Raw genomic sequence first — 57671 nt, 5'->3', positions numbered from 1 at the left:
GCTATTTCTTTCAAAATTTGTTTTCCTTTTATTTTGCTACTTTTCTAATGGGAGGGGGAATCATCGGAGCACATTCATTGCTGCAGTCAAACTCTATTGTCAGAAACGGTGTCATGATCACCAATCAAACCGGATTTGGCGACCCGATCAGCTGGATGTTTATCGTGGCTGGCTTTCCCGCATTATGGTTTTTTTCAAAGGGAAGAATCGAAGATATTGAAACAAAAAACATTCAATATGAGGAACGAGTCAGGGTACAGGCGGACCTGGGCGGCCAAACACTGCACGCAAGAGGCCTGGTGGATTCCGGCAACCAGCTGTATGATCCGCTCACAAAAACGCCGGTCATGATTCTTCACATTGATAAGCTTGAACCAATTTTCGGAGAGGCTGAAACGATGATTATCCAAAATGCAGACCCGATGGAAGCGATTGAACAGCTTGATGATTCGTTTCGTTTTTTAGATAAAATGAGGCTGATCCCATATCGGGGAGTAGGCCAGCAGCATCAATTTTTATTATGTATCAAACCGGATCATGTAACGATTATGACAAAAGATGAAATGATTTCCGCGGATAAATGCTTAATCGGCATCAGCACGTCAAAGCTGTCGGCAGATGGAGATTTTGACGCGATTATTCATCCGAAAATGCTGTCCGGAAAGGCCATTAAGCACGTATCCTAATGTTCGCAAATGTCCGTTACTTATCATACTCATAAGACGTGACATTTAGAAGGGAGAGGAAGATGAAAAAACTTAAATTGCGGTTGACGCACCTCTGGTATAAGCTGCTGATGAAACTGGGCTTAAAAAGCGATGAAGTGTATTACATAGGAGGGAGTGAAGCTTTGCCGCCGCCATTATCAAAAGACGAGGAGCAGGTTCTATTAATGAAGCTCCCAAGCGGCGACCAGGCGGCCCGCGCTATTTTGATCGAACGCAACCTGCGGCTTGTCGTCTATATCGCACGGAAATTTGAAAACACGGGAATTAATATTGAAGATTTAATCAGCATCGGCACCATCGGATTAATCAAAGCTGTGAATACCTTCAATCCGGAAAAGAAAATCAAGCTGGCTACATATGCCTCTCGCTGTATCGAGAATGAAATCCTGATGTATTTAAGGAGAAACAACAAAATCCGTTCAGAAGTTTCTTTTGATGAACCGCTTAATATTGATTGGGACGGCAATGAGCTGCTGCTTTCTGATGTGCTGGGCACGGATGACGACATCATCACAAAGGACATTGAAGCAAACGTGGATAAAAAGCTTCTGAAAAAAGCGCTCGAACAGTTAAATGAGAGGGAGAAACAAATCATGGAACTGCGTTTTGGGCTTGTCGGCGAAGAGGAAAAGACCCAAAAGGATGTTGCGGATATGATGGGGATTTCCCAATCCTATATTTCCCGTCTGGAAAAAAGAATCATTAAAAGATTGCGAAAAGAATTCAACAAAATGGTGTAAAAAATTTTTGCGGCTTAATCCCTTGATTCTACAAGGATTTCCTAATTATGACTATTTTTCGGTTTGAAGGCAGTGCATATTTTTCCCACCCGAGGAGATACTTAACGTTGTACAGCAGCTCCTGTAGGGAGGGAAAAAAGTGTCGAGAAATAAAGTCGAAATCTGCGGGGTGGATACCTCCAAATTACCCGTACTCAAGAATGAAGAGATGAGAAAGCTGTTTAGGCAATTGCAGGACGAAGGTGATGATTCAGCCAGAGAAAAGCTTGTAAACGGGAACTTGCGTCTTGTCTTAAGTGTCATTCAAAGATTTAATAACAGAGGGGAGTATGTTGATGACTTATTTCAAGTCGGCTGTATCGGACTAATGAAATCCATTGATAATTTTGATCTAAGCCACAATGTTAAGTTTTCAACATACGCTGTACCTATGATTATCGGAGAAATCCGCAGGTATTTGCGCGATAATAACCCGATACGTGTCTCGAGATCACTCAGGGATATCGCATATAAGGCACTTCAGGTAAGAGAGCGGTTAATCAGTGAGACAAGCAAGGAGCCGACGGCAGAGGATATCGCCAAAGTTCTTGAAGTACCGCACGAAGAAATCGTGTTCGCACTCGACGCCATTCAAGATCCGGTATCTCTTTTTGAACCGATCTACAATGACGGCGGAGATCCGATTTATGTCATGGATCAAATCAGTGATGAACGCAACAAAGATACACAATGGATTGAAGAGCTGGCTTTGAAAGAGGGCATGAGAAGACTGAACGAGAGGGAAAAAATGATTTTAAGAAAACGGTTCTTCCAAGGAAAAACGCAAATGGAAGTAGCTGAAGAAATCGGCATTTCCCAGGCACAGGTGTCCAGACTGGAAAAGGCAGCAATCAAACAAATGAATAAGAATATTCATCAATAGCATGCACGCCGAAAGCCTTTAAAACAATTTCTGTTTTAAAGGCTTTTCTATTTGGAAACGAGCGGTTTACGTTTTCGAAAAAGTAAGGTATCCTAGTCCGTACAAAGTTTTGTGAAAATTAAAATAATTATTTGGCTTGGAAAGAGGAGGACCACAATGATTTTGAAGCTTGACAATGTCTCACTAAAACGGAATGGAAAATGGATACTAAAGGATATTCATTGGAAAGTAGAAGAAAAGGAGAATTGGGTGCTTTACGGATTAAACGGAGCTGGGAAGACCGCGCTGTTAAATATGTTATGCTCTTACTATTTTCCGACAGCAGGCGAGATGCAGGTGCTTGGTCATGTATTCGGAAAAACGGAGCTGGGAGATAAACTCAGACGAAAAATCGGCCTTGTCTCAGCGGGTCTTCAGCAAAAATTGTATCCGGCAGATTCAGCTTTTGAAATTGCTCTGAGCGGGGCATATGCTTCGATTGGCTTGTATGAAACACCAAGTGCGGAAATCAGAGAAAAAGCGATTGCCCTGCTCGAGGACTTAGGAGCCATTGATTATGCCGACCGCCGCTACGAAACTCTTTCTCAAGGAGAGAAACAAAGAGCTTTAATCGCAAGAGCGCTAATGGCTGATCCGGAGCTGCTTATACTGGACGAACCAGTTACAGGACTTGATTTTATTGCCCGGGAAAAACTGTTAGATACGATTACGCACATTGCAAGCAGGGAAAATGCGCCGTCTATTCTTTATGTTACGCATCATGCAGAAGAAATTTTGCCGATATTTGATAAAGCCCTCTTGTTAAAAAAGGGAGAAGTCTTTAGGTCAGGACAAATGAAAGACATGCTGACAGACGAATCACTTTCTTCTTTTTTTGATATGCCGATCCATGTATTATGGAATCAGGATCGTCCGTTTTTAACAAGAGCTGAGCCGGTAACAAATGCATAACAACATACGATTCATCCTGGGGGTGCTTTCGAAGCTGAGAGAGACGCTTGTCTCAACCCTTATTGACCTGATCTGGATCATACCAGCGGAGGGAAGCGGTGAAAAAAGCGGAGAATGCAGCAGCTTGCACTCTGCTTTCTTTATTAAGCCGTTTCATGAATATGAAACGGCTTTTTTCTATTAAAAATAGGAGCGGATAACATGATTGATCAAGTAGAATCTTTACTGAAAAAAGCGGAAGAACAAAAGGACGAGCTCATTGAGCTTGCGAAAACGCTGATTTCTTTTAAAACACCGGCGCCGCCTGCGAGAAATACAGACAGCATCCAAACATGGATTGCGCAGTTTTTGCTTGAACGGGGATTTTCCATCGACAAATGGGACGTTTATCCAGGAGATCCCAATGTTGTGGGTGTTTTAAAGGGAACAAATTCAGCAGCCTATCAAAGTTTAATCATCAATGGGCATGTCGATGTGGCAGAGGTAAAAGAGGGCGAGGACTGGGTGCATGGCATGACCCGTTTTGTCCCAGTGAGAAAAACGGTTTCTTAATCGGCCGGGGCGCTTCAGATATGAAAGGCGGAATGGCCTGTGTGCTGTTTGCTTTAAAGCTGATTCGTGAAGCGGGCGTTGAGCTCCCGGGCGATTTGATTCTGCAATCGGTCATCGGGGAGGAAGTCGGAGAGGCCGGCACGCTTGAATGCTGCAAAAAGGGCTATCACGCAGACTTTGCAGTTGTGGCGGATACGAGCGATATGCATATTCAAGGCCAAGGCGGAGTGATTACAGGCTGGATCGAAATGAAAAGCAGTCAAACGTTTCACGATGGAACAAGACGGAATATGATCCACGCTGGCGGAGGAACATTCGGGGCGAGCGCAATCGAAAAAATGGCAAAAATCATTTCTGGACTCGGTGAGCTGGAGCGCCATTGGGCCATTATGAAAAGCTATCCCGGCTTTACCCCCGGCACAAACACAATTAATCCTGCTGTTATAGAAGGAGGCAGACATGCGGCCTTTATAGCTGATGAGTGCCGATTATGGATTACCGTCCATTTTTATCCCAATGAAACGCATGAAGAAGTGGCTGCTGAAATAGAAGATTACATCAACAGGCTGAGTGACAGTGATATTTGGCTGAGGGAAAACCGTCCTGTCTTCAAATGGGGAGGCTCTTCAATGATTGAAGAAAGAGGAGAAATTTTTCCGGCCTTGGAAGTTGATCCGGCTCATCCCGGCGTTTTAGCCCTTACGGCGTCACATGAGGAGATCAAACAGGAACGCCCGATCATTGACGTTTCTCAAACCGTAACCGATGGGGGATGGCTTTATAATGCCGGTATTCCAAGCGTGATATACGGACCGGGCGATTTATATAATGCTCATGCCGTTAATGAAGAGGTATCGATTGAGCAGCTCGTAGATTATACGAAAATCATGCTCACGTTCATCATAAGATGGTGCAGCCGCAAAAAAGAACAATGATATGAAAATTTCTCCTTGCTGACAAGGTTCAGCCCGCCCGTTCATATACTAGAAAAAAAGGACCGAAAAAGGATGTGATGGGATGATCAGCATTTCAGAATTTCAAGTAAAGGATGTCGTCAATGTCTCTAACGGAAAAAAATTAGGGAGCATCGGTGATATTGATATCAATGTCACCACAGGAAAAATTCAGGCGATTATACTAGGGGGAAATGGAAAAGTTCTCGGTTTTTTTGGAAAGGAAGAGGAAATGGTCATTCCTTGGCGAAATATAGTTAAAATCGGAGAAGATGTCATTTTAGTCCGATTAAGTGAATCCAATGTTTAACCTGCTTTTTTGCCGCTGATTGTCAAATGCCGGAAGTCTGAACTCTTCCGGCACATTTCATTTATGAAATATGTAAATCGGCGCTAAACGAATGCAGAAAGATGTGGTAAAATAAGTGGGAAATTACGCCTTATAAATGTTTGTCGAAAGGTTGGATCATCATGAATACATATCACCCATTCAGTCTCACCACCCCCTCGACACTCATGATACAAGACTGGAAACAAACGAATCAAAACGATGCGGAAGTCATTGCCGGGTTTACTACGAAAAACGGCGGTGTCAGCCAAAAACCTTTTGAGTCGTTAAATACAGGATTGCACGTTCATGACAAAGATGCAGATGTGGTTAAAAATCGTAAATATATAGCCGATATGTTTAATATTGATTTGCAGTCTTGGGTATTTGCTGACCAGACACACGACAATCGCGTCCAAAAAGTGACGCAGAGGGACAGGGGAAAAGGCGCCCGTGAGTATCTCTCAGCTTTTAAAGCAACAGACGGGCTCTATACAAATGATAAAAATGTATTTTTGGCATTATGCTTTGCTGATTGTGTGCCTCTATTCTTTTTCGATCCGGTGAAATCGCTTGTCGGGATTGCTCATGCCGGATGGAAAGGCACGGTCAAACAGATTGGCAGAGAAATGGTGAAGCAATGGACCGAACAGGAGGGCTCGACGCTTTCTGATATATACGCTGTTGTCGGACCGTCTATCTGCGGTGCGTGCTATACGGTAGATGACCGTGTGATGAATGCTGTCCGCGCATTGCCGTTTTCAGCAGATCGCGCCGTGAATCAGACGGGGCAGGGGCAGTATCAGCTTGACCTGAAAGAGCTGAACCGACTCATACTGGTCGACAGCGGTTTGGCAAATGAGCAGATTTCTGTCAGCGGTTTATGTACGGAAAGTGAGCCGTCACTTTTCTTTTCCCATCGACGAGATCAGGGGAAAACAGGACGGATGATGTCCTTTATCGGAATGAAGGAGGCATAAAAGATCTTGCGTGTTGTTGATCATTTACGACATATAAACGAACGAATAAACGAAGCATGTAACAGATCGGGCCGCAGATCCGATGAAGTTACGGTTATTGCAGTCACAAAATATGTGTCGCCTGAAAGAGCACAGGAGGCGGTAGATGCGGGCATCACGTGCCTCGGAGAGAACCGGGACGCCGAACTGCTTCGCAAACAGGAAATCATTAAAGGAAATCCGGAATGGCATTTTATCGGCAGCCTTCAATCAAGAAAAGTCAAAGCTGTCGTCAATTCAGTTTCCTATATTCATTCCCTGGACCGGCTTTCATTAGCGAAAGAAATTGAAAAACGGGCTGAAGGTGCTGTCCAATGCTTTGTGCAGGTCAATACCTCGCTTGAGCCCTCTAAACACGGCATGAATAAAGAAGAAGTGATACCATTCATACAGGAGCTTTCCGGCTTTGACAACATTGTTGTGGCCGGACTGATGACAATGGCTCCGCTGACTGATGACCAAGATGAGATTAGAAGCTGTTTCCGAACGCTTAGAGAACTTCGTGATCAGGTTCAAGAGCTGAAACAGCCGAACGCTCCGTGTACAGAACTGTCGATGGGCATGTCAAATGATTTTGAAATCGCGATTGAAGAAGGGGCTACTTATATTAGAATCGGCTCATCGTTAGTCGGAAATGAAACAGGGGGTGTACAGCAATGAGTATGAAAAATAAACTGAAAAACTTTTTCTCAATGGATGAAGAAGAATACGAATACGAATATATTGAAACTGAGCGGGATTCTCATGAAGAACAGGAACAAAAAGAAAAACCTGCTTATAATGCTGGTAAACCAGCAGCCAAACAGAATGTAGTAAGCTTGCAAAGTGTTCAGAAATCCTCTAAAGTGGTGTTGAGTGAGCCGCGCGTTTATGCGGAGGCGCAGGAAATAGCCGACCATCTGAAGAACAGGCGGGCAGTTGTCGTCAATCTTCAGCGGATACAGCATGACCAGGCGAAACGGATTGTTGACTTTTTAAGCGGCACCGTTTATGCCATTGGCGGCGATATCCAAAGAATCGGTTCAGATATTTTCCTATGCACGCCTGACAACGTAGATGTATCAGGCACAATTTCTGAGCTCATATCTGAAGACGATCAGAGGTGGTAAAGCGAGATGATCCTTTATCAAGTTTTTTCGGTTTTAAGCTTATTAATTACAATATACTCATTTGCCCTGATCATATATATTTTTATGTCATGGGTGCCGAGTACGAGGGAAACAGCAGTCGGACGGTTTTTAGCGTCGATCTGTGAACCATATCTCGAGCCATTCAGAAAAATCATCCCTCCAATTGCAATGCTGGATATCTCGCCAATCGTAGCCATTCTTGTGCTGCGGTTTGCAACAACCGGCTTGTGGGGGCTTTATCGCATGATTGCGTTTTAAGGTGACAGTTTGATAGGGGGCTTGGCAGCAGCCAAGCCTCTTTACATAGAAGGGAAAGACGATGAGCGATATTTATCAGCACTTCAGAAAAGAAGAGCGTGCCTTTATCGATCAGGCGCTCGAATGGAAAAGAATTGTCCAGGAGCAGTACCGGATGAAGCTGACAGACTTTTTAGATCCCCGGGAACAGGTCATTCTCGCTGCGGTCACGGGACAGGCAGATGTAGGACTGGCTTTTTCCGGCGGCTATGACAGAGCGGAGCGAAAACGGGCCATTTTATATCCTGAATACATCACGCCGGAAGAATCGGATTTTGAGCTTCAGGCGTTTGACGTTCGCTATGCTGAAAAATTTGTGACGATTGATCACCGGTCTCTCCTTGGTTCATTAATGGGAATTGGTCTGAAGCGGCAAAAGTTTGGCGATTTCGTGTTTTCAGAGACGGCGGTGCAAATCATTGTCTCAGCTGATACAGCCGATTTTGTTGCGGCTCAGCTTACCCATGCCGGAAAAGCTGCAGTCAAGCTTGAGAAAATTGACTTGTCAGACCTTGAAATTCCTGCACTGGATGTCGAAATAAGAGATGACACCGTTTCTTCTTTAAGGCTTGACGCGGTCTGCGCCTCTATGAGCAGGCAATCACGCCAGAAATCACAAACGCTGGTGAAAAACGGTCTCGTAAAAGTGAACTGGAAGGTTGTTGAAGACCCTTCTTACCAGGTTGCTGAAGGGGATATGCTCTCTATCAGGGGCTTTGGCCGCTGCAGCCTGACAAAAATCGAAGGGAAAACCAAAAAAGACAAGTGGAGAGTCACGTTTGAACGACAAAAATAGTCGGTTTTTCAGTTTTTTTCTCCATCTGTGCGAAATTTGTTTTATAATGTGAACTAGATAACCGTACTGAAATGTAAAAAATGGAGGTGGCATCATGCCATTAACGCCGAATGATATTCACAACAAGACGTTTACAAAAAGTTTTCGCGGATATGATGAAGACGAGGTAAATGAATTCTTAAGTCAAGTCAGAAAAGATTACGAAATTGTTCTCCGTAAAAAAACAGAGCTTGAAGCGAAAGTCAATGAGCTCGATGAAAGAATCGGACACTTTGCCAACATTGAAGAAACGCTGAATAAATCGATTCTGGTTGCCCAAGAAGCAGCTGAGGACGTAAAGCGCAATTCTCAAAAGGAAGCAAAGCTGATTGTTCGGGAAGCGGAGAAAAACGCTGATCGCATCATCAACGAATCTTTATCGAAATCAAGAAAAATCGCAATGGAAATCGAAGAGCTGAAAAAACAGTCTAAAGTGTTCAGAACACGTTTCCAAATGCTGATTGAAGCGCAGCTTGATCTTCTGAAAAATGATGATTGGGATCATTTGCTTGAGTATGAAGTCGACGCTGTGTTTGAGGAAAAGGAATAAATTCTCTGATTACCTTGACATTTTCTTAGCTTGTCGAATATAATACGTTCATAAATTCAGATGAAAAGACGGTTGAAAGGGACAGTCATGTTTCCATCATGCCTTCATAGCGACCCGGAGATGGTGAAAGTCCGGGATGGCCGGAATCATGTAGATCAGCCCTTAAGTTTCCTTTCTGAACTCACAGTAGGTTAGGACGTTCATCACGTTACGATGCTCGAGAGGAAAAAGCGTAAGCCTGGCTTTTTCTAAAAGGGTGGTACCGCGAGATAAGCTTTCTCGTCCCTTATGGGATGAGAGGGCTTTTTTTATTTTCTGAAAAAATTGGTGGAGGAATGAAAATGGATTACAAAGACACGCTCTTAATGCCGAAAACAGATTTTCCGATGCGAGGCAACTTGCCAAACCGTGAGCCTGACATGCAAAAGAAATGGGAGGAGCAGGATATCTACAGTCTAGTACAGGAACGGACGAAAGACCGCCCTAAATTTGTTTTACATGACGGGCCTCCGTACGCAAACGGCGATATCCACATGGGCCACGCGCTTAACAAAATTTTAAAGGACTTCATCGTCCGCTACAAATCAATGAGCGGGTACAACGCACCGTATGTACCGGGCTGGGATACACACGGGTTGCCGATTGAAACAGCTCTTACAAAAAATAAAAAAGTGAACCGCAAAGAAATGTCAGTAGCTGAATTCCGCAAGCTATGCGAAGAATATGCATGGAAGCAAATTGAAGGTCAGCGCGAGCAATTCAAGCGTCTTGGAGTCCGCGGCGACTGGGAAAATCCATATGTGACACTGAAACCGGAGTATGAAGCGCAGCAGATCCGCGTTTTCGGTGAAATGGCAAAACGAGGCTATATTTATAAAGGCCTTAAACCGGTTAACTGGTCACCTTCAAGTGAGTCTGCTTTAGCTGAAGCGGAAATCGAATATCAAGACAAACGCTCAGCATCTATTTACGTTGCGTTTGGCGTGAAAGACGGAAAAGGCGTGCTTGAAAACGGCGAGCGCATCATCATTTGGACAACAACGCCTTGGACGATTCCTGCAAACCTCGGCATTTCAGTTCATCCTGATCTGGAATACAGCGTGATTGCAGTCGGTGATGACCGCTTTGTTGTAGCAAGTGCACTGGTTGAAGCTGTAGCTTCTGCATGCGGCTTTGAGCAGTATGAAGTGACAAGAACGATCAAAGGAAAAGATCTCGAAAATATTATCGCTGAACATCCGCTATACGGCAGAGATTCACTCGTTATGCTTGGCGATCACGTGACAACTGACGCCGGAACAGGCTGTGTTCATACAGCACCTGGACATGGGGAAGATGACTTTATCATTGGCCAAAAATACGGCTTAGACGTCCTTTGTCCGGTTGATGAAAAAGGTGTGATGACAAGCGAAGCTCCTGGCTTTGAAGGTATGTTCTATGATGATGCAAACAAAGTGATCACACAGCAGCTCGAAGAAAAAGGCGCGCTCGTGAAGCTTGAATTCATTACACACTCCTATCCGCACGATTGGAGAACAAAGAAACCAACCATTTTCAGAGCAACTGCGCAATGGTTTGCGTCTATTAAAGATTTCAGATCAGACCTGCTGGATGCCATTAAAGAAACCAAATGGGTTCCTGAATGGGGCGAGCAGCGTTTGCACAACATGGTTCGTGACCGCGGAGACTGGTGTATTTCCAGACAGCGTGCATGGGGTGTGCCGATTCCGGTATTTTATGCTGAAAACGGCGAGCCAATCATTACAGATGAAACGATTGAGCACGTTTCAGAATTGTTTAGACAACATGGCTCAAACATTTGGTTTGAAAAAGAAGCGAAGGATCTTCTTCCGGAAGGCTTTACGCATCCTGGAAGCCCGAACGGCACTTTTACAAAAGAACAGGACATCATGGATGTTTGGTTTGATTCTGGTTCTTCCCACCAAGCGGTGCTTGAAGAACGCGAGGATCTCGTTCGGCCGGCTGATTTATACCTTGAAGGCTCTGACCAATACCGGGGCTGGTTTAACTCATCTCTATCAACAGCAGTAGCCGTAACAGGAAAAGCGCCATATAAAGGTGTGCTCAGCCATGGGTTTGCACTGGATGGAGAAGGACGCAAAATGAGTAAATCCATCGGTAACGTCGTCGTTCCAGCAAAAGTCATGAAACAGCTTGGCGCCGACATTTTGAGATTATGGGTGTCTTCTGTTGACTACCAGGCGGATGTTCGCGTGTCTGATGCGATTCTGAAGCAGGTTGCTGAAGTATACCGTAAAATCCGCAACACGTTCCGTTTCCTTCACGGCAACCTGTTCGATTTTGCTCCAAAAACAAACGCGGTGGCTGTTGAAGATCTTCGTGAAGTCGATCAGTATATGCTGATTAAGCTAAACAAACTGATTGATAAAGTGAAAAAAGCGTATGACGAATACGAGTTTGCGGTTGTGTATCACAGCATCCATAATTTCTGTACAATTGAATTAAGCTCATTCTATCTGGATTTCGCTAAGGATATTGTATACATTGAGCATGCGGATCATCCGGATAGACGCAGCATGCAGACTGTATTCTATGAAACGCTGCTTGCGTTAGTGAAGCTTACAGCACCGATTCTGCCTCATACCGCTGACGAATTATGGTCCCACTTAACATTTGTTGACGAGCAGAGCGTTCAGCTGACAGACATGCCGGAAACGATTGCGGTTCCAAACAGCGAAGCGACAGAAGATAAGTTTGACCGTTTTATGTCTCTTCGTGATGATGTGCTAAAAGCGTTAGAAACAGCACGAAATGAAAAAATCATCGGTAAATCATTGGAAGCAAGCCTGAAATTGTATCCGAATAAAGAAAACAAAGAGCTATTAGCTTCTATTAAAGAAAATCTTTCTCAGCTGTTTATTGTTTCTGAATTAACCATCAGCGAAGAAAATGAAGCGCCAAACGATGCGCAAAGCTTTGAGACAGGGAAAATCGCTGTCGAGAAAGCTGAAGGCGAAATGTGTGAGAGATCCCGTGTGATTTCTAAAGATGTAGGTGCGAACCCGAAATATCCTACATTGTCACTGCGCAACGCTGAAATCGTTGAAAAGTATTATCAGAACTAATGAAAAGAGCCCGGCGCAAAAGCCGGGCCTTTTTTGTGCCAAGAGTGACATCGTTTAGAATGGCAGGAAAAATCTTATGGGCTTTAGATCATCATTCACAGGTAACAATATAGGTATTACGTTAAGAGCAGGAGTTGTGATGAATGAATGATCAACTGACCGCAATTTATACGGAACTTCTTCTGATGAAAGAAGAATTACAGTCGAGATTATTTGAGTATTCTTGCTTTCAGGTTTCAACAAGCCCGCAAGCAGCAATCAATCATAAACAAAAAGCAACTCTGATCTATCATATTAAAGAAGAGCTTCAAGACGTTCTTCTCGCATTGTCGAAAATTGAGGACGGCACATTCGGATACTGTGAAGAAACTGGAGCTCCCATCCCTCTTTCAAAGCTGGCTGTGCTGCCGACAGCGCGAACAGCAAATGATTTTCTGTATTCAGTCCAATTTGAAAAAAAAACACTTCCTCTGTGGAAATCAACTGATATCGAATATGATCAGGCGCTGTATGAATAACAGCGCCTCTCCGATTAAGTCTGTATAGAGCTGATATTTCTTTACTCCAGTGCTTTTTATTGATAAAATGCATAATGGACTAAAGTAACCGTATAATGGAGGAACGTTTGTGCTGTATTACGTTATCGCACTACTTATTATCGCAGCTGATCAACTGACAAAATGGCTTGTCGTCAAGAACATGGAACTTGGACAAAGCATACCGATCATTGATCAGGTATTCTATATCACCTCCCATCGCAATACGGGTGCGGCGTGGGGGATACTAGCCGGTCAGATGTGGTTTTTCTACCTCATCACAACTGCAGTCATTATTGGTATTGTTTATTACATACAGCGTTATACGAAAGGGCAAAAGCTTCTTGGTGTTTCCCTTGGACTCATGCTTGGCGGCGCCATCGGCAATTTTATCGATCGGGCTGTCAGACAGGAAGTGGTGGATTTTATCCATGTCATTATCGTCAATTACAATTATCCGATTTTTAATATCGCGGACTCTTCATTATGTGTCGGCGTAATGCTTTTATTTATACAAATGCTGTTGGACAGCGGGAAAAAGAAGAAGGAGCAATAGCATGAATCAATTTGACATAACCGCTTCAGAAGAACAAAAAAGTGAGCGGATTGATAAATTTCTGGCATCGACTGAAAATGGTTGGTCGAGAACCCAGGTGCAGCTATGGGTGAAGGACGGACAAGTTGTCGTGAACGGAAGCCCTGTAAAATCGAATTATAAAATTCAGCCGGGGGATCAGGTGACCGTCACTGTGCCTGAGCCTGAAGCGCTCGACGTGCTGGCAGAACCTATGGATCTGGATATTTACTATGAAGATCAGGATGTGCTGGTCGTCAATAAACCTCGCGGAATGGTTGTGCACCCAGCTCCCGGGCATCTTACGGGTACACTTGTAAACGGCCTTATGGCTCATTGTACGGACCTATCCGGAATAAATGGCGTGATGCGCCCGGGGATTGTCCATAGAATCGATAAGGACACGTCTGGCTTATTAATGGTGGCGAAGAATGATATGGCGCACGAGTCACTTGTAAACCAATTGGTCAACAAAACGGTTACGCGGAAATATACGGCAGTTGTCCATGGGCTTATTTCTCACGATGACGGTACAATTGATGCGCCGATCGGGCGGGATAAGAAAGATCGGCAAAGCATGACTGTAACACGTGATGGAAAAAACGCCGTCACTCATTTTCATGTTCTTGACCGCTTCCAGGAGTTTACGCTTGTGGAATGCCAGCTTGAAACAGGAAGAACGCACCAAATCCGTGTGCATATGAAGTATATCGGATTCCCGTTAGCGGGAGATCCGAAATACGGGCCGAGAAAAACGATCGATTTTAACGGACAGGCGCTTCATGCCGGAATTTTAGGTTTTCAGCATCCGCGCACTGACGAATATATTGAATTTGAAGCACCGCTTCCTGAGGATATGTCTGCTTTAATTGAAAATTTGAGAAAAACCCGTTGACAGGGCATCTCTTTTTTGAAATAATAAACGAAGCTGAATAGATTCTTTAAAACAGTCCAGAGAGGCTGAGAAGGATAACGGATTGACGGGATACGTGTATATGCACGCACCTTGTCCTAAAACCCCTCTCTGCCAATGGCAAGAGGGGTTTTTTCTTCTAAATGAACTGTGAGGTGTCACATAATGAATCAAAAAGCTGTCATTCTCGACGAACAGGCAATCAGACGTGCGCTGACCAGAATTGCTCACGAAATGATTGAACGCAATAAAGGGATGAACAACTGCATCCTTGTCGGTATCAAGACAAGAGGCATTTACTTGGCAAAACGCCTCGCCGAACGGATAGAACAGATTGAAGGGAATCCTGTAACGGTTGGAGAAATTGATATCACCCTTTACAGAGACGATCTATCCAAAAAAACGAGCAATGAAGAACCGCTTGTGAAAGGTGCAGATATACCGGTAGACATCACAGATCAAAAAGTAATTGTCGTAGATGATGTTCTTTACACAGGAAGAACGGTCAGAGCCGCAATGGACGCCCTTGTCGATGTAGGCAGACCTTCCTCGATTCAACTGGCTGTGCTTGTTGACAGAGGACACAGAGAACTGCCGATCCGAGCAGATTACATCGGGAAAAACATCCCGACTTCAAAAGCTGAAAAGGTTATGGTTCAGCTTGATGAGGTTGACAAAAACGATCTCGTCGCCATTTATGAAAATGAATAATGTATCACCTTTTTAAACGCAATCCAGAGAGGTTGCAAAGAGGTGCACAGCGAAGCCCCGAAAGTATGCGGCCGGTCTTTGTATGCCTCTTTGCGTAAAAACAGCAAAGAGGTTTTTTTATACAGTTATTAAGTCATCCTAATATGAAAAGTCATCAATCAGGGGGAAATCATCATGAGTAAGAAAAAAGTTAATTTAGGAGTCAGGGAAATCCCGAAACCTTTCTCTTGGGTTTCGTTCAGCCTGCAGCATTTATTCGCGATGTTTGGCTCAACGATTTTGGTTCCGAAGCTGGTCGGAATGAGTCCTGCTGTTGCATTGGTGACGAGCGGTATCGGAACACTTGCTTACCTTCTGATCACGAAAGGACAAATACCAGCGTATCTCGGTTCATCCTTTGCCTTTATTTCTCCGATCATCTTGGTAAAAGCGACCGGCGGACCCGGAGCGGCAATGATTGGTGCGTTTCTGGCAGGGCTTGTGTACGGGCTGATTGCCTTGCTGATCAGACAGCTCGGAACAGGCTGGCTGATGAAGCTTCTCCCGCCTGTCGTCGTAGGTCCGGTTATTATCGTCATTGGACTGGGTCTGGCCGGCACAGCGGTAAATATGGCCATGTATGCTGATCCGAATGCCAGTGAGCTGGTTTACAGCTTAAAACATTTCAGTGTTGCAGGTGTCACTTTAGCGATCACGATCATTTGCGCGATTTTCTTGCGGGGCTTCTTAAGCTTAATCCCGGTTTTGATCGGAATCATCGGCGGATACTTGTTTGCCTTGACTCAAGGAATTGTCAACTTCCAGCCGGTGCTTGACGCGAAATGGTTTGCAGTTCCTGAATTTATCATCCCGTTTAAAGATTATACACCGTCAGTGACGCTTGGCATCGCCGCAGCAATGGTCCCTGTCGCATTTGTTACCATGTCAGAGCATATCGGCCACCAGATGGTGCTGAGCAAAGTTGTAGGACAAGACTTCATTAAAAAACCGGGTCTCCATCGCTCAATAATGGGCGACAGCGCGGCCACAATCCTTGCTTCCTTGATTGGCGGCCCGCCTACAACAACTTATGGAGAAAACATTGGCGTACTGGCCATTACGAGAGTGTTCAGCGTCTTTGTTATCGGAGGCGCGGCAGTGATTGCCCTTTGTTTCGGCTTCATCGGCAAAATATCTGCGCTTATCAGTTCAGTCCCGTCAGCGGTTATGGGAGGCGTTTCCTTTCTGCTGTTCGGCATCATCGCTTCCAGCGGTTTGAGAATGCTGATTGACAACAAAATTGATTATGAAAATAACAGAAACCTCATCATCACATCAGTCATCCTTGTAATCGGCGTAGGCGGCGCATTTATTCAGGTGTCTGAAGGAGGATTCCAAGTGTCAGGCATGGCGCTTGCGGCAATTGTAGGTGTCGTCTTAAACCTGATTCTTCCGCAAGCGAAGGAAGAACAGGCAGACACATCCGAACAACATCATATTTAAACCTTTTAATGAAAGTCCAGAGAGGCTTGGAAGGGTTATAAAGAGAAGAAAGCTTCACGCTGCTCCTCTATTTAACCGTACCCCGAGTCTATCCAAGACCGGGGTTTTTTCAGCCTTAAACAAGTTGAAATGAGAGGGGAAAGAAAATGAAGCATTTAACGACGATGAGTGAACTCAGCACTGGGGAAATCAAAGACTTGCTTCAAACTGCTCAAGACCTTAAAAACGGAAAAACAGACCATCAGCTGACAGGTAAATTTGCAGCGAATCTGTTTTTTGAACCAAGCACCAGAACACGATTCAGCTTTGAGGTAGCTGAAAAGAAACTGGGCATGAATGTCCTGAATCTTGACGGAACAAGCACCAGCGTACAAAAAGGCGAAACCTTATATGACACAATTCGAACGCTCGAATCAATCGGTGTTGACGCGTGTGTCATCAGACACAGTGAGGATGAGTACTACAAAGAGCTTGTCGGACATGTAAATATCCCGGTTCTGAATGCGGGAGACGGGTGCGGCCAGCATCCGACACAATCATTGCTTGATTTAATGACAATCAATGAAGAATTCAATACGTTCAAAGGTCTTACCGTCTCCATTCACGGCGACATTAAGCACAGCAGAGTCGCGAGGTCTAATGCTGAAGTGTTGACAAGACTCGGTGCCCGCGTTCTGTTTTCCGGTCCGCCGGAATGGCAGGATGAAGAAAATACGTTTGGCGCGTATGTCCCAATGGATGAAGCAGTAGAGACTTCGGATGTTGTCATGCTGCTGCGTATTCAAAATGAAAGACATCAGTCAGCTGTCAGCCAGGAAGGCTATTTAAATGAATTCGGCTTGACTGTAGAACGGGCTGAACGTATGAAGCAGCATGCGATTATTATGCACCCGGCGCCTGTGAACAGAGGAGTGGAGATTGATCACAGCTTAGTAGAAAGTAAAAAATCAAGAATCTTCAAACAAATGCAAAATGGCGTATTTATCAGAATGGCAGTGTTACAGCGAGCCTTACAAACCAATGCGAAAAGAGGAGAAGCAGCGTATGTCATATCTCATTAAAAACGGCTGGATACTTAACGAAAATGGTGAAAAAACAGAACAGGATATTCGAGTGACAGGAGAGGTCATCTCAGAAATCGGCAAGCTTGATGCAACAGATGGAGAAACGGTTATTGACGCGAAAGGATTGCTCGTTTCACCGGGGTTTGTTGACCTCCATGTACACTTTAGAGAGCCTGGCGGAGAGAAAAAAGAAACCATTGAAACAGGCGCAAAAGCAGCGGCGCGCGGCGGTTATACAACAGTAGCAGCTATGCCGAATACACGGCCGGTTCCTGATACGAAGGAGCAGATGGAATGGATGCAAAACCGCATTAAAGAAACATCATGCGTCAGAGTCCTTCCTTATGCATCTATTACGATCAGACAAATTGGCGATGAGATGACAAACTTTGAAGCATTAAAAGAAGCTGGGGCATTTGCATTTACAGATGACGGCGTCGGTATACAGACAGCAGGAATGATGTATGAAGCAATGAAACGCGCAGCCGCGATTGACAAAGCGATTGTCGCACATTGCGAGGATAACTCCTTAATTTACGGAGGCAGCGTCCATGAGGGGACGTTTTCAAAAGCGAACGGGCTTAACGGCATTCCTTCTGTGTGTGAATCGGTTCATATTGCCCGTGACGTGTTACTGGCTGAGGCGGCAAACTGCCATTACCATGTATGCCATATCAGCACGAAAGAATCTGTGAGAGTCGTGCGTGATGCGAAAAAAGCGGGAATTCGGGTCACAGCAGAAGTTTCACCTCACCATTTACTGCTTTGTGATGAAGACATTCCCGGGCTGGATACAAACTATAAAATGAACCCGCCGCTGCGCGGTGCGGAAGATAGAGATGCACTGATTGAAGGACTTTTAGACGGAACGATCGACTTTATAGCAACCGACCATGCGCCGCATACAGAAGAAGAGAAAAACACAGAAATGAAGCTGGCGCCGTTCGGAATTGTCGGTTTGGAAACAGCGTTCCCGCTTCTTTACACACATTTTGTTAAAAACGGCAGCTGGACGCTGAAACAGCTGATTGATTATATGACAATCAAGCCTTGCGAAGCGTTTGGTCTCCCATATGGAACACTGAAAACGGGACAAGCAGCTGACATCACATTAATCGATTTGGAAAAAGAAGCAGTTATAGACAAAGAAACATTCTTATCTAAAGGTAAAAACACACCATTTAACGGCCTTAACTGCAGCGGCTGGCCAGTCGCTACAATTGCAGCAGGAACGCTTGCTTATGAAGAAGGGAGACTTGTGAAATGAAAAGACGATTAGTACTGGAAAACGGAGCGGTATTTGAGGGGAAAGCCTTCGGGAGCTTGGAGCACAGCATGGGAGAAGTCGTTTTCAATACAGGTATGACTGGTTATCAGGAAATTTTGTCAGACCCTTCTTATTGCGGGCAGATCGTTACGTTCACATATCCGCTTATCGGAAATTACGGCATTAACCGTGATGACTTTGAATCTATTACGCCTTTTGTTAAAGGATTGATTGTGAAAGAATTATGTGAACTGCCTTCCAACTGGCGTTCAGCTTACACATTGGATGAGTATTTAAAAATGAAAAACATTCCGGGACTGCAAGGAATTGATACAAGAAAGCTGACGAGAATGATCCGCACGGCCGGCGCGCTAAAAGGAACGTTTGCCTCACCTGATGAAGATATCGAAGAAGTACTGAAAAGACTGAACGAAACTGAACTGCCGAGAAATCAAGTATCCCAAGTGTCAGCCAAAACAGCATACCCTAGTCCGGGAAGAGGCAAACGCATTGTCTTGGTGGACTTTGGCATGAAGCACGGCATTTTAAGAGAGCTGAACAAACGGAAATGTGACGTCATTGTTGTGCCTTACAATGTAACAGCAGAAGAAGTCCTTCAGCTGAAGCCAGACGGCATCATGCTTTCTAACGGACCTGGTGACCCGAAAGATGTACCTGAAGCAATTGAAATGATAAAAGGTGTTCTTGGAAAAGTGCCATTATTCGGAATTTGTCTCGGCCACCAATTATTTGCGCTGGCGTGCGGAGCCGATACTGAAAAAATGAAATTCGGTCACAGGGGCTCTAACCATCCGGTAAAAGAGCTTGCAACCGGAAAAGTTGCCTTAACATCCCAAAACCATGGCTATACAGTTTCATCTATTAATGAAACAGAGCTTGAAGTCACACACATCGCGATAAACGACGATACGATTGAAGGGCTGAAACACAAAACACTGCCGGCATTTACGGTTCAATATCATCCGGAAGCATCACCCGGTCCTGAGGATGCTAATCATCTATTTGACAGATTTATCGAAATGATCGAAACAACAGAGAAAGAAGGGGAAGCGGTATGCCAAAACGCGTAGACATTAACAAAATTTTAGTAATTGGGTCAGGACCAATTATCATCGGTCAGGCAGCTGAATTTGATTATGCGGGAACTCAAGCCTGCCTTGCATTAAAAGAAGAAGGCTATGAGGTTATTCTTGTCAACTCAAATCCTGCGACGATCATGACTGATACAGAAATGGCTGACCGGGTTTACATCGAACCGCTGACATCTGAATTTCTGACACGGATCATCAGAAAAGAACGTCCTGACGCCATTCTTCCTACACTCGGCGGGCAAACAGGCTTGAATCTTGCGGTTGAGCTTTCTGAGCAAGGTGTGCTGGAGGAGTGCGGCGTTGAGGTGCTCGGCACAAAGCTTTCTGCAATCCAGCAAGCTGAGGACCGTGACTTGTTCAGAACATTAATGAATGAGCTGAATGAACCCGTCCCTGAAAGTGAGATCATTCACTCGCTAGAAGAAGCGGAGAATTTCGTCAGCCAAATCGGATTTCCTGTCATTGTCCGCCCTGCATATACATTAGGCGGCACAGGCGGAGGGATTTGCTCCACCGAAGCTGAGCTGAAAGAAATTGTAGAAAACGGCTTAAAATTAAGCCCGGTTCACCAATGTTTGCTTGAAAAAAGCATTGCCGGCTACAAAGAAATCGAATACGAAGTCATGAGAGACAGCCAAGATCATGCGATTGTCGTTTGTAATATGGAGAACATTGATCCGGTCGGAATCCATACAGGAGACAGTATTGTCGTCGCACCGAGCCAAACGCTCAGCGACCGGGAATATCAGCTCCTCCGGAATGTATCTTTAAAACTGATTCGTGCGCTTGGAATTGAAGGCGGATGTAATGTACAGCTCGCTTTAGATCCAGACAGCTTCCAATACTACATCATTGAAGTGAACCCGCGTGTCAGCCGTTCATCTGCCCTTGCATCAAAAGCGACAGGCTATCCGATCGCAAAGCTCGCAGCTAAAATCGCCGTCGGCCTTTCATTAGACGAGATGATGAATCCGGTGACAGGTAAGACATATGCAGCGTTTGAACCAGCGCTGGACTATGTCGTATCTAAAATACCGCGCTGGCCATTTGATAAGTTTGAATCAGCAAACAGAAGGCTCGGCACTCAGATGAAAGCGACGGGAGAGGTAATGGCGATTGGCCGCACGCTTGAAGAATCGCTGCTGAAAGCTGTGCGTTCACTGGAAGCTGATGTGTATCATCTTGAATTAAAAGATGCCGCTGATATTTCAGACGAGCTTCTCGAGAAGCGGATTAAAAAAGCCGGAGACGAGCGTTTATTCTACCTGGCTGAAGCGTACAGAAGGGGCTACACAGTTGAGCAGCTTCATGAATTCTCTGCCATCGACCTCTTTTTCCTGCATAAGCTGTTCGGAATCGTTCAGTTTGAAAAAGAGCTGAAAGCAAATGCGGGCGATACAGATGTGCTGAGACAGGCAAAAGAACTCGGATTTTCTGATAAGTACATCAGCCGCGAGTGGAAAATGAAAGAATCTGAGCTTTACAGCATGAGAAAACAAGCGGGAATCGCACCGGTATTTAAAATGGTGGATACGTGCGCGGCGGAATTCGAATCAGAAACGCCATACTTCTACAGCACATATGAAGAAGAAAATGAATCTGTTGTTACAGATAAGAAAAGCGTGATCGTACTTGGCTCCGGCCCAATTCGAATCGGCCAGGGGGTTGAATTTGACTACGCCACGGTTCACTCTGTGTGGGCAATTAAACAAGCAGGTTATGAGGCAATTATCGTCAATAATAACCCGGAAACCGTGTCGACCGATTTCAGTATCTCAGACAAGCTGTACTTTGAACCGCTTACGATCGAAGATGTCATGCATATCATTGACCTCGAACAGCCGATGGGCGTTGTCGTGCAATTTGGCGGACAAACTGCAATCAACCTTGCTGACGAACTTTCTGCACGCGGAGTCAAAATCCTTGGAACGTCATTAGAAGATTTAGACCGTGCGGAAGACCGGGATAAGTTTGAACAGGCGCTGGAAGAACTTCAAGTGCCGCAGCCGCTTGGCAAAACTGCGACATCGGTTGATCAGGCGGTAAACATCGCAAGCAACATCGGCTATCCGGTACTGGTGCGCCCTTCATATGTGCTTGGCGGACGGGCGATGGAAATTGTCTATCATGAGGAAGAGCTGCTTCATTACATGAAAAACGCAGTCAAAATCAATCCGCAGCATCCAGTCTTAATTGACAGATATCTGACTGGGAAAGAAATCGAAGTGGATGCGGTGTCTGACGGCCAAACCGTTGTCATTCCGGGAATCATGGAGCACATTGAGCGTGCGGGCGTGCACTCCGGAGACTCCATCGCGGTCTATCCGCCGCAGTCTCTGACGGAAGACATTAAGAAAAAAATTGAACAATATACGATCGCACTCGCGAAAGGGCTGAACATTGTCGGCTTGCTCAACATTCAATTCGTCCTGTCACAAGGTGAAGTATACGTGCTTGAAGTCAATCCGAGATCAAGCAGAACGGTGCCGTTTTTAAGCAAGATCACGGGCATTCCGATGGCGAACCTCGCGACAAAAGTCATTCTCGGGCAAAAGCTGGCTGAGTTTGGCTACAATGAAGGCCTGCAGCCTGAACAGCAGGGCGTATTTGTAAAAGCGCCGGTCTTCTCCTTCGCGAAGCTGAGAAGAGTGGACATTACGTTAGGGCCTGAAATGAAATCAACAGGAGAGGTCATGGGCAAAGATTCCACTCTTGAAAAGGCCCTCTATAAAGCGCTGATAGCTTCAGGAATTCAAATTCCTAACTACGGTTCCGTGCTTTTAACAGTGGCTGATAAGGACAAAGAAGAAGGGCTTGCCATCGCTAAACGATTCCATGCGATCGGGTATAACATTTTAGCGACCGAAGGAACGGCGGGGTATCTCAAGGAAGCGTCAATTCCAGCGAAGGTCGTCGGAAAAATCGGTCAGGACGGCCCGAACTTGCTTGATGTGATCAGAAACGGAGAAGCCCAGTTTGTCATCAATACGCTGACAAAAGGAAAGCAGCCGGCAAGAGACGGATTTAGAATCAGACGTGAATCAGTAGAAAACGGTGTTGCTTGCTTAACATCTTTAGATACGGCAGAAGCCATTTTGCGGGTGCTGGAAAGCATGACGTTCCGTGCCGATCAAATGCCGGCAATCAACACAAATCAGGAGGCGGCAATCACTATATGAAAAAAGCGTATTTGACGGTGTGTGCTAACCAGCAAATTGCAGACCGGGTGTATCAAATGGTTCTAAAAGGGGAGCTTGTCCAAGGGTTTACTGTCCCGGGACAGTTCCTTCATCTGAAAGTGAGCGAAGCGGTTACGCCTCTTTTGCGAAGACCAATCAGCATTGCTGATGTTAACTTTGAAAAAAATGAAGTCACCATGATTTATCGAGTAGATGGGGAAGGAACAAGACTCTTGTCGCTGAAGCAGAAGGGAGATCTCGTGGATGTCCTCGGGCCTTTGGGCAATGGCTTTCCAGTAGATGAAGTCCAACCCGGAAAGACGGCTTTGCTGGTAGGAGGCGGTGTAGGAGTCCCGCCTCTCCAAGAACTGTCGAAACGTTTAAAGGAAAAAGGCGTAAAGGTCATACACGTTTTAGGATTCCAATCGGCAAAGGATGTTTTTTACGAAAAAGAATGCCGACAGTACGGCGACACATATGTAGCAACAGCTGACGGAAGCTACGGGGAAACCGGGTTTGTCACAGATGTCATCAAACAAAAAAATCTTGAATTTGACATTCTCCTCAGCTGCGGGCCGACACCGATGCTAAAGGCGCTCAAACAAGAATACGCCCACAAAGAGGTTTACATTTCCATGGAAGAACGAATGGGCTGCGGTATCGGTGCATGCTTCGCCTGTGTGTGCCATACAAACGAAAGTGAGACATCCTATGTAAAGGTATGTCTTGACGGACCTGTATTTAAAGCTCAGGAGGTGGCGCTGTAATGCTAGAGGTGAAATTGCCGGGTCTGGATTTGAAAAATCCGATCATTCCCGCATCAGGCTGCTTCGGTTTTGGAAAAGAGTTTGCGCGTTTTTATGATTTGTCTTGTCTCGGAGCAATCATGATCAAAGCTACGACAAAGGAGCCCCGCTTCGGGAATCCGACACCTAGGGTAGCTGAGACTGGCGCTGGAATGCTCAATGCGATCGGTCTGCAAAATCCAGGGCTGGAAAGCGTCTTAGAAAATGAGCTGCCATGGCTTGAGCAATTTGATACGCCTATTATTGCCAATGTCGCCGGCTCACAGGTCGAGGATTATGTTGAAGTCGCACAACATATCAGCAAAGCGCCTAATGTCCATGCGCTTGAATTGAACATTTCCTGTCCGAACGTCAAAACAGGCGGAATTGCTTTTGGCACAAATCCTGCCATGGCTGCTGATTTGACGAAGGCTGTTAAAAAAGTGTCAGATGTGCCTGTATATGTGAAGCTTTCTCCGAATGTGGCAAACATCACAGAAATTGCGGTAGCGATCGAAGAGGCGGGTGCGGATGGTCTAACGATGATCAACACATTAATCGGCATGAGGCTCGATTTAAAATCAGGCAAGCCAATATTAGCCAATAAAACTGGAGGGCTTTCGGGTCCTGCTGTAAAGCCTGTTGCCATCCGCATGGTGTATGAGGTCAGCCAGGCTGTCAGCATTCCGATTATCGGGATGGGAGGCGTTCAGACGGCCGAAGACGCATTGGAATTTCTTCTGGCTGGAGCAAGTGCGGTCGCTGTCGGAACAGCAAATTTCGTGAATCCTTTCGCATGCCCTGACATCATTGAACAGCTCCCAGCTGTTTTACGCCGATACGGCTATGAATCTGTTGAAGAATGCATCGGAAGGAGCTGGAAGCATGAAAAACAACCTGCCCATCATCGCGCTTGATTTTGCATCAGCTGAAGAAACACTGTCATTTTTAGCGCTTTTTCACAAAGAACCGTTATTTGTGAAGGTTGGAATGGAGCTTTTTTATCAAGAAGGCCCGGCTATCATTGCACAATTAAAAGAAAGAAACTGTGAGATCTTTTTAGATTTAAAGCTCCATGACATTCCGACCACGGTGAATAAAGCAATGAAGCGTCTTGCCTGCCTTGGAGTCGATCTCGTCAATGTTCACGCAGCCGGAGGCAAAAAAATGATGGAAGCAGCCCTGGAAGGCTTAGAGGAAGGCACGCCGGCAGGAAAACAACGTCCGTCACTTATTGCGGTAACCCAGCTGACAAGCACATCTGAACAAATGGTGAAGGATGAGCTGCTCATCAGAAAGCCTCTCATCGACACGGTTGTGCACTACAGCAAACTGGCGGAGAATAGCGGACTTGATGGAGTGGTGTGCTCTGTTCATGAAGCAAAAGCCATTTACGAAGCAGTGTCGCCGTCGTTTTTGACGGTGACTCCGGGTATCCGTATGTCAGCAGACACTGCGAATGATCAAGTCCGCGTTGCAACGCCTTCTATAGCAAGAGAAAAAGGGTCATCAGCAATTGTTGTGGGACGCTCTATTACAAAAGCTCTAAATCCGCTAAAAGCCTATGAAGCTGTCAAACTCGAATGGGAGGGAATCAAACAATGAAACAAATCATCGCAAAACATCTATTAGACATTCAAGCTGTATTTTTACGCCCGAATGAGCCGTTTACATGGGCGAGCGGCATTTTATCGCCAATTTACTGTGACAATCGCCTTACCCTTTCTTTCCCAGAGGTAAGAAATGATGTTGCTGCAGGCATCAGCAAGCTTATCCAGGAGCATTTCCCGGAAGCTGAGATGATCGCAGGAACAGCGACAGCAGGTATCCCTCATGCGGCATTGGCGGCTGACCGTTTGAACCTGCCGATGTGTTATGTGAGAAGCAAACCGAAAGCACATGGAAAAGGCAATCAAATTGAGGGTGCAGTTCAAAAAGGCCAAAAAACAGTTGTCATAGAAGATTTAATTTCCACAGGGGGCAGCGTACTCGAAGCTGCAGCAGCTCTGAAAACCGCTGGCTGTGAAGTGCTTGGTGTGGTATCAATCTTTACGTATGGACTTCCTAAAGCGCAGGAAGCGTTTGCTGAGGCTGATCTTCCATACTACTCGTTAACTGATTATGACACACTGACAGAGGTTGCACTTGAGAATGGAAATATTCATTCAGATGACCTGAAGAAGCTGCAAACATGGAAAATGAATCCCGAGTCAAAAGATTGGTTTAAAAATTAAAAAATAAATTTCAGTATTGTGAAGGGCTTTAATGCCTTGCCACGATTGAAAACAGGCCCTTGGGTCTGTTTTTTTATTAATCCTATAAAAAAACTCGGGTTGACTTATGTTAGAATTGTGCTAAAATTTACTACAAATCTGAAAAACTTATCAAGAGCGGCTGAGGGACTGGTCCTATGAAGCCCGGCAACCTGCACAATGTGTAAGGTGCTACTTCCAGCAAAATGTATTCCATTTTGAAAGATAAGGGCTACATGCAGTTCCTGTCTTTCTTTCCGCCGGATTGAAAGTTTTTTATTTTAAGAGGGGCTGTTTACGGAGATAACAGCAGCCGCATCACATTACAATTGGGAAAGACAACCGGCAGAAAGCTACTGTTTGTTTGTCTCCGAAAGGAGGAAAGAAGAAATGTTAACGTACGATAATTGGGAAGAACCAACGATTACATTTCCGGAGGACGATCCTTATAAAGGGGCGCTGTCAGTTTTAAAATGGGCTTACGGCCATTACGGCAATCAGCTTGTTTATGCCTGCAGTTTCGGAATTGAAGGAATCGTTCTGATTGACTTAATCTATAAAGTGAAAAAAGACGCAGAGATTGTATTTCTCGATACAGGGCTTCATTTTAAAGAAACCTATGAAACGATAGAACGCGTGAAAGAGCGCTATCCCGGCCTCAATATCATCCTGAAGAAACCGAACCTTACTCTTGAGGAACAGGCGGAAGAACATGGTGATAAACTGTGGGAAAGAGAGCCGAATCAATGCTGCTATCTCAGAAAGATCGTTCCTTTAAGAGAGGCGCTTTCCGGCCACCCGGCATGGCTTTCCGGCCTGCGCCGCGACCAAGGGCCAAGCCGTGCCAATACGAATTTCTTAAACAAAGATGAGAAATTCAAATCAGTAAAAGTTTGCCCGCTTATCCATTGGACTTGGAAAGACATTTGGAGATACACCTCTCGGAATGAGCTGGACTACAATCCGCTCCACGATCAAGGGTATCCAAGTATCGGCTGCGCGCCTTGTACGTCACCTGCATTTACCGCAGAGGACTTGCGCTCAGGCAGATGGAACGGTATGGCGAAAACAGAATGCGGACTGCATGAATAAGGAGCTGCAAAATGGAATTAGCCGCTATTTTATTTAGCTTGTTTTTCGCAGTGAATATTGGCGCAAGCGGCGCTGCAGCTTCAATGGGAGTTGCTTACGGCTCTGGGGCCATCAAAAAGAAAACCTACGCTTTGATCATATGTGCTGTTGGTGTTCTGGCCGGGGCTGTCATTGGCGGGGGCGAAGTTGTGAAAACCATCAGCTCTGGGATTATCCCGGAACAGACGATCACGCTGACGATTGTTTGCATCATTATCGGGGCTGCTGCACTGTCGCTTTTTACAGCTAATCTGCTCGGCATTCCTTTATCGACAAGTGAAGTCACGGTCGGGGCGGTTGTCGGTGTGGGCGTTGCGTACAAAGTATTGTTTGTAAACAATCTTCTGATTATTGTTTCATTTTGGATTTTCGTTCCGCTGTTCGCTTTTGGTTTTACATTTTTTGTAGCAAAGCTGTTTCGTTATTTTAAGATCGAAATTACGTCTACCCGTAAACAAAACATCCTTGGCATCCTTTTGCTATGCGCTGGTTTTTTTGAAGCATTCTCTGCGGGCATGAACAATGTAGCGAATGCTGTTGGACCGTTAGTGGCTGCCGGCGTACTGGATGTAGCGAAAGGAACCCTGTATGGGGGAGTTTTTGTAGCCCTGGGCGCACTGATCTTAGGCCGCAGGGTGTTAGAAACAAACGGGAAGAAAATCACGCGGTTTTCAAAAGGGGAAGGCATTCTCCTATCCGGAACAGGAGCAGGGCTGGTGATCATCAGTTCTATATTTGGAATGCCGGTGCCCTTGGCGCAAGTAACGTCATCGTCTATTATCGGAATAGGCATGGCGAAAAACGGACCAAACGTATTTCATAAACAGGTCGTGCAAACGATGCTGAAAGTATGGATCGTGTCGCCGTTTTTATCTTTATCCATCTCCTATCTGCTTGTATCTATGTTTTTAAAGGCGGATTATTATTCAATCTTTATCATGGTAAGTGTGCTTTTAGCGGCAGGCGGTGCCGTCAGCCTGACAAAAGCCATTCGTAAAGAGAGACGCTCTGTCCACGATCAAGGCGGGGGAATCTAACTATTAATCTGAGTTATTTTATCTGTTAACTAGGAGGAAATGAATATTATGAGCTTAGCACCACATGGAGGAAAACTGGTAAACCGAGTAAATGAGTCGTATGAGGTAAGCGGCATTCAGAAAGAAATTGAACTTGATTTGATTTCTTTTGCTGACCTGGAATTGATCGGAATCGGCGGATACAGCCCGATCGAAGGCTTCTTAAATGAGAAAGATTACGTATCTGTTGTTGAAAACATGCGTCTTGCTTCCGGTGTTGTATGGTCTATTCCGATCACGCTGCCGGTAGATGCACAAAAAGCAGCCGAACTGTCAGTCGGCGAAACAGTAAAATTAACGTATGACGGAGAAACATACGGCGTTATCCAAATCGAAGACTTATACGTGCCTGACAAACAAAAAGAAGCTGTTAACGTGTATAAAACGGATGATCAGGCTCATCCGGGTGTAAAAAAGCTGTTCAGCCGCGGTGATACATATGTCGGCGGTCCGATCACACTGATTAAAAAAGCTTCCAAACAATTCCCTGAGTTTACATTTGAACCGACGGAAACAAGACGCCAGTTTGCAGAAAAAGGCTGGGAAACAATTGTCGGTTTCCAAACGAGAAATCCTGTTCACAGAGCGCATGAATATATTCAAAAAACGGCTCTTGAGACAGTGGACGGTTTGTTTTTAAACCCGCTTGTCGGCGAAACAAAATCTGATGACATCCCCGCTGATGTCCGTATGGAAAGCTATCAAGTGCTTCTTGACAACTATTACCCGAAAGAGCGAGTTTTCCTTGGCGTTTTCTTGGCTGCAATGCGTTATGCCGGTCCGAGAGAAGCGATTTTCCATGCGCTTGTCAGAAAAAACTACGGCTGCACGCATTTCATTGTCGGCCGCGATCACGCCGGTGTCGGTGATTATTACGGCACGTACGAAGCCCAGGAGCTGTTTGACACATTTAAACCTGAAGAACTCGGCATTACACCGCTGAAATTTGAGCACAGCTTCTTCTGCGAAAAATGCGGAAATATGGGAACAGCGAAAACGTGCCCTCACGGCCGAGAGCATCACGTGATTTTATCAGGCACCAAGGTGAGAGGGATGCTGAGAGACGGTGTACTGCCGCCTGCAGAATTCAGCCGCGCAGAAGTTGTAGAGGTGTTAATCAAAGGCATGAAGAAAAAAGAAGAAGCAGGCGTTTCTTAAGGGGGACTGGCAGTGACAAATCGCGATATCGTATGGCATGAAGCCTCTATTACAAAAGAAGAGTATCAGCAAAAAAACAAGCATAAAAGCTCCATTCTCTGGCTGACGGGCTTAAGCGGATCAGGCAAATCAACCATTGCCAATGCTGCTGCGAGAGAACTTTTTGAGCTAGGCTACCAAGTTATTGTGCTGGATGGTGACAACATTCGCCACGGTTTAAATAAAGATCTCGGTTTTTCTGATAAAGACCGAAAAGAAAACATCCGCCGAATCGGAGAGGTAGCGAAACTTTTTGTGCAGCAGGGCACCATTGTCATTACTGCTTTTATCTCTCCTTTCCGTGAGGACAGAGACCAGGTCCGCCAGCTTGTGGAAGCAGGCGAATTTAATGAAGTTTATATTAAATGCGACCTCGATATTTGTGAACAAAGAGATCCAAAAGGGCTCTACAAAAAAGCAAGAAACGGAGAAATTCCGTTCTTCACAGGCATTGATTCTCCTTATGAAGAACCGGAAGCTCCTGAGCTCGTCCTTGACTCAGGACAATATGATCGTGAAGAGTGCAAAAATCAGCTGATCGAGTTTGTAAAGCAGCAACTGAGCTAAACGCCGCTCAGCTGTGTTCTTCTCAGATGCCGAAAATGCAAACAAGAATAACATCACAGCGAACGTTCTGGAAGAACTCGAATAGATCGGGGGAAAGACGATGGGGAAAGTATATATTGTAGGAGCGGGTCCCGGAGATCCTGATCTGCTGACAATTAAAGCGCTGAAAGCCATTGAAAAAGCTGATGTAATCCTATATGACAGATTAGTAAATAAAGAGATTTTGCAATATGCCAAGGAGCAGGCGGACCTGATCTACTGCGGGAAGCTTCCAGATTTTCATACAATGAAGCAGGAAACCATCAATCGGTTTCTTGTGAAGTATGCGCAAAAAGGGAAAACCGTTGTCAGATTGAAAGGCGGAGACCCATTTGTGTTCGGCAGAGGAGGGGAAGAAGCGGAATGCCTTTCTGAAAATGGCATTCCGTTTGAAATTGTCCCCGGTATCACATCGGGAATCGCGGCGGCTGCTTATGCCGGGATTCCTGTCACTCATCGGGACGCGGGCTCTAACGTGGCTTTTGTAACGGGGCATTATAAAAAAGAAGAGGATTTTGAGGAAAAGTGGAAAGCGCTGGCCACAGGGATTGATACACTTGTCATCTATATGGGCATTAAAAATGTGCAGCAGATCGAAAAAAAACTCCTGGAAAACGGCCGGGACGGTTCTACTCCGGCAGCGTTTATTCATTGGGGAACAACGGACAAGCAAAAATCTGTTTTTTGTACAGTTGACACCCTTTCAGAAACGGTGAAAAAAGAAGACATTAAAAATCCGAGTTTAATTGTTGTTGGAAATGTTGTAAATTATCACTATAAGCTGGAATGGTTTGAATCTGAGCTGAAAAAACAAGATTTAAGCGAGGCGTTGTAAATGAAACAAGCGATTTTATATGTCGGCCACGGCAGCCGGGTAAAAAAGGCTCAGCAAGAGGCCGCTGCATTTTTGGAAGGATGCAAAGCGCACATCTCTGCGCCTGTTCAGGAAATCAGTTTTTTAGAGCTGCAGGAGCCGGCAATTGAGACAGGGTTTGAAGCATGTGTGAAGCAAGGCGCCACTCATATCGCAGTGGTGCCTCTGCTTCTTTTAACGGCTGCTCATGCAAAACAGGATATTCCGGAAGAAATTGCCCGTGCCGCGTCCCGGTATCCTTCAATCCATATCTCATACGGAAGTCCAATTGGGATTGACGAAGAAGTTGTCAAAGCTGTCTATCATCGTGTTAAAGACATAGGCGTTCCGTACGAAAACGCGAGGGTTGTGCTCATCGGCAGGGGAAGCTCAGACCCAGATGTAAAAAGAGACGTAACCGGCATTGCCGGATTGCTCCAAAACATCATGCCCGTCAAGGAAGTGATTCCATGTTTTATGACAGCATGCGGTCCCAATTACAAAGATGTTTTTTCTGAGCTGAAAAAAGATGACGGCGTGACGACCTTTATTGTTCCGTATTTGCTGTTTACCGGGATGCTGATGAATGAGATTGAACGTGAGGTCTGGAAATTGAAGGCCAAAAATCCAAATGTCTACCTCTCTTCCTATATCGGTTTCCACCCGCATGTGAAAAAGGCATTTTTAAATCGTGTAAAAGAAACTGCTGACAACCATGAGGGGCAATTTAATTTTGACGGAGGCTCATATGCTCCCGCTTCACATTAGTTTGCAGAAGAAAAAGGTTGTGATCGCAGGGGGCGGCAGTATTGCGCTCAGAAGGTTAAAAACAGTGCTTTCTGATGGAGCGGATATTACGCTTGTCAGTCCGGTTGCGGAACCGGAAATCAGGCAGATGGCAGACAATCGCCAAATCAAGTGGCTGAGCCGGAAGATTGAGAAAGAGGATTATCTCGACGCTTTTTTGATTATTGCCGCGACGGATGACGCCGCTGTGAATAAAGAGATCGCTCAAAATGCATCGCCTTCCCAGCTTGTCAACTGTGCCAGTGACGCTGAGCTGGGCAATGTGTACATGCCGAAAATCGTAAAAAGAGGGCATGTTACGGTTTCTGTTTCGACAAACGGAGCCAGTCCAAAGCATACGAAGGAACTTGCTGAAAAAGTGGACATGCTCATTGACGGCGACTTTGTCAGCGAAGTAGACAGGCTTTATCAGATCAGAAGAAATAAATAAGCCAGAGCAGTTGCTGCTCTGGCTTTTCTTTATATAAATCAGCTTTTTTTCAGTCTGATGACAGTATCCGCATCAGGCGTGACAAAGACGGTATGCTGGCTGTCATAAGTCACGAATCCGGGCTTTGCGCCGTTCGGCTTTTTGACGTGCCTGATTTTTGTATAATCAACAGGCACAGAACTTGAATCTTTTGCTTTTGAAAAATAAGCTGCAATTGTGGCGGCTTCAATAATTGTTTGTTCATCCGGCTCGCTGCTCCTGATGACAACATGGGAGCCCGGGATATCCTTCGTATGAAGCCATATGTCGTCTCTGGCAGCTGCTTTGGTCGTTAAATACTCGTTTTGACGGTTGTTTTTGCCGACTAAAATAGTGTGGCCGGAAGAGGATTCGTATGTTTCTAACACAGGGTTGTTCTGTTTTTGTTTTTTCTGCCCTTTTTGCTGCTTAGGACGTAAATATTTCCCCTCCACAAGCTCTTCTCTGATTTCACTGATATCGCGCGGAGAAGCGGAAGACAGCTGCTGGATCAATTGGTCGAAGTATTCAATTTCTTGCTGAGCCAGCCTGATTTGTTCTTCGACAACGGCAACTGAGTTTTTCGCCTTCTGATATTTAGTGAAATAGGCCTGTGCATTCTCTGAAGGCGTCTTGTTCGGATTCAGCGGGATGGCGATTGTCGGATTTTCCTCATCATAGTAGTTGATGACTTCAGCCTGCTTGTCGCCTTTTTTCATCATATATAAATTTGCGGTCAGCAACTCCCCGTAAAGCTGGAATTCCTTAGCGTTTTCCGAATACTCCAGTGTTTTTTCCAGTTTTTTGATTTTGTTGGCGTTCTTTTTCCGCTCATTCACAACGAACCGCTCAAGATCCTGAGCCTGCTGTTTAACCCGGTCCCGCTCAGCTTTTCCGAAATAAAAACGGTCCAGCAGCTCACTTAATGAATCGAAGCGGCGTGCTTCTCCTTTAAGGTGAGTCAGCTCCAGCAGATAAAAATATTCCTTCCCGTTAACAGTCGTAATGTTAGGGTTGAAACGGTGCTCCCTTACCTCTGCAAAGAGCTCCAGCAACGCTTTTGGCAGTGTCACTTTGTTGGCAAGGCCCGCTCTGTGGACAGCTTCTTTTGCGAAGAGCGGAGAAACACCGGAAAAATGGTCAACAATTTGTTTATCTAGCCGTCCTTCTTGAAAACTGAGATGACGCAACATGTCATCTTCAGTCGCTTCTAGCGGTGAGATTTTGTCCTGGGCCGGCGGAAGTTTATAATCGTAGCCCGGCAGTACGGTGCGATAGCTGTTCATTGACGGTGATAAATGCTTCAGCCCGTCGATGATCGCATTTTCCTCTCCGTCCGTCAGAATGATATTGCTGTGGCGGCCCATAATTTCGACATAAAGCTTTCGATGCGTTTCATCGCCGATTTCATTACGGCTTTTAATATGAAAAATCATAATGCGGTCAAGGCCCGCCTGTTCAATTTTTTCAATAAATCCGCCTTCAATATGCTTTCTTAGCAGCATGCAAAACATCGGCGGTTCACTCGGGTTTTCATACGTTTGTGCCGTGATATGCACCCGTGAATAGCTTGGGTGTGCCGATAATAAAAGCTTTTGGTTTTTTCCATTGGCGCGGATGTGAAAAATCACATCGTGCTTATAAGGCTGATGGACTTTCGTGATCCGTCCGCCCATTATTCGCTCGTTCAGTTCGTGTGTCATTCCGTATGTAAACATGCCATCAAACGACATATATAATACACCCTCTCATTCTTCCTGCATTCGATAATTATAGCATGAAATGGGACGAGTCAGAATAAGCATGCTTATAGAGTGATATCTCTATAAGAGAGCAGGGGAGTGGACGAGCGGAATGAAGTTTCATGAAATGGGACAAACAGACTTATTAGAGGCAACAAATACGTCCATGAAACAAGGATTAACTGAAAAAGAGGTGAAAAAACGCCTCGACAAGCATGGGCCAAACGAGCTGCAAGAAGGGAAAAAAACATCAGCGCTTCTCTTGTTTTTCGCGCAGTTTAAAGATTTTATGGTGCTTGTGCTTCTGGCGGCAACGTTAATCTCAGGTTTTCTTGGTGAATATGTAGATGCGGTTGCGATTATTGCGATTGTGTTTGTGAATGGCATACTCGGTTTCTTTCAAGAAAGGCGTGCAGAGCAATCTCTCCAGGCATTAAAAGAGCTGTCAACTCCTCATGTGATGGCACTCAGGGAAGGAAGCTGGACAAAGATCCCTTCGAAAGAACTGGTGCCGGGCGACATTGTGAAGTTTACAAGCGGCGACCGGATTGGGGCAGATGTCCGCATTGTCGAAGCGAAAAGCCTGGAAATTGAAGAATCAGCGTTAACCGGAGAGTCAATCCCGGTTGTGAAACATGCGGATAAATTGAAAAAACCCGATGTGTCGCTGGGGGATATTACGAATATGGCCTTTATGGGAACCATCGTCACCCGCGGCAGCGGTGTCGGTGTTGTCGTCGGTACAGGAATGAACACGGCTATGGGGAAAATCGCTGACATGCTTGAATCGGCGGGAACTCTGTCAACCCCGCTGCAAAGAAGGCTCGAGCAGCTCGGGAAAATTTTAATTGTTGTCGCTTTACTGCTCACTGTACTTGTTGTCGCTGTCGGCGTGATCCAGGGACACGATCTGTACAGTATGTTTTTAGCCGGTGTTTCGCTAGCGGTAGCCGCCATTCCAGAAGGGCTGCCAGCCATTGTGACAGTAGCGCTGTCATTAGGTGTACAGCGTATGATCAAGCAAAAATCAATCGTGAGAAAGCTTCCGGCGGTTGAGACGCTTGGGTGTGCCTCTATTATTTGTTCAGACAAAACAGGAACAATGACGCAAAACAAAATGACGGTCACACATGTATGGTCCGGAGGAAAAACGTGGAGAGTATCGGGCACGGGCTACGATCCGAAAGGAGGCTTCACACTGAACGATAAAGAGGTCAGTGTGAATGAGCATAAGCCTCTGGAGCAAATGCTGTTGTTCGGAGCGCTTTGTAACAACTCGAATATTGAGAATAGAAACGGTGACTATGTGCTTGACGGAGATCCGACAGAGGGAGCGCTGCTCACCGCGGCAAGAAAAGGCGGCTTTTCAAAGGAGTTTGTGGAATCCCATTACCGGGTGGTTGAGGAGTTTCCATTTGATTCAGCCCGAAAAATGATGACTGTCATTGTAGAGGATCAGGACAGAAAGCGCTATATCATTACGAAAGGCGCGCCGGATGTACTGATGCAGCGGTCCGCCCGTATTTATTATGACGGCTCTGCCGCTCCTTTCTCAAATGAGAGAAAAGCAGAAACAGAGGCAGTATTACGGCAATTGGCTTCCCAGGCGCTCCGAACGATTGCGGTTGCCTATAGACCGGTAAAAGCAGGGGAAACACCGTCAATGGAGCAGGCGGAAAAAGATCTGACAATGCTTGGCCTTTCAGGCATCATAGATCCGCCGCGCCCTGAAGTCAGACAGGCGATTAAAGAATGCCGTGAAGCGGGAATTAAGACGGTCATGATTACAGGGGATCATGTTGAGACAGCAAAAGCTATAGCGAAAGATTTGCGCCTCCTCCCGAAAAGCGGAAAAATCATGGACGGCCAGATGCTGAATGAGCTTTCGCAAGAAGAGCTTTCTGACGTAGTGGAGGATGTGTATGTGTTTGCCCGCGTTTCTCCTGAGCATAAATTGAAAATTGTTAAAGCGTATCAGGAAAACGGACATATCGTTGCAATGACAGGAGACGGCGTCAATGACGCGCCGGCTATCAAACAGGCTGATATCGGCGTTGCCATGGGTATTACAGGAACGGATGTGGCGAAGGAAGCATCATCCCTCATTCTCGTAGATGATAATTTTGCAACCATTAAATCAGCGATTAAAGAAGGCAGAAATATCTATGAAAATATTAGAAAATTTATCCGATACCTGCTGGCTTCTAACGTAGGAGAAATTCTGGTCATGCTTTTCGCCATGCTGCTTGCCCTTCCTTTGCCGCTCGTGCCGATTCAGATTTTGTGGGTCAACTTGGTGACAGACGGATTGCCGGCGATGGCGCTCGGCATGGATCAGCCGGAAGGAGACGTGATGAAGCGGAAGCCGCGTCACCCGAAAGAAGGGGTGTTTGCCCGCAAGCTTGGATGGAAGGTGGTCTCCAGAGGTTTTTTAATCGGTGCTGCCACGATTTTGGCTTTTATCATCGTGTATCACCGCAATCCTGAGAATTTGTCTTATGCGCAGACAATTGCGTTTGCGACGTTGGTGCTGGCTCAGCTCATTCACGTATTTGACTGCCGGAGCGAAACGTCCGTTTTTTCCAGAAATCCGTTTGAAAACTTGTATCTGATCGGCGCTGTATTGTCATCGATTTTACTGATGCTGGTGGTCATTTACTATCCGCCGCTTCAGCCGATTTTCCATACGGTTGCCATCACGCCGGGAGACTGGATGCTGGTCATCGGCATGTCGGCCATCCCTACTTTTTTGCTGGCGGGGTCACTTTTGACAAGAAAAAAATAAATTCATATGATATAATCTTAGGGGTAATAGCATGTCTATTGCCCTTTTATTTTGAGAACAGGGAAGAAATTGGGTGTTTTATTTATGATACGAAGTATGACAGGCTTCGGCAGTGCAAGCAAAACACAAGATGATCTCTCTGTAAGCGTTGAACTTAAATCTGTGAATTACAGGTTTAAAGAAGTGAACGCTCGTTTGCCAAGGCCTTTGCTATATTTAGAAGATAAGCTGAAACAGACGATTCTGCAGTACATACAGCGCGGAAGAATTGAGCTTTTCGTCTCCGTTGACAGTGATATGCTTGTAGAGAGAAGGCTTGACATTGATTGGCCGCTTCTCGATGAGTTTGTCGCAGCTGCAGAGGATATGAAAAAGCGATATCAATTGTCCGCAGAGCCTGATGTCATGGACTTCTTCAAGCTTGATCATGTCGTCCAGATTCATGAGGAGCAGACACAAAATGAAAAGCTTGAGGAGTTAATAACAGCTGCTGCAGAGGAAGCCGTAAAAGGACTCTGTGAGATGCGCGAAAAAGAGGGGCTGCTTCTAGCTAAAGACTGTCTGATGCATATTGACCAGCTTGAAGAGCTGGCCGAAAAGACCGAATCTTTGGCAGCCGATGCGGTGTCTCGTTACAGGGAACGGCTGTACGCCAGAATAAAAGAATGGACCGAAGACGTGTTGGATGAGAGCCGGCTTGTTACAGAATGCGCTATTTTTGCAGATCGCTCTGATATTACAGAAGAGATTACAAGGCTGAAGAGCCACTTCGCTCAGTTTCGTGATATATTAGCTGAAGGCGGAGCTGTCGGGCGCAAACTCGACTTTCTTGTCCAGGAGCTGAATCGGGAAGCAAATACAATCGGTTCAAAAGCAAATGATCACCAGATCACAAAGCTTGTCGTCGAAATGAAAAGTTCTATTGAAAAAATAAAAGAACAAGTGCAAAATATAGAATAGTGACTGTGCGTATTGTTTACAGACGGACTTGCTAGGCTAAACTAGAGACGTCTATTTTACAGGGGGAACGTAGAAGATGACGATTAAACTGATTAATATCGGATTTGGCAATATTATCTCCGCCAATCGGATGATTTCGATTGTCAGCCCGGAGTCTGCGCCAATCAAACGGATGATCCAGGATGCAAGAGACCGCGGAATGCTAATTGACGCTACATACGGACGAAGAACCCGTGCAGTTGTCGTCATGGATAGTGATCACATTATCTTATCTGCCGTCCAGCCTGAGACAGTTGCACACAGACTTTCTGTTAAAGAAGAAATTATGGATGAAGGGCAGGGATAATTGCCGCATGAAAGAAAGAGGTTTATTAATCGTTCTCTCAGGTCCCTCAGGAGTTGGTAAAGGAACGGTTCGGCAAGCGATTTTTTCGCAAGAAGATACAAAATTCGAGTATTCGATTTCAGTAACAACGAGAAACCCGCGAGAGGGCGAAGTGAACGGAGTCGATTATTTTTTCAAAACGAGAGAAGAATTTGAGCAAATGATTGCAAACAATAAACTGCTTGAATGGGCAGAATATGTCGGCAATTATTACGGCACTCCTGTCGATTATGTTGAACAGACGCTCCAAGAAGGAAAAGACGTCTTTTTAGAAATCGAAGTTCAAGGCGCTCTTCAAGTGAGAAATGCTTTCCCGGAAGGTCTGTTTATTTTCCTTGCGCCTCCGAGTCTTTCTGAACTGAAGAACAGAATTGTGACAAGAGGAACGGAAACAGATGCTCTGATTGAAAATCGCATGAAAGCCGCAAAAGCTGAGATCGAAATGATGGACGCATATGATTACGTCGTAGAAAATGATAATGTCGAAACGGCTTGCGACAAAATCAAAGCAATCGTTCTCGCTGAACATTTGAAGCGTGAGCGCGTTGCACCAAGATATAAGAAAATGCTGGAGGTTGAATAACTGATGTTAGATCCGTCAATTGACTCATTAATGAATAAATTGGATTCGAAATACACGCTCGTAACCGTTTCTGCAAGACGCGCGCGTGAAATGCAAATCAAAAAAGACCAGATGATTGAACATACGATTTCACACAAATATGTAGGCAAAGCTTTAGAAGAAATTGATGCAGGCCTGCTTTCGTTTGAAAAGGAAGACCGCGAATAGTAGCACAAGTAGCAACCTATATCATGTAGGTTGTTATTTTTTTCCGTGCTGTTTTAAATTGCAGAGGGGGAGAAGTCATTGCTGAACAATCGAAATGTGTTGCTTTGCGTGAGCGGAGGCATCGCTGTTTATAAAGCCTGTGCGCTGACAAGCAAGCTGGTGCAGGCGGGGGCAAATGTTAAAGTCATTATGACTGAATCTGCGTGCCAGTTCGTTTCACCGCTGACATTTCAGGCATTGAGCCGCCATGAAGTATATACAGATACATTTAAAGAACAAAATCCAAGCGTCATCTCTCATATAGACGCAGCTGACTGGGCCGACCTGATTATTGTTGCGCCGGCTACGGCCAATGTGATTGGAAAACTGGCCAACGGCATTGCTGATGATATGCTGACAACAACCTTATTAGCGGCAACAGCGCCGGTATGGATTGCGCCCGCCATGAATGTGCATATGTATGACCATCCGGCAGTCAAACGCAATATTTCTGTCCTTTATCAGGATGGTTTTCGTTTTATTGAGCCGAGCGAGGGCTATTTAGCATGCGGTTACGTTGGAAAAGGAAGATTGGAAGAACCCGAAAACATCGTAGAGCTTGCGGAAAAGCATTTTGCAGAAGAAAAAGACGCGCCTTTAGAAGGCAAACAAGTGGTGATCACAGCAGGCCCGACACGGGAGGCAGTTGATCCTGTGCGTTTTTTCACGAATAAATCGACGGGTAAAATGGGATACGCATTAGCTGAGGCTGCGGTGCGGCTTGGTGCAAACGTGACCTTGATCTCAGGGCCGGTTTCTCTTGATGTCCCTAAAGGGCTTTCTCAGTTTATCTCTGTCCAATCGGCTGCGGACATGCGCGATGCGGTGCTCTCTGTGTATGAGAGAAGCGACGTCGTCATAAAAACAGCTGCTGTTGCCGATTTTACGCCAAAAACAGTATTTGACCAAAAAATGAAAAAGCAAGACGGCGGAATGACCCTTGAATTAAAAAGAACGGTCGACATCTTAAAAGAACTGGGCGAGAAAAAACAGCATCAGCTGTTAGTCGGTTTTGCTGCTGAGACACAAGATGTGGAACATTACGCCCGCAAAAAGCTTTCTGCCAAAAATCTTGACATGATTGTGGCGAATGATGTGAAAGCGGCAGGGGCCGGTTTTGGTGCTGATACGAATATTGTGACGCTGTTTTTCAAAGACGGGCGCAAACGCGAGCTGCCGAAGATGTCTAAGCTCGATGTTTCGTTTGACATTCTTGGAGAAGTCGCAGCCCTCTTAAAACAAACCGGAGAGCACTCATGAATTTTGCCGAAGTCATCGTTGATGTCAGCACCAAAAATATAGACAGGCCGTTTGATTACAAAATCCCAGACCATCTTAAAGGTATGATCAAAACGGGAATGAGGGTCATTGTTCCGTTTGGCCCCCGTAAAATTCAAGGGTTTGTGACAGCTGTCAAAGATACGTCTGATCTCTCAGGTAAATCTGTCAAAGAAGTGGAGAATTTATTAGATCTTACGCCTGTTTTGACAGAAGAGCTGATGCATTTGTCTTCATGGCTGTCAGACAAAACGCTGTCTTTTAAGATTACGGCGCTTCAAGCGATGCTGCCTGCCGCATTAAAGGCAAAATATGAAAAAGAGCTGAAGATTGCGGAAGGTGCGGATATCCCGCCGCAGGTAGAACCGCTGTTTTCTGAAACAAAGAGCTTGCTGTATTCCGATATACCTGATCACGATACGCTGAAAATCATCCAGAAGCAGGTTCAAAAAGGCCATATCGATGTAACTTATAAAGTGGCGCAAAAAGCGAACAAAAAAATGGTCAGGTATATTCAGGCCAATGCCGGTAAAGAAGAGCTCTCCAAGCAGGCTGAGGGTTTATCCCGACAAGCGGCCAAACAACAGGCGATCCTGCACTTTTTCATGACGGAACCGGAAGGCACGAAAATACCTGCTGCGGACCTGTGCAAAAAAACAGACGCAAGCTCGGCCACCATCAAGACCCTGATCCAAAAGGGGCTTCTGAAAGAAACCTATGAAGAGGTTTACAGAGACCCCTATCAGGACAAAATGTTCAAAAAAACAGAACCGCTGCCGCTGACAGACGAGCAGAGCGCGGCCTTTCAGCCGATACGCCGGACGTTAGACAACAATGAACATCAGGTGTTTCTCCTGCACGGAGTGACGGGAAGCGGCAAAACTGAAATTTATCTCCAGTCGATTGAAAAAGTGCTTGCGAAAGGAAAAGAAGCCATCGTACTTGTACCGGAAATATCGTTAACGCCGCAAATGGTTCATCGATTTAAAGGGCGTTTTGGCTCTCAGGTAGCCGTGATGCACAGCGGGTTATCCACTGGTGAAAAGTATGACGAGTGGCGCAAAATCCACCGCAAGGAAGTACGGCTTGTCGTAGGCGCGAGGTCCGCTATTTTTGCCCCGTTTGAAAATCTCGGGATGATTATCATCGATGAGGAGCATGAATCGTCCTATAAACAAGAGGAAATGCCGCGCTACCATGCGAAAGAGGTAGCGATCAAGCGGGCGGAGCACCACCGCTGTCCGGTTGTGTTAGGCAGTGCTACACCGACGTTAGAGTCATATGCACGGGCGCAAAAAGGAGTGTACGAGCTGCTTTCGCTGAAACACCGCGTCAATCACCAAGTGATGCCTGAGGTTTCGCTTGTGGATATGAGAGAGGAGCTCAGAAACGGCAATCGCTCTATGTTTTCAATAGAATTGATGGAAAAGCTTGAAGAAACCATTGCCAAGGGTGAACAGGCTGTGCTGTTTTTAAATAAAAGGGGCTATTCCTCCTTTGTGATGTGCAGGGACTGCGGATATGTCCCGCAATGCCCTCACTGCGACATTTCCATGACGTATCACCGTTCCGGCCAGAGGATGAAATGCCATTATTGCGGACATGAAGAGCCTGTTCCGCATACTTGTCCTGAATGCGGGAGCGATCATATCCGTTTTTTCGGAACGGGAACACAAAGAGTGGAAGAAGAATTAACAAAGGTGCTGCCACATGCAAGAGTCATACGGATGGACGTTGATACGACCTCTCGGAAAGGTGCCCATGAAAAATTATTGTCTGCTTTCGGAGAAGGCAAAGCAGATATTCTTCTTGGAACGCAAATGATTGCGAAAGGGCTTGATTTTCCGAATGTGACACTTGTCGGAGTCTTAAGCGCTGACACAACACTGCACATTCCTGATTTCAGATCTGCCGAAAAAACGTTTCAGCTGCTAACACAAGTCAGCGGCCGCGCGGGAAGACATGAAAAACCCGGCAATGTCATCATTCAAACGTATACACCGTCCCATTACAGCATCCAGCTGACGAAAACGCATGATTATGAAACGTTTTATCAGCAAGAAATGGCGTACAGGAGGGAGCAATCCTACCCGCCGTATTACTATTTGGCTCTTGTGACGGTTTCTCACGAGGAAGTGGCAAAAGCGGCTGTAACGGCTGAGAAAATCGCACACTTTCTGAAAGCAAACTGCGGGGCAGATACGAAAATACTCGGTCCAAGCGCATCGCCGATCGCCAGGATCAAAGATAGATATCGCTATCAATGCGTGATAAAATACAAACAGGAAACCCAGATATCAGCTTTATTGAAGAAGATACTGGAACATTATAAACGCGAAATTGAACAAAAACATGTAATGATTTCAATTGATATGAATCCTTATATGATGATGTAAGATCTCACGTCTTGGAGGGTAATGAATTGGCAGTAAAAAAGGTCGTCACACATCCCGCGGAGGTTTTGGAAACGCCCGCGGAAACCGTGACTGTTTTTGATAAAAAGATAAAAAAACTGCTTGATGATATGTACGATACCATGCTCGAAATGGATGGAGTCGGACTGGCAGCGCCGCAAATCGGTATTTTAAAAAGAGCGGCTGTTGTTGATATCGGAGAAGAAAGCGGCAGAATTGACCTTGTGAATCCGGAAATTCTTGAACAAAACGGCGAGCAAACCGGAGTTGAAGGATGCTTGAGTTTTCCCGGCGTCTACGGAGATGTCACACGTGCCGATTATGTGAAAGTGCGGGCGTATAACCGTCAGGGAAAACCGTTTATTCTTGAAGCAAGAGGCTTTTTCGCGAGAGCCGTGCAGCATGAAATGGACCACTTGGACGGCGTGCTGTTCACATCAAAAATAAGCAAATATTATACAGAAGATGAACTAGCGGATATGGAAGGATGATTTGATGACGAGAATCGTGTTTATGGGAACACCCGATTTTTCAGTTCCTGTGTTAAAAACCCTGATAGATGACGGATATGAAGTAGTGGGGGTCGTCACGCAGCCGGACCGTCCGAAGGGCAGAAAAAAAGTGCTCACGCCTCCGCCTGTGAAGGAAGAAGCTTTGCGTCACGGTATCCCGGTTCTTCAGCCTGAAAAAGTCAGACTGAAAGAAGAAATTGAAAAGGTGCTGGCATTAAAACCGGATCTTATTGTGACGGCAGCGTTTGGGCAAATTCTGCCTAAAGAGCTTCTCGACAGCCCTAAGTACGGATGCATTAATGTCCATGCGTCTCTTTTGCCTGAACTGAGAGGCGGGGCTCCTATCCATTATTCCATTCTCCAAGGAAAGAAAAAAACCGGAGTTACCATTATGTACATGGTGGAAAAATTAGATGCAGGCGATATGATTTCAAAAGTGGAAGTAGACATTGAAGAAACCGACAATGTCGGAACCCTGCACGATAAATTAAGCGTTGCTGGCGCGAAGCTTTTGTCTGAAACAGTTCCTCAAGTTATAGCCGGCGACATATCACCTGAAAAGCAGGATGACGAGAAAGCGACGTATGCGCCAAACATTAAAAGAGAACAAGAGCTGATTGACTGGTCCAGAGCGGGAGAAGAGCTTTATAATCAAGTTCGAGGTTTAAACCCATGGCCTGTTGCCTATACGACTTTAAATGGACAAAACCTGAAAGTGTGGGCGGCCAAGAAAACAGCGGCGCCGGCAAAAGCCGAGCCCGGCACAGTCATTGCTATCGAAAAAGAAGGAATTATCGTCGCCACAGGAAACGATACGGCACTGTTATTAACAGAGTTGCAGCCTGCCGGCAAAAAACGTATGCGAGGCGAAGACTTTGTCCGTGGCGCCCATGTTGAGACAGGTGATATGTTAGGAGTACACAATGAAAACAAATAGCGTTCGCGATATTGCGCTGGAGGCGCTGGTCAAATTAGAACAAAATCAGTCATACAGTAACCTGCTCCTGAAATCGGTTATTAAATCCAATAAATTGAGCGATCAGGACCGGGGGCTTTTGACTGAACTCGTGTACGGTACATTGCAAAACAAAATTGCGCTGGATTATATGCTCAAGCCGTTTATCAACAAGCCGCAAAAGGTGAAGCCGTGGGTTATCCAGCTTCTCCGCCTGTCCTTATATCAAATGGAATATTTAGAGAAAATCCCGGACCGGGCAGTCATCCATGAAGCGGTAGAGATTGCTAAAAACCGAGGGCATAAAGGCATTGCCTCATTTGTCAACGGCGTGCTTCGCTCTATTCAGCGTGAAGGAGTCCCTTCCTTTGACGCTATCGAAGATCCTGTTCTCAGGCTTGCGACAGAAACCAGCCATCCTGAATGGCTCGTGAAAGAGTGGGCAGACGCATACGGATTTGATGCGGCTGAAAAGATTTGCCGCATTCATCTCATTCCGCCTAAGCAAACGCTGCGTATCAATCAAATGAAAACAGACAGAGCGGAAATACTTGATCAAATGGCAGCTGAAGGAATCGAAGCAGAAAAAGGCGATCTCGCCGAGGATGCTGTGAAGCTTGTAAAGGGAACAATCGCCGGAACTCACTTCTTCCAGACCGGTGAAGTGTCCATCCAGGATGAAAGTTCCATGCTGGTTGCCCGGGCCCTTGATCCTAAGCCAGGTGAAACGGTGCTTGATGCGTGCGCGGCGCCGGGCGGAAAGTCAGCCCATATCGCTGAATTAATGGAGAACAAGGGAAGTGTGACATCGCTTGACCTTCACAAACATAAGGTGAAGCTGATCAAAGAAGCGGCAGAACGGCTTGGCCTTTCCATTATTGATGCGAAAACAATGGACGCGAGAAAAGCGGGAGAAACGTTTAAAAGTGAACAGTTTGACCGTATTTTGGTTGACGCTCCATGCTCAGGCTTTGGCGTGATCAGAAGAAAGCCGGATATGAAATACACCAAAACCCCAAATGACAGCTCCCGGCTTGCTGAAATCCAGCTGTCTATCTTAAGGGAAATTGCGCCATTAGTAAAAAAAGGTGGCACTCTTGTCTACAGTACGTGTACAATGGATCGGACAGAAAATGAAGAAGTTATCCATGCGTTTATACAAGAACATCCTGATTTTGAACCCGATTTGTCTCTTGAAAAGCGGCTGCCCGAAAAGGCGAGACCCTTTGTTCGGGATGGGAGGCTTCAAATCCTTCCGCATTATTTCGGAACAGATGGTTTCTTTATTTGCAGCATGAGAAAGAAGGGATAAGCAATGACAGAACTTAAAAAAACAAAGAGCAGAAAAGAATTGCGGACAGAGCGTCCTTCAATTTATTCTTTTGAATTAGACGAAATCAAACAATGGCTGACAGACAACGGAGAGAAACCGTTCCGCGCGGCACAGATTTTTGAATGGCTTTACGAAAAACGAGTATCTTCTTTTGACGAAATGACAAACCTGTCAAAGGATCTGCGTGAGAAATTAAACACTCATTTCGTATTAACGACGCTGAAAACAGCTGTTAAACAAACTTCTCAAGATGGTACGATGAAGTTTTTATTCGAGCTTCACGACGGTTATACAATCGAAACCGTTTTAATGAGACACGAGTATGGTAATTCTGTATGTGTAACGACACAAGTCGGCTGCCGCATTGGCTGCACATTCTGCGCATCAACGCTCGGCGGCTTAAAACGAAATCTTGAAGCGGGCGAAATTGTCGCTCAAGTGGTGAAAGTTCAAAAAGCGCTGGATGAAACGGATGAACGCGTCAGCTCTGTCGTCATCATGGGAATTGGCGAACCATTTGATAACTTTAACGAAATGCTTGCCTTCTTAAAAATCATTAACCATGATAAGGGACTAAATATCGGTGCCCGCCATATTACTGTTTCTACAAGCGGAATCATCCCGAAAATTTACGAATTCGCTGATCAGCAAATGCAGATTAACTTTGCGATTTCTCTGCACGCGCCAAATACAGAAATCAGAAGCCGTTTGATGCCGATTAACAGAGCGTACAAGCTGCCTGATTTAATGGAAGCCGTTAAATATTACATTAATAAAACAGGACGCCGGATCAGCTTTGAATACGGTCTGTTCGGCGGCGTAAATGACCAGGTCGAGCACGCTGAAGAGCTTGCAGACTTGCTGGAAGGCGTAAAATGCCACGTGAATTTGATTCCGGTAAACTATGTGCCTGAACGGGATTACGTCCGCACACCGCGCGAGCAGATTTTTGTTTTTGAGAAAACGCTGAAATCCCGCGGAGTAAATGTCACGATCCGAAGAGAGCAAGGCCATGACATTGACGCAGCCTGCGGTCAGCTTCGCGCGAAGGAGCGTCAAGACGAGACGAGGTGATGAGGGTTGTTAACAGCCTTAAAAACAGATACAGGGAAAATCCGCCAGCATAATGAAGATGATGCGGGTATTTTTAAGGGGAAAGACGATTTTGTATTAGCGGTTGTCGCTGATGGCATGGGCGGCCATCTTGCTGGAGATGTTGCAAGCAAGATGGCTGTGAAAGCCATGGGAGAGAAATGGAATGAGGCAGATACGATTCCTGCAGCGCCGTCAGAGTGTGAAGAGTGGCTCATTGAACAGATTCTCGCGGTAAACAGCAAGATTTACGATCATGCCCAAGCGCACGAAGAATGCCAAGGCATGGGAACAACCATAGTATGCGCTCTTTTTACAGGCAAAACGGTTTCCGTTGCTCATATAGGCGACAGCAGATGCTATTTGCTTCAGGACGATCTTTTCGTTCAGGTGACAGAGGATCATTCTCTTGTGAATGAACTGGTTCGCACCGGTGAAATCTCCAGAGAAGATGCTGAGCATCATCCGCGCAAAAATGTGCTGACGAAGGCGCTCGGAACAGATCAATCTGTCAGTATTGACGCACGTTCTTTCGAAATTGAACCCGGAGATAAACTCCTTTTATGTTCTGATGGACTGACGAATAAAGTGGAAGTCACTGAATTAAAAGACATCCTGCAAAGCGATTCAGCTCCTCAGGAAAAAGTAAACCTGCTTGTGGACAAAGCCAATGAGAATGGCGGGGAAGACAATATTACAGCAGTGTTGCTTGAGCTTGCTTTACATGTTGAAGAGGGTGAAGATCAGTGCTAATCGGCAAGCGAATCAGCGGGCGTTACCAGATTCTCCGTGCCATAGGCGGCGGGGGAATGGCCAACGTTTATTTAGCTGAGGACATTATTCTTGATCGTGAAGTCGCAATCAAAATCCTGCGGTTTGACTATGTGAATGACAATGAGTTTATCAGGCGTTTCCGAAGAGAAGCCCAATCGGCATCAAGTCTTGATCACCCGAATATTGTCAGCATTTATGATTTGGGCGAGGAAGATGACATTTACTATATTGTCATGGAATACGTAGAGGGCATGACGCTAAAAGAATACATAACAGCAAATGGGCCGCTTCATCCCAAAGAAGCGCTCAGCATCATGGAGCAAATTGTCTCAGCCATTGCCCATGCCCACCAAAATCATATTGTCCACAGGGATATTAAACCGCATAACATTTTGATCGACCATATGGGCAATATCAAAGTAACGGATTTTGGAATTGCGACTGCACTGACTTCGACAACAATCACCCACACCAATTCTGTGCTGGGCTCAGTCCATTATTTATCCCCCGAACAGGCGCGGGGCGGTCTGACCACAAAAAAATCAGATATTTATGCGCTTGGGATTGTTTTATTTGAGCTGTTAACCGGCCGAATCCCGTTTGATGGAGAATCGGCTGTCAGCATCGCCTTAAAGCATCTTCAGGCTGAAACCCCTTCAGCGAAAAGGTGGAATCCCTCAGTACCCCAAAGCGTTGAAAACATCATATTAAAGGCAACCGCCAAAGATCCTTTTCATCGCTATGAAACTGCTGAAGATATGGAAGAAGATATTCGAACAGCTTTTGACGCGGACAGGCTCAACGAAAAGAAATTTACGATTCAAGATGATGAAGAAATGACGAAAGCGATTCCGATTATTAAGGATGAAGAGCTTGCGAAAGCTTCTAATGAAACCGAAGCTGACATGACATTTCCTCAAGAAAACCAAACGAAGAAAAAAGCAAAGAGAAAAAAATGGCCGTGGATTTTGCTCACCATATGCCTGATTTTTATCACGGCAGGAGTTCTCGCCGTCACTGTTTTTCCTTCTCTTTTTATGCCTAAGGATGTCAAAATACCCGATGTAGCAGGGATGGAATATGAGAAAGCGGCAGATCTTCTAGAAAAAGAAGGCTTGCAGGTAGATTCAGACGTATTGGAAATCTCAGATGAGAAGATCGAAGAAGGCCTGATGGTCAAAACCGATCCTAAAGCCGAGTCCACTGTTAAAGAAGGGGCAACGGTTACGCTTTATAAGAGCACAGGTAAAGCAAAAAAGCAGATCGGTGATGTGACGGACCAATCAGTCGACAAGGCAAAAAAAGTGTTAAAGGAACAGGGCTTTAAAAATGTAACGGTGGATGAAGTAAATAATGATGAGAAAGACGCCGGCACTGTCATAGACCAGAATCCGTCAGCAGGGACCGAACTTGTGCCGGACGAAGATCAAGTTAAGCTCACAGTCAGCATCGGGCCGGAAGATATTACGCTCAGAGATTTAAAAACATACAGTAAAGAAGCAGCCTCAGGATATCTGGAAGATAACGGGCTCAAGCTGGTGGAAAAAGAAGCGTACTCAGATGACGTTCCGGAAGGACAGGTTGTCAAACAAAAGCCGGCAGCGGGAACGGCCCTAAAGCCGGGAAATGAGGTCGAAGTGACATTTTCTCTCGGACCTGAGAAAAAACCGGCGAAAACAGTGAAAGAAAAAGTCAAGATTCCATATGAGCCTGAAAACGAAGGGGACGAGCTGGAGGTGCAAATCGCGATTGACGACGCGGACCACAGCATTTCTGACACTTACGAACATTTTAAGATTAAAGAGCCTGCAGAACGGACGATCGAACTGAAGATTGAACCTGGCCAAAAAGGGTACTATCAAGTGATGGTAAATAATAAAGTCGTCAGCTACAAAACAATTGAGTATCCGAAAGATGAATAACAAGGAGGGAAAATATGCCTGAGGGCAAAATTATTAAAGCGCTTAGCGGCTTTTATTACGTACTGGATGAATCAGAGGATTCAAATAACGGAAAAGTTATACAATGCAGAGGAAGAGGCATTTTCAGAAAAAATAAAATCACCCCTTTGGTCGGTGATTATGTTGTTTATCAAGCTGAAAATAATAAAGAAGGATATCTTCTGGAGATTAAAGAAAGAACCAATGAACTTATCAGGCCGCCGATCTGCAACGTTGATCAAGCGGTGCTTGTTTTCTCGGCGATGCAGCCATCTTTCAGCACAGCATTGCTCGACCGTTTCTTGGTTCTCGTAGAAGCGAATGACATCCAGCCGATTATTTGTATTACAAAAATGGATTTAATTGAAGATCAACATACACAAAAGCTCATTCAAGCGTATGCTGAAGACTACCGTAACATTGGCTATGACGTATTTCTTACCTCTTCTAAGGACCAAGAAAGTTTAACGGAGATCATCCCGCATTTCCGCGGCAAAACAACGGTCTTTGCCGGCCAGTCGGGGGTTGGAAAATCCTCGCTTCTCAACGCGATCAGTCCCGAACTGGATTTGAGAACAAACGAGATTTCCGAGCATTTAGGCCGCGGGAAGCACACAACCCGCCATGTGGAGCTCATTCACACGTCCGGAGGTCTGGTTGCGGATACGCCGGGTTTCAGCTCTCTTGAGTTTACAGACATTGAAGAAGGAGAGCTGGGCTACACCTTCCCTGACATCAGAGAAAAAAGCGCATCATGCAAATTCAGAGGATGTTTGCATTTGAAAGAGCCGAAATGTGCAGTCAAACAAGCTGTTGAAGAAGGGGAATTAAAGCAGTACCGCTACGACCATTATGTTGAATTTATCACAGAGATCAAAGACAGAAAGCCGAGGTATTAGATCATGGTAAAGATTGCACCTTCTATTCTTTCCGCTGATTTTGCCGCTTTAGGCAAGGAGATTCAAGATGTAGAAAAAGGCGGAGCCGATTACATTCATGTTGATGTCATGGACGGCCATTTTGTCCCGAATATTACGATTGGGCCGCTGATTGTAGAAGCCATTCGTCCGGTGACAAAACTGCCCCTGGATGTACATTTAATGATTGAAGAGCCAGACCGTTATATCCCGGCTTTCGCAAAAGCTGGAGCAGATATCCTGTCTGTACATGCCGAAGCCTGTCCGCACCTTCACCGGACAATCCAGCTTATGAAAGAGCAGGGTGTAAAAGCTGGCGTTGTCCTGAATCCGCATACACCTGTTCAAGTAATTGAGCATATTTTTGAAGAACTTGATCTCGTACTCTTAATGACGGTGAACCCTGGATTTGGCGGACAGAAATTTATTCATTCTGTTCTTCCGAAAATAAAAGAAGTGAAACGAATGGCAGAGGAAAAAGGGAAACATGATCTGCTAATTGAAGTAGACGGCGGCGTCAACAAAGAAACAGCCTCGCTAGTCATCGAAGCGGGCGCAAATTTACTTGTTGCCGGTTCTGCTGTTTATGGCCAAACTGACCGCGAAAAAGCTATTTCTGAGATAAGAGGAAACAAATAAGCAGCAGGAGAAAGAGCCGGGCGCATTTAGCCCGAGCTCTTTTTCCTGTACCCAGAAGCAGAAAGGAAAAAGAGATGAGAAAAATCAATATCGTTGCGGGAGGCCCAAAAGATTTGATCCCCGACCTGACTGGTTATACGGCTGATCACACGATCTGGGTCGGGGTTGACAAGGGCACAGTCACGCTTTTAGATGCCGGCATCATTCCTGATGAAGCTTTCGGAGATTTTGACAGCATTACGGAGCAGGAACGCCGGCAAATCGAAAAAGCCGCGCCCGCTCTCCATGTGTTCCAGGCAGAAAAAGATCAAACGGATTTAGACCTCGCTCTTGATTGGGCCCTCGAAAAGCAGCCGGATGTCATTCAAATCTTCGGAATTACGGGAGGCAGAGCAGATCACTTTTTAGGAAATATTCAGCTGCTGTACAGGGGAGTAAAAACAAATTCGAAAATGAAGCTTATAGACAAACAGAATGATATTCAGATGTTCTCTCCAGGCGAATATTCTCTTCTTATCGATCAAAACAAACGGTATATCTCCTTCATCCCATTTACAGAAGAAGTAAATGAGCTGACTCTCACCGGTTTTAAATATCCGCTAAATAAGTGTCATATTACGCTTGGTTCAACACTATGTATTAGTAACGAACTCATTCATTCACGAGGTACTTTTTCGTTTGCGAAAGGCATATTAATAATGATAAGAAGCACGGATTAGCTTCTGCTTTCACTCATTTGTTGAAATTAATGAACCTTAAAGCGATGAACAGGCGGTTACGGGACTTATAGGAGGGGACAAAAATGAAATTTTACACCATTAAATTGCCGAAGTTTTTAGGAGGAATTGTCCGGGCGATGCTGGGCTCATTTAGAAAAGATTAAAGCCCAGGGGTTCAAGCCCCCTTTCACCACATAAAAACGCCTGCCACATATCAGGGCAGGCGTTCATTTTGTTATACACGCTCAACTTTACCGGATTTCAAAGCTCGAGCAGATACATATACTTTTTTAGGTTTTCCGTTCACAAGGATACGAACCTTTTGAAGATTCGCGCCCCAAGTGCGCTTAGAAGCGTTCATTGCGTGAGAACGGTTATTCCCAGCTGTTGTTTTTTTACCTGTGATAACGCATTTACGTGCCATTTGTTTCCCTCCTCACTTGCACAAAACATCTACTTTTTCACTTTCATATGTTCTTAGATGCTTTCGATATGGATACTTTAAATAATTTACCACAGCTAAAAAACGTTTGCAACTATTGTTTCATCATCTTTCAAGAAAATTCACTTGACATCTTGCACAAACAGCGGCGCTATAGTATATGTAAAGAGACGTGCAGCGTTTGTCGCGTCTTTTCTTTTCATAATGGAATTCATATAGTAGAATAGCTGTAACTCTATGCATTCGAAGGAGGAACTAGTGTGTCCATTGAATTAAGAACGAAATACGGGCAGATTGATATATCGAATGAAGTCATTGCAATGGTTGCCGGCGGCGCTGCGATTGACTGTTACGGCATTGTTGGAATGGCCTCTAAAAACCAAATTAAAGACGGACTGACTGAAATCCTTCGGAAAGAGAATTTCAGCAGAGGTGTTCAAGTTCGCCAAGAAGCAGAACAGATACATATTGACATGTATATCATTGTCAGCTACGGCACAAAAATTTCTGAAGTGGCACATAACGTCCAAACAAAAGTAAAGTACACAGTAAATCAAACAGTCGGACTTGCAGTGGACTCTGTCAATATTTATGTCCAAGGCGTACGAGTGACGAACCCGTAGTTAGGAGGAGTAGGATTGTCTATCAGAACATTAGACGGCAGAACCTTTGCCGAGATGATTCTTGCAGGTGCACAGAATCTGTCGCAAAACGCGAGTGCGGTTGACGCGCTCAACGTGTTTCCGGTGCCGGATGGTGATACGGGAACAAACATGAACCTGTCAATGACTTCCGGGGCAAGAGAAGTGGAGCATTTGGAGACAAGTGATATCGGTAAAGTGGGCTCCGCGTTATCTAAAGGATTGCTCATGGGGGCAAGAGGGAATTCAGGAGTCATCCTGTCCCAATTGTTCCGAGGATTCAGTAAAAGCATTGAAACAAAAAAAGAAATTAATGCAAAAGAGTTTGCCGCCGCGCTGCAAGCCGGTGTCGATATGGCTTACAAAGCAGTCATGAAGCCTGTGGAGGGAACCATCTTAACAGTTGCAAAAGATGCTGCGAAACAAGCGGTGGCCCTGGCGGAAAAAGAAACCGATATCATTGCGCTGATGACATCGGTGACAAAGGAAGCTGAGGCATCCTTAAACCGGACACCGGAATTGCTGCCTGTCCTGAAGGAAGTAGGAGTCGTTGACAGCGGAGGCAAAGGCCTGCTTTGTGTGTATGAAGGTTTCCTCGCTTCATTAAAAGGAGAGACCGTTCCTGAGAAAACCGTTCTTCCGTCACTTGATGACATGGTCAGCGCAGAGCATCATAAGAGCGCGCAGAGCATGATGAATACAGATGATATTGAATTCGGTTTCTGTACAGAAGTGATGGTAAGGCTCGATCAGAATAAAAGAGAATTTGATGAAGGCACATTCAGAAATGACCTCAGCCAATTTGGTGATTCTCTTTTGGTTATTGCAGACGAGTCTCTGGCGAAGGTTCATATTCATGCTGAAGAGCCGGGAAACGTGTTAAACTACGCTCAAAATTACGGTGAATTAATAAAAATCAAAATTGAAAACATGAGAGAGCAGCACACTTCCATCATCAGCCAGGACAGCGAGCCTGCTCACAGCGAGAAAGCGGCAAAGCAGCCGTACGGCATTGTGACTGTTGCGATGGGAGAAGGCATTTCTGATTTATTCAAAAGCATTGGCGCTTCCGTTGTAATTGAAGGCGGCCAGACAATGAATCCGAGCACTGAGGATATTGTCGATGCTGTAAGATCTGTAAATGCAGACACTGTGTTTATCTTACCGAATAACTCCAACATCATCATGGCTGCTAATCAAGCGGCCAGCGTAATGGGTGAACAGGTTTTTGTCATTCCTGCCAAAACGGTTCCGCAAGGCATGTCAGCGCTGCTGGCATTTAATCCGGATCAGGAGCCTGAAGCAAATGAAGCCAATATGCTAAGTGCCATTCAGCAAGTAAAAAGCGGACAGGTGACATACTCAGTCAGGGATACTCATATTGACGGACAAGACATAAAAAAAGGCGACTTTATGGGAATTCTGAATGGAACGATTATCGGCAGTGCTGAAGATCAGCTGGGTGCTGCAAAAATGCTCTTGTCAGAAATGATCGGAGAAGAGGACGAAATTGTCACCATTCTTTATGGAGAAGATGCGTCTCAAGAAGAAGCTGAAGAGCTTGAAGCGTTTCTCAACGACAAGTACGAAGAGATTGAGGTTGAAATCCACAACGGAAAACAGCCGCTGTATTCGTATATAATTTCTGCAGAATAGAAGGGCAAATTGCCCTTCTATTCTTATGTCTGCTTTTAAGTGCGGCAGCGCTGTAACGCGCCCGCTTGCCATTTTATATCCGATCAATTAGTCTAGAAGCAAAGCCGCTTATAAGCTCTGTTTCATAAGGAGGAATAGCATGAAATATAGAAGCGTTTTTGATATTATCGGCCCGGTTATGATCGGTCCGTCCAGTTCGCATACAGCAGGCGCGGCGAGAATCGGGAGAGTGGCCAGAAGTTTATTTGGCAGAGAGCCTGAGCGCATCGTTGTGTCCTTTTACGGCTCTTTTGCTGAAACATATAAGGGTCACGGCACAGATGTGGCAATTATCGGCGGTCTGCTTGATTTTGATACATTTGACGAACGGATTAAAACCGCTATACAAATTGCAGAAGATAAAGGAATTGATATAGAGTTTCGAGTTGAAGACGCTGTTCCGGTTCACCCGAACACAGCTCGAATTAGTATTTCTGATGAAAAGGGAGAACTTGAACTGACGGGAATTTCGATAGGCGGAGGAAAAATTGAAATCACAGAATTAAACGGCTTTGAGCTCCGTCTGTCTGGAAACCACCCTGCCATTCTAGTTGTCCATAATGACAAGTTTGGCACCATTGCAGGAGTTGCCAATGTCCTTGCGAAATTCTCAATCAACGTCGGCCATATGGAAGTCGCCCGCAAGGATATTGGTCAGCTTGCGCTGATGACAATAGAAGTGGATCAAAATATTGACGATGATGTTCTCGATGAGCTGTCGAAGCTGCCGAACATTATTCAAGTGACAAAGATTGCTGACTAGCGAAGGGTCAGGAGGAGCCAGTTATGTTTCGTAATGTAAAAGAATTAATTGAGATAACGAAAGAAAAGCAAATATCCATCTCTGACATCATGATCGCTCAAGAGATGGAAGTAACAGAAAAAACAAAAGAAGAAATTTTTCAGCAGATGGATCACAATCTGACTGTTATGGAAGCGGCGGTTCAGAAAGGGCTTGAAGGAGTTACGAGTCAAACGGGCTTAACAGGCGGGGATGCCGTTAAATTACAGGCCTACATTCGATCTGGAAAAAGCCTGTCGGGAGCGCTGATTTTAGACGCAGTATCGAAAGCTGTCGCAACAAATGAAGTGAATGCCGCCATGGGAACAATCTGTGCGACACCGACTGCCGGATCTGCAGGTGTAGTGCCGGGTACGTTATTTGCCGTGAAAGAAAAACTGAACCCGACAAGAGAACAAATGATCCGCTTTTTATTTACGGCGGGAGCTTTCGGATTTGTCGTAGCAAATAATGCAAGTATTTCCGGTGCTGCCGGCGGGTGTCAGGCAGAGGTAGGATCTGCCTCGGGTATGGCAGCTGCGGCAATTGTTGAAATGGCAGGCGGAACACCTGAGCAAAGTGCGGAGGCCATGGCCATTACATTAAAAAATATGCTCGGCCTTGTGTGTGATCCTGTTGCGGGCCTTGTTGAAGTGCCTTGTGTGAAGCGGAATGCAATGGGCGCATCAAACGCGATGATTGCTGCTGATATGGCATTAGCAGGCATTACAAGCCGGATTCCATGTGACGAGGTCATCGATGCGATGTATAAAATCGGCCAAACGATGCCCACTGCCCTTAGAGAAACAGGCCAGGGCGGTTTAGCGGCAACACCGACGGGAAGAGAATTAGAGAAAAAAATATTCGGAGGAGCGCTGGGTTCAAGTGAAACAACATCAGCAAACTAGTATAGCCAACATTAAGGGCATTGGGCCGGAAACAGAAAAAACATTAAATGAACTCGGTATTTATGACATTTCTGATCTTCTGAATTATTTCCCTTATCGCTATGATGACTACGAGCTGAGGGATTTAGAAGAAGTACAGCATGATGAAAGAGTCACAGTTGAAGGGAAGGTTCATTCAGAGCCTTCTCTTACCTATTACGGAAAAAAACGAAACAGGCTGACATTTCGCCTTCTTGTCGGCCATTATTTAATCACTGCCATTTGTTTTAACCGTCCTTATTTAAAGAAAAAGCTTTCGCTGGGCTCTGTTGTGACGATTTCCGGAAAATGGGACAAGCACCGTCAGACCATTTCTGTTCAGGAATTAAAAAATGGGCCGCATCAAGAGGATAAAAGCATTGAACCAGTCTATTCCGTGAAAGAAAATGTCACCGTCAAAATGATGAGACGTTTTATTCAGCACGGGCTGACCCAATATGCGGACTCAATACCTGATCCTCTCCCGGAAAATCTTAAAGTTCGCTATAAGCTGCCGGACTATCATCAAGCGTTAAAAGCGATGCACCAGCCAGAAACAAGAGAAGCATTAAAGCTGGCCAGACGCCGATTCGTTTACGAAGAATTTTTATTATTTCAGTTGAAAATGCAGGCGTTCCGAAAGGCGGAAAGAGAGCAGTCACAAGGGATACGGCAGCGTTTTTCAAACGAAGAACTCATGACATTTGTCAAAAGCCTCCCGTTTCCTCTCACCAACGCCCAATCCCGCGTGCTTCGCGAAATAACAGCAGACATGTCTTCCCCATATAGAATGAACCGTCTTCTTCAAGGAGACGTCGGATCAGGAAAAACGGCAGTCGCTGCCATCGCGCTTTATGCGGCCATTTTATCCGGATATCAGGGAGCGCTTATGGTTCCGACAGAAATTCTTGCTGAACAGCATGCTGATTCCCTTGTTTCACTGTTTGAAAAGTGGGATGTCAATGTCGCCCTTCTGACAAGCTCTGTAAAAGGGAAGCGCCGAAGGGAATTGCTTGAGCGGCTTGCTGCGGGAGAGATTGATATTCTTGTAGGAACCCATGCTTTAATCCAGGATGAGGTCGAGTTTAAAGCGCTAAGTCTTGTCATTACGGATGAGCAGCACCGATTTGGAGTTGAACAGCGGAAGAAGCTTCGGAACAAAGGGCAGGATCCCGATGTGCTCTTTATGACAGCCACTCCGATTCCGAGAACCCTGGCGATTACTGTTTTCGGTGAAATGGATGTCTCCGTCATTGATGAGATGCCGGCGGGGCGGAAACAAATCGAGACCTATTGGGTGAAACATGACATGCTGGACCGCATTCTGGCATTCGTCGAAAAAGAATTAAAGCAAGGCAGACAGGCGTATATTATCTGTCCGCTGATCGAAGAATCAGACAAGCTTGATGTGCAAAACGCTATAGATGTATACAATATGCTTTCTGAGGTTTTCCGTGGAAAATGGAACGTCGGTCTGATGCACGGAAAACTGCATTCCGATGAAAAAGATCAGGTGATGAGGGAATTCAGCGCGAATACGTGTCAAATTCTCGTATCAACCACTGTTGTTGAAGTCGGAGTGAATGTCCCGAATGCAACGATTATGGTCATTTACGACGCCGATCGCTTTGGTTTGTCCCAGCTTCACCAGCTGCGCGGCCGAGTCGGCCGCGGCGAGCACCAATCCTACTGCATTCTTATGGCTGATCCGAAATCAGAAACAGGAAAAGAACGGATGAGAATCATGTCGGAAACCAATGACGGCTTTGAACTGTCTGAAAAGGATTTGGAACTGAGAGGCCCGGGA

Annotated in this window: 56 protein-coding genes, 1 pseudogene, 2 riboswitches and 1 other annotated feature (2 of these 60 cut by a window edge); of the genes and pseudogenes, 55 read left to right on the top strand and 2 right to left on the bottom strand. The window is 45.5% G+C overall.

Features of this window, described 5'->3' with window-relative positions; genetic code table 11:
• From spoIIGA to sirC, 33 genes and pseudogenes are all read left to right on the top strand, one after another.
• On the top strand, positions 1-686 hold the 3' portion of the coding sequence (gene spoIIGA / locus LNN34_RS07850) for a sigma-E processing peptidase SpoIIGA (protein WP_215510809.1). The gene continues 244 nt to the left of window position 1, outside the view; 686 of the gene's 930 nt are visible here — the last part of the coding sequence; its start codon lies beyond the left edge, outside the window; the stop codon is at positions 684-686.
• Between the two features lie 62 nt (positions 687-748).
• Positions 749-1468 carry an RNA polymerase sporulation sigma factor SigE gene (gene sigE / locus LNN34_RS07845; protein ID WP_024121327.1) on the top strand — a complete coding sequence of 240 codons (720 nt, stop codon included), beginning with the start codon at positions 749-751 and terminating at the stop codon, positions 1466-1468.
• Positions 1469-1607: 139 nt separating this feature from the next.
• The gene (gene sigG / locus LNN34_RS07840; RefSeq protein WP_010334169.1) at positions 1608-2390 is read left to right on the top strand and encodes an RNA polymerase sporulation sigma factor SigG; all 783 of its coding nucleotides are present in this window, start codon (positions 1608-1610) and stop codon (positions 2388-2390) included.
• 156 nt (positions 2391-2546) lie between these two features.
• Positions 2547-3341: an ABC transporter ATP-binding protein gene (locus LNN34_RS07835; protein WP_215510560.1), complete on the top strand. Its 795-nt coding sequence runs from the start codon at positions 2547-2549 to the stop codon at positions 3339-3341.
• Between the two features lie 8 nt (positions 3342-3349).
• Positions 3350-3452, top strand: a riboswitch (TPP riboswitch).
• A 90-nt stretch (positions 3453-3542) separates the two neighbouring features.
• Positions 3543-4828, top strand: a pseudogene (locus LNN34_RS07830) (acetylornithine deacetylase).
• Between the two features lie 82 nt (positions 4829-4910).
• A complete protein-coding gene (locus LNN34_RS07825) occupies positions 4911-5156 on the top strand; it encodes a YlmC/YmxH family sporulation protein (protein ID WP_044155967.1) in 246 nt (81 codons plus the stop codon).
• Between the two features lie 161 nt (positions 5157-5317).
• The gene (gene pgeF / locus LNN34_RS07820) at positions 5318-6154 is read left to right on the top strand and encodes a peptidoglycan editing factor PgeF (protein ID WP_229043064.1); all 837 of its coding nucleotides are present in this window, start codon (positions 5318-5320) and stop codon (positions 6152-6154) included.
• A gap of 6 nt (positions 6155-6160) precedes the next feature.
• The gene (locus LNN34_RS07815; protein WP_024121332.1) at positions 6161-6853 is read left to right on the top strand and encodes a YggS family pyridoxal phosphate-dependent enzyme; all 693 of its coding nucleotides are present in this window, start codon (positions 6161-6163) and stop codon (positions 6851-6853) included.
• On the top strand, positions 6850-7302 hold the full coding sequence (sepF, locus tag LNN34_RS07810) for a cell division protein SepF (RefSeq protein ID WP_024121333.1): 453 nt from the start codon (positions 6850-6852) through the stop codon (positions 7300-7302). The genes LNN34_RS07815 and sepF overlap by 4 nt, the downstream gene beginning before the upstream one ends.
• A gap of 6 nt (positions 7303-7308) precedes the next feature.
• Complete coding sequence (locus LNN34_RS07805; RefSeq protein WP_003221463.1) at positions 7309-7581, top strand: YggT family protein; 273 nt, start codon at positions 7309-7311, stop codon at positions 7579-7581.
• 61 nt (positions 7582-7642) lie between these two features.
• Positions 7643-8416: an RNA-binding protein gene (locus LNN34_RS07800; RefSeq protein ID WP_229043063.1), complete on the top strand. Its 774-nt coding sequence runs from the start codon at positions 7643-7645 to the stop codon at positions 8414-8416.
• Positions 8417-8510: 94 nt separating this feature from the next.
• Complete coding sequence (divIVA, locus tag LNN34_RS07795) at positions 8511-9005, top strand: septum site-determining protein DivIVA (RefSeq protein ID WP_010334179.1); 495 nt, start codon at positions 8511-8513, stop codon at positions 9003-9005.
• Between the two features lie 62 nt (positions 9006-9067).
• Positions 9068-9295 (top strand) — a binding site (T-box leader).
• 51 nt (positions 9296-9346) lie between these two features.
• Positions 9347-12112, top strand: coding sequence for an isoleucine--tRNA ligase (ileS, locus tag LNN34_RS07790; protein ID WP_229043062.1), 2766 nt, complete (start codon positions 9347-9349; stop codon positions 12110-12112).
• Between the two features lie 143 nt (positions 12113-12255).
• A complete protein-coding gene (ylyA, locus tag LNN34_RS07785; protein WP_024121336.1) occupies positions 12256-12630 on the top strand; it encodes a sporulation-related RNA polymerase-binding protein YlyA in 375 nt (124 codons plus the stop codon).
• 109 nt (positions 12631-12739) lie between these two features.
• Entirely contained in the window at positions 12740-13204 is a 465-nt protein-coding gene (gene lspA / locus LNN34_RS07780; RefSeq protein WP_010334181.1) for a signal peptidase II, read from the top strand.
• Between the two features lies 1 nt (position 13205).
• Positions 13206-14117, top strand: a complete 912-nt coding sequence (locus LNN34_RS07775) for an RluA family pseudouridine synthase (protein ID WP_044155962.1) — start codon at positions 13206-13208, stop codon at positions 14115-14117.
• 183 nt (positions 14118-14300) lie between these two features.
• The gene (gene pyrR, locus LNN34_RS07770; RefSeq protein WP_024121338.1) at positions 14301-14846 is read left to right on the top strand and encodes a bifunctional pyrimidine operon transcriptional regulator/uracil phosphoribosyltransferase; all 546 of its coding nucleotides are present in this window, start codon (positions 14301-14303) and stop codon (positions 14844-14846) included.
• A 174-nt stretch (positions 14847-15020) separates the two neighbouring features.
• Positions 15021-16328: a uracil permease PyrP gene (gene pyrP, locus LNN34_RS07765; protein WP_059292818.1), complete on the top strand. Its 1308-nt coding sequence runs from the start codon at positions 15021-15023 to the stop codon at positions 16326-16328.
• A gap of 146 nt (positions 16329-16474) precedes the next feature.
• Entirely contained in the window at positions 16475-17389 is a 915-nt protein-coding gene (locus LNN34_RS07760; protein ID WP_059292817.1) for an aspartate carbamoyltransferase catalytic subunit, read from the top strand.
• Positions 17373-18659: a dihydroorotase gene (locus tag LNN34_RS07755; RefSeq protein ID WP_229043061.1), complete on the top strand. Its 1287-nt coding sequence runs from the start codon at positions 17373-17375 to the stop codon at positions 18657-18659. The genes LNN34_RS07760 and LNN34_RS07755 overlap by 17 nt, the downstream gene beginning before the upstream one ends.
• The gene (locus LNN34_RS07750) at positions 18656-19750 is read left to right on the top strand and encodes a carbamoyl phosphate synthase small subunit (RefSeq protein ID WP_217827039.1); all 1095 of its coding nucleotides are present in this window, start codon (positions 18656-18658) and stop codon (positions 19748-19750) included. Before LNN34_RS07755 ends, LNN34_RS07750 begins: the two co-directional genes overlap by 4 nt.
• A complete protein-coding gene (carB, locus tag LNN34_RS07745) occupies positions 19735-22950 on the top strand; it encodes a carbamoyl-phosphate synthase (glutamine-hydrolyzing) large subunit (protein WP_099042929.1) in 3216 nt (1071 codons plus the stop codon). The genes LNN34_RS07750 and carB overlap by 16 nt, the downstream gene beginning before the upstream one ends.
• Positions 22947-23717 (top strand): dihydroorotate oxidase B electron transfer subunit, encoded by a 771-nt coding sequence (pyrK, locus tag LNN34_RS07740; protein WP_024121343.1) that lies wholly within the window; start codon positions 22947-22949, stop codon positions 23715-23717. The genes carB and pyrK overlap by 4 nt, the downstream gene beginning before the upstream one ends.
• Positions 23717-24652 carry a dihydroorotate dehydrogenase gene (locus tag LNN34_RS07735; protein WP_069486510.1) on the top strand — a complete coding sequence of 312 codons (936 nt, stop codon included), beginning with the start codon at positions 23717-23719 and terminating at the stop codon, positions 24650-24652. Before pyrK ends, LNN34_RS07735 begins: the two co-directional genes overlap by 1 nt.
• Positions 24621-25340 carry an orotidine-5'-phosphate decarboxylase gene (gene pyrF, locus LNN34_RS07730; protein WP_199397607.1) on the top strand — a complete coding sequence of 240 codons (720 nt, stop codon included), beginning with the start codon at positions 24621-24623 and terminating at the stop codon, positions 25338-25340. The genes LNN34_RS07735 and pyrF overlap by 32 nt, the downstream gene beginning before the upstream one ends.
• A complete protein-coding gene (pyrE, locus tag LNN34_RS07725) occupies positions 25337-25969 on the top strand; it encodes an orotate phosphoribosyltransferase (protein ID WP_059292811.1) in 633 nt (210 codons plus the stop codon). Before pyrF ends, pyrE begins: the two co-directional genes overlap by 4 nt.
• A gap of 144 nt (positions 25970-26113) precedes the next feature.
• Positions 26114-26219, top strand: a riboswitch (SAM riboswitch).
• Between the two features lie 158 nt (positions 26220-26377).
• Positions 26378-27079 (top strand): phosphoadenylyl-sulfate reductase, encoded by a 702-nt coding sequence (locus tag LNN34_RS07720; RefSeq protein WP_024121347.1) that lies wholly within the window; start codon positions 26378-26380, stop codon positions 27077-27079.
• Positions 27080-27090: 11 nt separating this feature from the next.
• On the top strand, positions 27091-28155 hold the full coding sequence (gene cysP / locus LNN34_RS07715) for a sulfate permease (RefSeq protein ID WP_106294721.1): 1065 nt from the start codon (positions 27091-27093) through the stop codon (positions 28153-28155).
• A gap of 48 nt (positions 28156-28203) precedes the next feature.
• Positions 28204-29352, top strand: coding sequence for a sulfate adenylyltransferase (gene sat / locus LNN34_RS07710; protein ID WP_044155947.1), 1149 nt, complete (start codon positions 28204-28206; stop codon positions 29350-29352).
• Positions 29353-29364: 12 nt separating this feature from the next.
• Positions 29365-29958, top strand: coding sequence for an adenylyl-sulfate kinase (cysC, locus tag LNN34_RS07705; RefSeq protein WP_059292808.1), 594 nt, complete (start codon positions 29365-29367; stop codon positions 29956-29958).
• Between the two features lie 100 nt (positions 29959-30058).
• On the top strand, positions 30059-30832 hold the full coding sequence (gene cobA / locus LNN34_RS07700; protein ID WP_044155945.1) for a uroporphyrinogen-III C-methyltransferase: 774 nt from the start codon (positions 30059-30061) through the stop codon (positions 30830-30832).
• Positions 30833-31618 (top strand): sirohydrochlorin chelatase, encoded by a 786-nt coding sequence (gene sirB, locus LNN34_RS07695; protein ID WP_059352890.1) that lies wholly within the window; start codon positions 30833-30835, stop codon positions 31616-31618.
• Entirely contained in the window at positions 31599-32087 is a 489-nt protein-coding gene (sirC, locus tag LNN34_RS07690) for a precorrin-2 dehydrogenase (protein WP_059335812.1), read from the top strand. Before sirB ends, sirC begins: the two co-directional genes overlap by 20 nt.
• Positions 32088-32125: 38 nt before the next feature.
• Here sirC and rqcH read toward each other — a convergent pair whose 3' ends face one another.
• On the bottom strand, positions 32126-33838 hold the full coding sequence (rqcH, locus tag LNN34_RS07685; RefSeq protein ID WP_044155941.1) for a tRNA modification protein RqcH: 1713 nt from the start codon (positions 33836-33838) through the stop codon (positions 32126-32128).
• A 121-nt stretch (positions 33839-33959) separates the two neighbouring features.
• Here rqcH and LNN34_RS07680 point away from each other — a divergent pair, with 121 nt between their 5' ends.
• From LNN34_RS07680 to spoVM, 17 genes are all read left to right on the top strand, one after another.
• On the top strand, positions 33960-36632 hold the full coding sequence (locus tag LNN34_RS07680; RefSeq protein ID WP_044155940.1) for a calcium-translocating P-type ATPase, SERCA-type: 2673 nt from the start codon (positions 33960-33962) through the stop codon (positions 36630-36632).
• A gap of 84 nt (positions 36633-36716) precedes the next feature.
• Positions 36717-37592: a YicC/YloC family endoribonuclease gene (locus LNN34_RS07675; protein WP_024121354.1), complete on the top strand. Its 876-nt coding sequence runs from the start codon at positions 36717-36719 to the stop codon at positions 37590-37592.
• A 76-nt stretch (positions 37593-37668) separates the two neighbouring features.
• Positions 37669-37938, top strand: a complete 270-nt coding sequence (gene remA / locus LNN34_RS07670; protein WP_003154355.1) for an extracellular matrix/biofilm regulator RemA — start codon at positions 37669-37671, stop codon at positions 37936-37938.
• A gap of 7 nt (positions 37939-37945) precedes the next feature.
• A complete protein-coding gene (gene gmk, locus LNN34_RS07665) occupies positions 37946-38560 on the top strand; it encodes a guanylate kinase (protein WP_024121355.1) in 615 nt (204 codons plus the stop codon).
• Positions 38561-38563: 3 nt separating this feature from the next.
• Positions 38564-38767, top strand: a complete 204-nt coding sequence (gene rpoZ / locus LNN34_RS07660) for a DNA-directed RNA polymerase subunit omega (protein ID WP_003221520.1) — start codon at positions 38564-38566, stop codon at positions 38765-38767.
• A gap of 78 nt (positions 38768-38845) precedes the next feature.
• A complete protein-coding gene (gene coaBC, locus LNN34_RS07655) occupies positions 38846-40066 on the top strand; it encodes a bifunctional phosphopantothenoylcysteine decarboxylase/phosphopantothenate--cysteine ligase CoaBC (RefSeq protein ID WP_215510553.1) in 1221 nt (406 codons plus the stop codon).
• Positions 40063-42480 (top strand): primosomal protein N', encoded by a 2418-nt coding sequence (gene priA / locus LNN34_RS07650; protein WP_229043060.1) that lies wholly within the window; start codon positions 40063-40065, stop codon positions 42478-42480. Before coaBC ends, priA begins: the two co-directional genes overlap by 4 nt.
• 26 nt (positions 42481-42506) lie before the next feature.
• Positions 42507-42989, top strand: coding sequence for a peptide deformylase (gene def, locus LNN34_RS07645; protein ID WP_215510551.1), 483 nt, complete (start codon positions 42507-42509; stop codon positions 42987-42989).
• Between the two features lie 4 nt (positions 42990-42993).
• Complete coding sequence (gene fmt / locus LNN34_RS07640) at positions 42994-43947, top strand: methionyl-tRNA formyltransferase (RefSeq protein ID WP_059292801.1); 954 nt, start codon at positions 42994-42996, stop codon at positions 43945-43947.
• A complete protein-coding gene (gene rsmB, locus LNN34_RS07635; RefSeq protein WP_059352894.1) occupies positions 43934-45277 on the top strand; it encodes a 16S rRNA (cytosine(967)-C(5))-methyltransferase RsmB in 1344 nt (447 codons plus the stop codon). Before fmt ends, rsmB begins: the two co-directional genes overlap by 14 nt.
• 3 nt (positions 45278-45280) lie before the next feature.
• Positions 45281-46372 (top strand): 23S rRNA (adenine(2503)-C(2))-methyltransferase RlmN, encoded by a 1092-nt coding sequence (gene rlmN / locus LNN34_RS07630; RefSeq protein ID WP_229043059.1) that lies wholly within the window; start codon positions 45281-45283, stop codon positions 46370-46372.
• 6 nt (positions 46373-46378) lie between these two features.
• Positions 46379-47143: a protein-serine/threonine phosphatase PrpC gene (gene prpC / locus LNN34_RS07625; RefSeq protein WP_044155932.1), complete on the top strand. Its 765-nt coding sequence runs from the start codon at positions 46379-46381 to the stop codon at positions 47141-47143.
• Positions 47137-49086, top strand: coding sequence for a Stk1 family PASTA domain-containing Ser/Thr kinase (pknB, locus tag LNN34_RS07620; RefSeq protein ID WP_229043058.1), 1950 nt, complete (start codon positions 47137-47139; stop codon positions 49084-49086). Before prpC ends, pknB begins: the two co-directional genes overlap by 7 nt.
• 14 nt (positions 49087-49100) lie before the next feature.
• On the top strand, positions 49101-50003 hold the full coding sequence (gene rsgA / locus LNN34_RS07615) for a ribosome small subunit-dependent GTPase A (RefSeq protein ID WP_229043057.1): 903 nt from the start codon (positions 49101-49103) through the stop codon (positions 50001-50003).
• A 3-nt stretch (positions 50004-50006) separates the two neighbouring features.
• Positions 50007-50660: a ribulose-phosphate 3-epimerase gene (gene rpe, locus LNN34_RS07610; RefSeq protein ID WP_229043056.1), complete on the top strand. Its 654-nt coding sequence runs from the start codon at positions 50007-50009 to the stop codon at positions 50658-50660.
• Between the two features lie 74 nt (positions 50661-50734).
• Positions 50735-51379 carry a thiamine diphosphokinase gene (locus LNN34_RS07605; RefSeq protein WP_229043055.1) on the top strand — a complete coding sequence of 215 codons (645 nt, stop codon included), beginning with the start codon at positions 50735-50737 and terminating at the stop codon, positions 51377-51379.
• A gap of 83 nt (positions 51380-51462) precedes the next feature.
• On the top strand, positions 51463-51543 hold the full coding sequence (spoVM, locus tag LNN34_RS07600; protein ID WP_003221545.1) for a stage V sporulation protein SpoVM: 81 nt from the start codon (positions 51463-51465) through the stop codon (positions 51541-51543).
• 71 nt (positions 51544-51614) lie between these two features.
• On the opposite strand, the gene rpmB is transcribed toward spoVM, so the two are convergent.
• A complete protein-coding gene (gene rpmB, locus LNN34_RS07595; RefSeq protein ID WP_003221548.1) occupies positions 51615-51803 on the bottom strand; it encodes a 50S ribosomal protein L28 in 189 nt (62 codons plus the stop codon).
• Between the two features lie 278 nt (positions 51804-52081).
• Between rpmB and LNN34_RS07590 the strand changes: the two genes are divergently transcribed.
• The 5 genes from LNN34_RS07590 to recG form a co-directional block, all read left to right on the top strand.
• Entirely contained in the window at positions 52082-52444 is a 363-nt protein-coding gene (locus tag LNN34_RS07590; RefSeq protein WP_024121367.1) for an Asp23/Gls24 family envelope stress response protein, read from the top strand.
• Positions 52445-52459: 15 nt separating this feature from the next.
• Positions 52460-54118, top strand: a complete 1659-nt coding sequence (locus LNN34_RS07585; RefSeq protein WP_059352898.1) for a DAK2 domain-containing protein — start codon at positions 52460-52462, stop codon at positions 54116-54118.
• A gap of 139 nt (positions 54119-54257) precedes the next feature.
• A complete protein-coding gene (sdaAB, locus tag LNN34_RS07580; RefSeq protein WP_024121369.1) occupies positions 54258-54920 on the top strand; it encodes an L-serine ammonia-lyase, iron-sulfur-dependent subunit beta in 663 nt (220 codons plus the stop codon).
• Positions 54921-54943: 23 nt separating this feature from the next.
• Complete coding sequence (sdaAA, locus tag LNN34_RS07575; protein WP_044155925.1) at positions 54944-55846, top strand: L-serine ammonia-lyase, iron-sulfur-dependent, subunit alpha; 903 nt, start codon at positions 54944-54946, stop codon at positions 55844-55846.
• Positions 55824-57671, top strand: partial view of an ATP-dependent DNA helicase RecG gene (recG, locus tag LNN34_RS07570; protein ID WP_044155924.1) — the 5' portion only. Its footprint extends 201 nt past the window's final position; only the first 1848 of its 2049 coding nucleotides appear in the window; it begins with the start codon at positions 55824-55826; its stop codon lies off the right edge, out of view. The genes sdaAA and recG overlap by 23 nt, the downstream gene beginning before the upstream one ends.

The organism is Bacillus sp. AF23 (genome assembly GCF_020861455.1).
Taxonomy (GTDB): domain Bacteria; phylum Bacillota; class Bacilli; order Bacillales; family Bacillaceae; genus Bacillus; species Bacillus halotolerans.
This window is presented reverse-complemented; position numbering and strand designations above follow the sequence as displayed.

Excerpts from the sequence above, each read along its gene's own strand:
- LNN34_RS07805 (WP_003221463.1), top strand. The coding sequence starts at position 7,309 with ATGATCCTTTATCAAGTTTTTTCGGTTTTAAGCTTATTAATTACAATA.
- cysP (WP_106294721.1), top strand. The coding sequence starts at position 27,091 with ATGGAATTAGCCGCTATTTTATTTAGCTTGTTTTTCGCAGTGAATATT.
- LNN34_RS07800 (WP_229043063.1), top strand. The coding sequence starts at position 7,643 with ATGAGCGATATTTATCAGCACTTCAGAAAAGAAGAGCGTGCCTTTATC.
- LNN34_RS07750 (WP_217827039.1), top strand. The coding sequence starts at position 18,656 with ATGAAAAGACGATTAGTACTGGAAAACGGAGCGGTATTTGAGGGGAAA.
- LNN34_RS07605 (WP_229043055.1), top strand. The coding sequence starts at position 50,735 with ATGAGAAAAATCAATATCGTTGCGGGAGGCCCAAAAGATTTGATCCCC.
- LNN34_RS07775 (WP_044155962.1), top strand. The coding sequence starts at position 13,206 with ATGAATCAATTTGACATAACCGCTTCAGAAGAACAAAAAAGTGAGCGG.
- rpmB (WP_003221548.1), bottom strand. The coding sequence starts at position 51,803 with ATGGCACGTAAATGCGTTATCACAGGTAAAAAAACAACAGCTGGGAAT.
- rqcH (WP_044155941.1), bottom strand. The coding sequence starts at position 33,838 with ATGTCGTTTGATGGCATGTTTACATACGGAATGACACACGAACTGAAC.
- sdaAA (WP_044155925.1), top strand. The coding sequence starts at position 54,944 with ATGTTTCGTAATGTAAAAGAATTAATTGAGATAACGAAAGAAAAGCAA.
- ylyA (WP_024121336.1), top strand. The coding sequence starts at position 12,256 with ATGAATGATCAACTGACCGCAATTTATACGGAACTTCTTCTGATGAAA.
- rsgA (WP_229043057.1), top strand. The coding sequence starts at position 49,101 with ATGCCTGAGGGCAAAATTATTAAAGCGCTTAGCGGCTTTTATTACGTA.
- LNN34_RS07825 (WP_044155967.1), top strand. The coding sequence starts at position 4,911 with ATGATCAGCATTTCAGAATTTCAAGTAAAGGATGTCGTCAATGTCTCT.
- ileS (WP_229043062.1), top strand. The coding sequence starts at position 9,347 with ATGGATTACAAAGACACGCTCTTAATGCCGAAAACAGATTTTCCGATG.
- pyrF (WP_199397607.1), top strand. The coding sequence starts at position 24,621 with ATGAAAAACAACCTGCCCATCATCGCGCTTGATTTTGCATCAGCTGAA.
- gmk (WP_024121355.1), top strand. The coding sequence starts at position 37,946 with ATGAAAGAAAGAGGTTTATTAATCGTTCTCTCAGGTCCCTCAGGAGTT.
- pgeF (WP_229043064.1), top strand. The coding sequence starts at position 5,318 with ATGAATACATATCACCCATTCAGTCTCACCACCCCCTCGACACTCATG.
- spoVM (WP_003221545.1), top strand. The coding sequence starts at position 51,463 with ATGAAATTTTACACCATTAAATTGCCGAAGTTTTTAGGAGGAATTGTC.
- cobA (WP_044155945.1), top strand. The coding sequence starts at position 30,059 with ATGGGGAAAGTATATATTGTAGGAGCGGGTCCCGGAGATCCTGATCTG.
- carB (WP_099042929.1), top strand. The coding sequence starts at position 19,735 with ATGCCAAAACGCGTAGACATTAACAAAATTTTAGTAATTGGGTCAGGA.
- sepF (WP_024121333.1), top strand. The coding sequence starts at position 6,850 with ATGAGTATGAAAAATAAACTGAAAAACTTTTTCTCAATGGATGAAGAA.
- rlmN (WP_229043059.1), top strand. The coding sequence starts at position 45,281 with ATGACAGAACTTAAAAAAACAAAGAGCAGAAAAGAATTGCGGACAGAG.
- LNN34_RS07675 (WP_024121354.1), top strand. The coding sequence starts at position 36,717 with ATGATACGAAGTATGACAGGCTTCGGCAGTGCAAGCAAAACACAAGAT.
- remA (WP_003154355.1), top strand. The coding sequence starts at position 37,669 with ATGACGATTAAACTGATTAATATCGGATTTGGCAATATTATCTCCGCC.
- LNN34_RS07835 (WP_215510560.1), top strand. The coding sequence starts at position 2,547 with ATGATTTTGAAGCTTGACAATGTCTCACTAAAACGGAATGGAAAATGG.
- sdaAB (WP_024121369.1), top strand. The coding sequence starts at position 54,258 with ATGAAATATAGAAGCGTTTTTGATATTATCGGCCCGGTTATGATCGGT.
- priA (WP_229043060.1), top strand. The coding sequence starts at position 40,063 with ATGAATTTTGCCGAAGTCATCGTTGATGTCAGCACCAAAAATATAGAC.
- LNN34_RS07755 (WP_229043061.1), top strand. The coding sequence starts at position 17,373 with ATGTCATATCTCATTAAAAACGGCTGGATACTTAACGAAAATGGTGAA.
- LNN34_RS07720 (WP_024121347.1), top strand. The coding sequence starts at position 26,378 with ATGTTAACGTACGATAATTGGGAAGAACCAACGATTACATTTCCGGAG.
- pyrE (WP_059292811.1), top strand. The coding sequence starts at position 25,337 with ATGAAACAAATCATCGCAAAACATCTATTAGACATTCAAGCTGTATTT.
- sirB (WP_059352890.1), top strand. The coding sequence starts at position 30,833 with ATGAAACAAGCGATTTTATATGTCGGCCACGGCAGCCGGGTAAAAAAG.
- LNN34_RS07735 (WP_069486510.1), top strand. The coding sequence starts at position 23,717 with ATGCTAGAGGTGAAATTGCCGGGTCTGGATTTGAAAAATCCGATCATT.
- LNN34_RS07760 (WP_059292817.1), top strand. The coding sequence starts at position 16,475 with ATGAAGCATTTAACGACGATGAGTGAACTCAGCACTGGGGAAATCAAA.
- rpoZ (WP_003221520.1), top strand. The coding sequence starts at position 38,564 with ATGTTAGATCCGTCAATTGACTCATTAATGAATAAATTGGATTCGAAA.
- rsmB (WP_059352894.1), top strand. The coding sequence starts at position 43,934 with ATGAAAACAAATAGCGTTCGCGATATTGCGCTGGAGGCGCTGGTCAAA.
- sigE (WP_024121327.1), top strand. The coding sequence starts at position 749 with ATGAAAAAACTTAAATTGCGGTTGACGCACCTCTGGTATAAGCTGCTG.
- pyrR (WP_024121338.1), top strand. The coding sequence starts at position 14,301 with ATGAATCAAAAAGCTGTCATTCTCGACGAACAGGCAATCAGACGTGCG.
- sirC (WP_059335812.1), top strand. The coding sequence starts at position 31,599 with ATGCTCCCGCTTCACATTAGTTTGCAGAAGAAAAAGGTTGTGATCGCA.
- fmt (WP_059292801.1), top strand. The coding sequence starts at position 42,994 with ATGACGAGAATCGTGTTTATGGGAACACCCGATTTTTCAGTTCCTGTG.
- pyrP (WP_059292818.1), top strand. The coding sequence starts at position 15,021 with ATGAGTAAGAAAAAAGTTAATTTAGGAGTCAGGGAAATCCCGAAACCT.
- pyrK (WP_024121343.1), top strand. The coding sequence starts at position 22,947 with ATGAAAAAAGCGTATTTGACGGTGTGTGCTAACCAGCAAATTGCAGAC.
- divIVA (WP_010334179.1), top strand. The coding sequence starts at position 8,511 with ATGCCATTAACGCCGAATGATATTCACAACAAGACGTTTACAAAAAGT.
- sat (WP_044155947.1), top strand. The coding sequence starts at position 28,204 with ATGAGCTTAGCACCACATGGAGGAAAACTGGTAAACCGAGTAAATGAG.
- rpe (WP_229043056.1), top strand. The coding sequence starts at position 50,007 with ATGGTAAAGATTGCACCTTCTATTCTTTCCGCTGATTTTGCCGCTTTA.
- LNN34_RS07680 (WP_044155940.1), top strand. The coding sequence starts at position 33,960 with ATGAAGTTTCATGAAATGGGACAAACAGACTTATTAGAGGCAACAAAT.